The organism is Pseudomonas sp. IPO3747 (assembly GCF_013385245.1).
Classification (GTDB): domain Bacteria; phylum Pseudomonadota; class Gammaproteobacteria; order Pseudomonadales; family Pseudomonadaceae; genus Aquipseudomonas; species Aquipseudomonas edaphica.
This window is the reverse complement of sequence record NZ_JACAQL010000009.1, coordinates 417,362-475,032: the sequence shown is the minus strand read 5'-3', so window position 1 is coordinate 475,032 and position 57,671 is coordinate 417,362. Positions and strand designations below refer to the sequence as shown.

Annotated in this window: 48 protein-coding genes and 1 riboswitch (1 of these 49 cut by a window edge); of the genes, 15 read left to right on the top strand and 33 right to left on the bottom strand. The window is 61.2% G+C overall.

Annotation, left to right across the window (positions count from 1 at the left end; all coding sequences use genetic code 11):
• Positions 1-975 carry the 3' portion of an extracellular solute-binding protein gene (locus tag HX790_RS15280; RefSeq protein ID WP_017138455.1) on the top strand. The gene continues 51 nt to the left of window position 1, outside the view, so the window shows 975 of its 1,026 coding nt (coding positions 52-1,026); its start codon lies beyond the left edge, outside the window; it ends in the stop codon at positions 973-975.
• Complete coding sequence (locus HX790_RS15275) at positions 975-2,528, top strand: iron ABC transporter permease (RefSeq protein ID WP_099548096.1); 1,554 nt, start codon at positions 975-977, stop codon at positions 2,526-2,528. The genes HX790_RS15280 and HX790_RS15275 overlap by 1 nt, the downstream gene beginning before the upstream one ends.
• Positions 2,529-2,636: 108 nt before the next feature.
• Here the strand turns inward: HX790_RS15275 and HX790_RS15270 are convergent, their stop codons facing one another.
• From HX790_RS15270 to HX790_RS15215, 12 genes are all read right to left on the bottom strand, one after another.
• Positions 2,637-4,571, bottom strand: coding sequence for a methyl-accepting chemotaxis protein (locus HX790_RS15270; RefSeq protein WP_017138457.1), 1,935 nt, complete (start codon positions 4,569-4,571; stop codon positions 2,637-2,639).
• Between the two features lie 139 nt (positions 4,572-4,710).
• Positions 4,711-6,000, bottom strand: a complete 1,290-nt coding sequence (locus HX790_RS15265) for an adenylosuccinate synthase (protein ID WP_017138458.1) — start codon at positions 5,998-6,000, stop codon at positions 4,711-4,713.
• Positions 6,001-6,054: 54 nt separating this feature from the next.
• On the bottom strand, positions 6,055-7,242 hold the full coding sequence (locus tag HX790_RS15260; protein ID WP_017138459.1) for an ATP phosphoribosyltransferase regulatory subunit: 1,188 nt from the start codon (positions 7,240-7,242) through the stop codon (positions 6,055-6,057).
• Positions 7,243-7,534: 292 nt separating this feature from the next.
• On the bottom strand, positions 7,535-8,401 hold the full coding sequence (gene hflC, locus HX790_RS15255; RefSeq protein WP_017138460.1) for a protease modulator HflC: 867 nt from the start codon (positions 8,399-8,401) through the stop codon (positions 7,535-7,537).
• On the bottom strand, positions 8,401-9,579 hold the full coding sequence (hflK, locus tag HX790_RS15250) for an FtsH protease activity modulator HflK (protein ID WP_017138461.1): 1,179 nt from the start codon (positions 9,577-9,579) through the stop codon (positions 8,401-8,403). The genes hflC and hflK overlap by 1 nt, the downstream gene beginning before the upstream one ends.
• Before the next feature lie 96 nt (positions 9,580-9,675).
• Positions 9,676-10,977: a ribosome rescue GTPase HflX gene (gene hflX, locus HX790_RS15245; RefSeq protein WP_176991757.1), complete on the bottom strand. Its 1,302-nt coding sequence runs from the start codon at positions 10,975-10,977 to the stop codon at positions 9,676-9,678.
• A 12-nt stretch (positions 10,978-10,989) separates the two neighbouring features.
• Complete coding sequence (gene hfq / locus HX790_RS15240; protein WP_003188059.1) at positions 10,990-11,250, bottom strand: RNA chaperone Hfq; 261 nt, start codon at positions 11,248-11,250, stop codon at positions 10,990-10,992.
• Between the two features lie 93 nt (positions 11,251-11,343).
• On the bottom strand, positions 11,344-12,315 hold the full coding sequence (gene miaA / locus HX790_RS15235; protein ID WP_099548094.1) for a tRNA (adenosine(37)-N6)-dimethylallyltransferase MiaA: 972 nt from the start codon (positions 12,313-12,315) through the stop codon (positions 11,344-11,346).
• Entirely contained in the window at positions 12,315-14,228 is a 1,914-nt protein-coding gene (gene mutL, locus HX790_RS15230; RefSeq protein WP_370589495.1) for a DNA mismatch repair endonuclease MutL, read from the bottom strand. The genes miaA and mutL overlap by 1 nt, the downstream gene beginning before the upstream one ends.
• Positions 14,228-15,649, bottom strand: coding sequence for an N-acetylmuramoyl-L-alanine amidase (locus HX790_RS15225; RefSeq protein ID WP_017138465.1), 1,422 nt, complete (start codon positions 15,647-15,649; stop codon positions 14,228-14,230). The genes mutL and HX790_RS15225 overlap by 1 nt, the downstream gene beginning before the upstream one ends.
• 17 nt (positions 15,650-15,666) lie before the next feature.
• The gene (gene tsaE / locus HX790_RS15220; protein ID WP_017138466.1) at positions 15,667-16,137 is read right to left on the bottom strand and encodes a tRNA (adenosine(37)-N6)-threonylcarbamoyltransferase complex ATPase subunit type 1 TsaE; all 471 of its coding nucleotides are present in this window, start codon (positions 16,135-16,137) and stop codon (positions 15,667-15,669) included.
• Positions 16,125-16,985: an NAD(P)H-hydrate dehydratase gene (locus HX790_RS15215; protein WP_017138467.1), complete on the bottom strand. Its 861-nt coding sequence runs from the start codon at positions 16,983-16,985 to the stop codon at positions 16,125-16,127. The genes tsaE and HX790_RS15215 overlap by 13 nt, the downstream gene beginning before the upstream one ends.
• Positions 16,986-17,048: 63 nt before the next feature.
• On the opposite strand from HX790_RS15215, the gene queG reads away from it, so the two are divergent.
• Positions 17,049-18,113, top strand: coding sequence for a tRNA epoxyqueuosine(34) reductase QueG (queG, locus tag HX790_RS15210; RefSeq protein WP_017138468.1), 1,065 nt, complete (start codon positions 17,049-17,051; stop codon positions 18,111-18,113).
• Here queG and HX790_RS15205 read toward each other — a convergent pair.
• Positions 18,110-18,727: a trimeric intracellular cation channel family protein gene (locus HX790_RS15205; RefSeq protein ID WP_169986743.1), complete on the bottom strand. Its 618-nt coding sequence runs from the start codon at positions 18,725-18,727 to the stop codon at positions 18,110-18,112. The genes queG and HX790_RS15205 overlap by 4 nt on opposite strands.
• A 415-nt stretch (positions 18,728-19,142) precedes the next feature.
• Positions 19,143-19,685, bottom strand: a complete 543-nt coding sequence (orn, locus tag HX790_RS15200) for an oligoribonuclease (RefSeq protein WP_017138470.1) — start codon at positions 19,683-19,685, stop codon at positions 19,143-19,145.
• A gap of 107 nt (positions 19,686-19,792) precedes the next feature.
• Here orn and rsgA point away from each other — a divergent pair, with 107 nt between their 5' ends.
• Positions 19,793-20,824: a small ribosomal subunit biogenesis GTPase RsgA gene (gene rsgA, locus HX790_RS15195; protein ID WP_003171340.1), complete on the top strand. Its 1,032-nt coding sequence runs from the start codon at positions 19,793-19,795 to the stop codon at positions 20,822-20,824.
• 455 nt (positions 20,825-21,279) lie between these two features.
• On the opposite strand, the gene motB is transcribed toward rsgA, so the two are convergent.
• Positions 21,280-22,305, bottom strand: coding sequence for a flagellar motor protein MotB (motB, locus tag HX790_RS15190; RefSeq protein WP_017138471.1), 1,026 nt, complete (start codon positions 22,303-22,305; stop codon positions 21,280-21,282).
• 3 nt (positions 22,306-22,308) lie between these two features.
• A complete protein-coding gene (gene motA / locus HX790_RS15185) occupies positions 22,309-23,160 on the bottom strand; it encodes a flagellar motor stator protein MotA (protein ID WP_017138472.1) in 852 nt (283 codons plus the stop codon).
• Between the two features lie 166 nt (positions 23,161-23,326).
• Here motA and HX790_RS15180 point away from each other — a divergent pair, with 166 nt between their 5' ends.
• Genes HX790_RS15180 through asd form a run of 3 tightly spaced genes read left to right on the top strand, consistent with a single transcriptional unit; the run spans position 23,327 to position 26,611 of the window.
• Positions 23,327-24,862 (top strand): HDOD domain-containing protein, encoded by a 1,536-nt coding sequence (locus tag HX790_RS15180; protein WP_017138473.1) that lies wholly within the window; start codon positions 23,327-23,329, stop codon positions 24,860-24,862.
• 57 nt (positions 24,863-24,919) lie between these two features.
• Entirely contained in the window at positions 24,920-25,735 is an 816-nt protein-coding gene (gene rhdA, locus HX790_RS15175) for a thiosulfate sulfurtransferase (protein WP_099548090.1), read from the top strand.
• A gap of 15 nt (positions 25,736-25,750) precedes the next feature.
• Positions 25,751-26,611 carry an archaetidylserine decarboxylase gene (gene asd / locus HX790_RS15170; protein ID WP_017138475.1) on the top strand — a complete coding sequence of 287 codons (861 nt, stop codon included), beginning with the start codon at positions 25,751-25,753 and terminating at the stop codon, positions 26,609-26,611.
• Positions 26,612-26,752: 141 nt separating this feature from the next.
• On the opposite strand, the gene serB is transcribed toward asd, so the two are convergent.
• A complete protein-coding gene (gene serB, locus HX790_RS15165) occupies positions 26,753-27,967 on the bottom strand; it encodes a phosphoserine phosphatase SerB (protein WP_176991756.1) in 1,215 nt (404 codons plus the stop codon).
• Between the two features lie 133 nt (positions 27,968-28,100).
• Between serB and HX790_RS15160 the strand changes: the two genes are divergently transcribed.
• On the top strand, positions 28,101-29,633 hold the full coding sequence (locus HX790_RS15160) for an AhpA/YtjB family protein (protein WP_099548089.1): 1,533 nt from the start codon (positions 28,101-28,103) through the stop codon (positions 29,631-29,633).
• Positions 29,634-29,822: 189 nt separating this feature from the next.
• Here HX790_RS15160 and HX790_RS15155 read toward each other — a convergent pair whose 3' ends face one another.
• The 9 genes from HX790_RS15155 to HX790_RS15115 form a co-directional block, all read right to left on the bottom strand.
• The gene (locus HX790_RS15155) at positions 29,823-30,530 is read right to left on the bottom strand and encodes a membrane integrity-associated transporter subunit PqiC (RefSeq protein WP_026013799.1); all 708 of its coding nucleotides are present in this window, start codon (positions 30,528-30,530) and stop codon (positions 29,823-29,825) included.
• 176 nt (positions 30,531-30,706) lie between these two features.
• The gene (gene parC, locus HX790_RS15150; RefSeq protein ID WP_017138479.1) at positions 30,707-32,971 is read right to left on the bottom strand and encodes a DNA topoisomerase IV subunit A; all 2,265 of its coding nucleotides are present in this window, start codon (positions 32,969-32,971) and stop codon (positions 30,707-30,709) included.
• 10 nt (positions 32,972-32,981) lie between these two features.
• Positions 32,982-33,503 (bottom strand): TIGR02281 family clan AA aspartic protease, encoded by a 522-nt coding sequence (locus HX790_RS15145; protein WP_017138480.1) that lies wholly within the window; start codon positions 33,501-33,503, stop codon positions 32,982-32,984.
• On the bottom strand, positions 33,500-34,495 hold the full coding sequence (locus HX790_RS15140; RefSeq protein WP_176991755.1) for an esterase-like activity of phytase family protein: 996 nt from the start codon (positions 34,493-34,495) through the stop codon (positions 33,500-33,502). Before HX790_RS15140 ends, HX790_RS15145 begins: the two co-directional genes overlap by 4 nt.
• Positions 34,495-36,399 (bottom strand): DNA topoisomerase IV subunit B, encoded by a 1,905-nt coding sequence (gene parE / locus HX790_RS15135; protein WP_099548087.1) that lies wholly within the window; start codon positions 36,397-36,399, stop codon positions 34,495-34,497. Before parE ends, HX790_RS15140 begins: the two co-directional genes overlap by 1 nt.
• A 44-nt stretch (positions 36,400-36,443) precedes the next feature.
• Positions 36,444-37,052, bottom strand: coding sequence for a YqiA/YcfP family alpha/beta fold hydrolase (locus HX790_RS15130; protein WP_099548086.1), 609 nt, complete (start codon positions 37,050-37,052; stop codon positions 36,444-36,446).
• 179 nt (positions 37,053-37,231) lie between these two features.
• A complete protein-coding gene (gene cpdA, locus HX790_RS15125; protein ID WP_099548085.1) occupies positions 37,232-38,047 on the bottom strand; it encodes a 3',5'-cyclic-AMP phosphodiesterase in 816 nt (271 codons plus the stop codon).
• Between the two features lie 86 nt (positions 38,048-38,133).
• On the bottom strand, positions 38,134-38,583 hold the full coding sequence (locus tag HX790_RS15120) for a DUF1249 domain-containing protein (RefSeq protein ID WP_017138485.1): 450 nt from the start codon (positions 38,581-38,583) through the stop codon (positions 38,134-38,136).
• The gene (locus HX790_RS15115) at positions 38,574-39,191 is read right to left on the bottom strand and encodes an NUDIX domain-containing protein (protein WP_017138486.1); all 618 of its coding nucleotides are present in this window, start codon (positions 39,189-39,191) and stop codon (positions 38,574-38,576) included. Before HX790_RS15115 ends, HX790_RS15120 begins: the two co-directional genes overlap by 10 nt.
• A 194-nt stretch (positions 39,192-39,385) precedes the next feature.
• Here HX790_RS15115 and HX790_RS15110 point away from each other — a divergent pair, with 194 nt between their 5' ends.
• On the top strand, positions 39,386-40,132 hold the full coding sequence (locus HX790_RS15110) for an RsiV family protein (protein ID WP_017138487.1): 747 nt from the start codon (positions 39,386-39,388) through the stop codon (positions 40,130-40,132).
• On the opposite strand, the gene cytX is transcribed toward HX790_RS15110, so the two are convergent.
• The gene (gene cytX / locus HX790_RS15105; protein ID WP_176991754.1) at positions 40,101-41,390 is read right to left on the bottom strand and encodes a putative hydroxymethylpyrimidine transporter CytX; all 1,290 of its coding nucleotides are present in this window, start codon (positions 41,388-41,390) and stop codon (positions 40,101-40,103) included. The genes HX790_RS15110 and cytX overlap by 32 nt on opposite strands.
• A 136-nt stretch (positions 41,391-41,526) precedes the next feature.
• A complete protein-coding gene (gene thiC, locus HX790_RS15100; protein ID WP_176991753.1) occupies positions 41,527-43,431 on the bottom strand; it encodes a phosphomethylpyrimidine synthase ThiC in 1,905 nt (634 codons plus the stop codon).
• A gap of 147 nt (positions 43,432-43,578) precedes the next feature.
• A riboswitch (TPP riboswitch) is annotated at positions 43,579-43,684 on the bottom strand.
• Between the two features lie 196 nt (positions 43,685-43,880).
• Here thiC and HX790_RS15095 point away from each other — a divergent pair.
• The gene (locus tag HX790_RS15095) at positions 43,881-45,320 is read left to right on the top strand and encodes a TolC family outer membrane protein (RefSeq protein ID WP_026013800.1); all 1,440 of its coding nucleotides are present in this window, start codon (positions 43,881-43,883) and stop codon (positions 45,318-45,320) included.
• 137 nt (positions 45,321-45,457) lie between these two features.
• Here HX790_RS15095 and waaA read toward each other — a convergent pair whose 3' ends face one another.
• Both waaA and HX790_RS15085 read right to left on the bottom strand, forming a co-directional pair.
• The gene (waaA, locus tag HX790_RS15090) at positions 45,458-46,735 is read right to left on the bottom strand and encodes a lipid IV(A) 3-deoxy-D-manno-octulosonic acid transferase (RefSeq protein WP_017138491.1); all 1,278 of its coding nucleotides are present in this window, start codon (positions 46,733-46,735) and stop codon (positions 45,458-45,460) included.
• Between the two features lie 23 nt (positions 46,736-46,758).
• On the bottom strand, positions 46,759-47,649 hold the full coding sequence (locus tag HX790_RS15085) for a LysR family transcriptional regulator (RefSeq protein ID WP_017138492.1): 891 nt from the start codon (positions 47,647-47,649) through the stop codon (positions 46,759-46,761).
• Positions 47,650-47,752: 103 nt separating this feature from the next.
• Here HX790_RS15085 and HX790_RS15080 point away from each other — a divergent pair, with 103 nt between their 5' ends.
• Genes HX790_RS15080 through HX790_RS15065 form a run of 4 tightly spaced genes read left to right on the top strand, consistent with a single transcriptional unit; the run spans position 47,753 to position 51,129 of the window.
• Positions 47,753-48,088: a multidrug efflux SMR transporter gene (locus HX790_RS15080; RefSeq protein ID WP_017138493.1), complete on the top strand. Its 336-nt coding sequence runs from the start codon at positions 47,753-47,755 to the stop codon at positions 48,086-48,088.
• Positions 48,089-48,143: 55 nt separating this feature from the next.
• Positions 48,144-49,319, top strand: a complete 1,176-nt coding sequence (locus tag HX790_RS15075; protein WP_138450524.1) for an FAD-binding oxidoreductase — start codon at positions 48,144-48,146, stop codon at positions 49,317-49,319.
• The gene (locus tag HX790_RS15070) at positions 49,316-50,128 is read left to right on the top strand and encodes an aldo/keto reductase (RefSeq protein ID WP_138450526.1); all 813 of its coding nucleotides are present in this window, start codon (positions 49,316-49,318) and stop codon (positions 50,126-50,128) included. Before HX790_RS15075 ends, HX790_RS15070 begins: the two co-directional genes overlap by 4 nt.
• Before the next feature lie 41 nt (positions 50,129-50,169).
• Positions 50,170-51,129, top strand: a complete 960-nt coding sequence (locus HX790_RS15065) for a hypothetical protein (protein WP_017138496.1) — start codon at positions 50,170-50,172, stop codon at positions 51,127-51,129.
• Positions 51,130-51,203: 74 nt separating this feature from the next.
• Here HX790_RS15065 and HX790_RS15060 read toward each other — a convergent pair whose 3' ends face one another.
• The 3 genes from HX790_RS15060 to msbA form a co-directional block, all read right to left on the bottom strand.
• Positions 51,204-52,139 carry an NAD-dependent epimerase/dehydratase family protein gene (locus HX790_RS15060; protein WP_176991752.1) on the bottom strand — a complete coding sequence of 312 codons (936 nt, stop codon included), beginning with the start codon at positions 52,137-52,139 and terminating at the stop codon, positions 51,204-51,206.
• A complete protein-coding gene (gene hldE, locus HX790_RS15055; protein ID WP_017138498.1) occupies positions 52,132-53,556 on the bottom strand; it encodes a bifunctional D-glycero-beta-D-manno-heptose-7-phosphate kinase/D-glycero-beta-D-manno-heptose 1-phosphate adenylyltransferase HldE in 1,425 nt (474 codons plus the stop codon). The genes HX790_RS15060 and hldE overlap by 8 nt, the downstream gene beginning before the upstream one ends.
• Positions 53,557-53,801: 245 nt before the next feature.
• Entirely contained in the window at positions 53,802-55,607 is a 1,806-nt protein-coding gene (gene msbA, locus HX790_RS15050; protein WP_017138499.1) for a lipid A export permease/ATP-binding protein MsbA, read from the bottom strand.
• A 159-nt stretch (positions 55,608-55,766) separates the two neighbouring features.
• Between msbA and HX790_RS15045 the strand changes: the two genes are divergently transcribed.
• Positions 55,767-57,629: a bifunctional O-antigen ligase/aminoglycoside phosphotransferase family protein gene (locus tag HX790_RS15045; protein ID WP_176991751.1), complete on the top strand. Its 1,863-nt coding sequence runs from the start codon at positions 55,767-55,769 to the stop codon at positions 57,627-57,629.
• Positions 57,630-57,671: the final 42 nt, after the last annotated feature.

The following is a 57,671-nucleotide window of genomic DNA, read 5'->3' as shown; positions in this document are numbered from 1 at the left end:
CTCACCCTGCTTGGCTTGACGCTGCTCTCGCCCACCGCCTACTCCGCCGACAAGGTGTCCCTGACCCTGTACAACGGCCAGCACAAAGAAGTCGGCGATGAACTCGCCAAGGCCTTCGAAGCCAAGACCGGCATTCACGTCAACGTGCGCAAAGGCAGCAGCAACCAGCTCGCCAGCCAGGTCGTGGAAGAAGGCGCGCGCTCCCCTGCCGATGTGATCTACACAGAAGAATCGCCGCCGCTGAACAAACTCGGCGAGCAAGGCCTGCTGGCCAAGATTGATGCGAGCACGCTGGACGTATTGCCCAAGGATTACGTCGGCAGCAACGGTGACTGGATGGGCGTGACCGCTCGTACCCGCGTCGTGGCCTTTAACCCCAAACTGATCGCCGAAAAAGACCTGCCCAAATCGGTACTCGATTTCGCTGGCCCCGAGTGGCAAGGCAAAGTCGGCTTCGTGCCCACCAGTGGCGCATTTCAGGAGCAGGCCGTGGCGATTATCAAGCTGCACGGTCGCGAAGCTGCTGAAGAATGGCTGACCGGCCTGCGCGCCTTCGGCAAGGTGTACAGCAACAATATGGTCGCGCTCAAGGCCGTGGAAAACGGCGAAGTGGCCACCGTGCTGGTGAACAACTACTACTGGTTCGCCCTGAAGAAAGAAAAAACCAACCTGGATTCTCAGCTGCATTACTTCACCGATGGCGATGTGGGCGGCCTGATCACCGTGTCCTCGGCGGCGGCGCTCAAATCCAGCAAGCACCCCAAAGAAGCCCAGCAACTCCTGGCATTCATGGCCAGTGAAGAAGGCCAGCGCGTCATCACCAATACCTCGGCCGAATACCCGCTGCGCAAGGGCATGCAATCCAATCGCGGCCTCAAGCCGTTCAGCGAGCTGCAACCGCCGAAAGTCACCCCGGCAGACCTCGGCAACGCCGAAGAAGCCCTGGACCTGGAACGTGACGTTGGCTTGAACTGATGAACCCATCGCTACCCGCCGGGGTGTTCACCCCCCGGCGCAAACGCCCGTCGATCTGGTTGTTGTTACCCGTGCTGTTTCTGGTTGGCCTGAGCCTGCTGCCGCTGGTATATGTCGGGACCAAGGCCTGGCAGGCCGGCTGGGCGGAGGCGGTGCACCTGCTGTGGCGGCCGTATGTGTTCGGGCTGTTGCGCAACACCTTGGCTTTGATGGTTGGGGTGACGGTGGCTTGCGGCGTGATCGGCCTGTCACTGGCGTGGCTACTGGAGCGCAGCAACCTGCCGGGGCGACGCATCTGGGGAGTAATCCTGTGCCTGCCGTTTGCGGTACCGGCCTTTGTCAGCAGCTTTACCTGGGTCTCGCTGAGCGCCAACTTCGAAGGGCTTGGCGGGGCAATACTGGTGATGACCCTGTCCAAGTACCCACTGGTGTTTCTGCCGGTGGCGGCGACATTGCGCAATCTTGATCCATCCCTTGAAGAGTCGGCCCGCACGCTGGGACTGAATCGCTGGGGCGTTTTTTTCCGAATTACACTGCCGTTGCTCTGGCCCTCGCTGCTGGCCGGAGCCCTGCTGATCGCGCTGCATATGCTGGTGGAATTCGGCGCGCTGTCGATCATCGGCCTGCAAACCTTTACCACCGCGATCTACCAACAGTTCGAACTGGAATTCAGCAACGCCAATGCCGCGATGCTCTCGGCGGTGCTGCTGGTGATGTGCCTGACGCTGCTGTGGCTGGAGCTGCGGGTGCGCGGCAAAGGCCGGCATGTGCGCATCGGCCAGGGCGCGGCGCGGCATGCTGAACAGGTCAAGCTGGGCAAATGGTCGACCGTGGGCCAGCTGTACTGCCTGGCGCTGGCGATCATTGGCAGCGGCATTCCGCTGGGGATGCTCGCTTACTGGCTGGCAGTGGGCTCATCGGCGGCATTCCCGGTGGCCGAAATTGGTGAGGCGCTGCTGTCCTCTCTGGCACTGTCGTTGGGCGGCGCTGCACTTTGCCTGGTATTAGCTGTACCGGTGGGGCTGCTGGTGGTGCGCTACAAAGGCCAGTTGGCGATTTGGGCTGAGCGCCTGCCTTATCTGCTGCATGCCCTGCCAGGGTTGGTGATTGCGCTGACACTGGTGTATTTCGCCCTGCACTATGTGCCGGCGCTGTATCAGACCTCGGCGCTGCTGCTGATTGCTTATGCGCTGTTGTTTTTGCCGCTCGCTCAGGCGCCGATTCGAACCGCACTGAACAAAGCTGCGCCGCAATTGGAAGAGGCGGCACGCACGCTGGGCTCCTCGTCGTTCAGCGCGTTTTGCCGGGTGACCTTGCCGATTATTTTCCCGGCCTTGGGGGCGGCGTTCGCGTTGGTGTTTCTGGATGCGATGAAGGAGCTGACGGCGACTTTGCTGCTCAGCCCAACGGGGCTGAATACCCTGGCGACTGCCGTGTGGGCGCATACCTCGAATGTTGAGTTTGCGGCGGCGGCGCCGTATGCGGCGCTGTTGATTCTGGTGTCGGGGTTGCCGGTGTATCTGCTGACGACGCGGATGTATTTGAGCCGCTGAGACCGCTATCGCAGGCAAGCCAGCTCCCACATTCGATTGCATTCCAACGCTGGAACTCGGTCAAATGTGGGAGCTGGCTTGCCTGCGATGAGGCCGGCGCAGACGACGCTAAGCCCGAAACTGCCCCAAGCTCGCCTTCAACTGCGCCGCCAACCCATCCAGCACCTTGCCACTGGCCGTGGTTTCCACCACCGCCTGCGCGGCCCGCTCGGCCTGGGCGTGGATCACCTCGACCCGGCCACGCACCGCATGCGCGCCCTGGGCCTGGTGCTCGGCCGCACGCGTCGCCAGGCCAATCGCCGCATGCACTTGCTCCACCGAAGCCTGCACCGACTGTTGCAAGCGCACACTGTCGCGCAGCACCAACAACCCTTCATTCGCCTGGCGCCCGGCCTTGCCGATGGTTTCCACCGCTTCCCGTGCGCCCTGCTGCAACGCCACGATATGCGCCTGGATATCCCCAGTGGAGCTTTGGGTTTTACTCGCCAGCGCCCGCACTTCGTCCGCCACCACCGCAAAACCTCGCCCGGTCTCACCGGCACGCGCCGCTTCAATCGCCGCATTCAGGGCCAGCAGGTTGGTCTGCTCGGCAATCCCGTGAATCACCGTCAACACCACTTCGATCTGCTCGCTTTGCTGCGCCAACCGCTCGATCACCTGGGAACCGGCCTGCACTTGCCCCGCCAGCGCTTCGATCAGGCTGCCGACCTCAGCCGAGGTCCGTGAGTTTTCGTCCGTGGCCTGGCGAATACCCACCACCTGCTGCAACGCTGCCTGCATTGCATGGCTTTCGGCCTGGGCCTCATCGGCCATTTGCGACAGAGCGCGCAAGCTTTCGGCAACTTCGTCGCGCTGCAAACCGGCCGCCTTGTCAGCCCCGGCATTGCGCAAGGTCATGGCGCCGATTTCGACGCCGGTGCGCTGTGCCACATCGCCGGCCTCACGCACGATTGGCTGCAACTTATCCACAAAGCGATTGACCGCCGAGGCCATGTCGCCGATTTCGTCCTTGCTATTGATCTGCACACGCTTGGTGAGGTCGCCCTCGCCCGCCGCCAGGTCGTCCATGGCGGCAATCAACAACTTCAGCCGATTGACCACACGGCGCCCCAGCACGATGGCGATCAGCAGCAATACGCCAAACCCGACAAGGGCGAGCCCCAGGCCGATGCGCCAGCGCAACGCTCCCGCAGCGTCCTGTACGGCGCTGCTGGTGTTGGCGGTCATCTGGGTGGCAGTGGCTTGCGCCGATTGCAGGCGCGCGCCCATGGCCGCTGCGCTGTCGGCGGCGGCGCCTTTGAGGCTGTCACCGACCAACTGATCACTGCTCGCGATCAGTGCGGCAAAACGCTTGTCCAGCGCCGCCAGGTCGGCCTCTACGGCTTTGGTCGAGACGCCCATGCGGACTTTGCCGATCTCCGTGCCGTTGGGGCTGATGGACGCCTCGACGTAGAACACCGAAGGGTCGTTTTTAGCCGCATCCAGGACCTTATCCAAGGCTCGGTCGCCCTTGCCCTTGTCGAGCAGTGCCTGGTTGATCGGGTTTTCGCGATTGAGGTAACGGGTCAGGTGCTCGCCAGCGGCGTCGTCATACACCACGAACAACACGTTGGGATTACGCTGGGCGCGCCGGGCGAACTCCGACAATGTCGGCACGTCGCTGTCCCACATGGCGCGGGGCGCCACCGACGCCAGCAGTTGGGCCATGTCATTGGCCGAGTCCTGCAGGTCTTTTTCCAGGGTCGCACGCAGTTGCTTCTGCTCCTCTTGCAGGCGCGTGGAAAGCCCTGCGGTCAGGCGCTGGCGCGTGCTCGAAGACAAGCTGTCCAGGCTCGAGGTGACTTCCTTGCCGGCTTGCGCCAGCTCGCCAGACAGTTTCTGGCTGTCGGCACCCAGGCGGCTGCTTAAATCCGCTTCCAACGCCGTCACGGTGCTTCGCGTCAGGGCAACGGCCACCAGCACTTGCACCAAAAGAGCGATACCTAGGGTAACGAACACCGGCCGCAACAGCCGGCTTTGTAACAATGAGAGAACGGCAGACACGGTAAATCCCTCCACCACGGGTGCCATTAATTTGATAGCACCGCGAAAGAAAGAACCGTAGCAAGGGTCGTGCCGATTGCCAGCCGGCCACAAAAAAGGGCTCCCGAAGGAGCCCTTTGCTTTTTACATCAACAGCTTATTAAGCGAACGGGTGACGCAGAACGATGGTCTCGTTGCGGTCCGGGCCTGTCGAAATAATGTCGATCGGCGCGCCGATCAGCTCTTCAACACGCTTGATGTAGGCACGAGCATTGGCCGGCAGTTCTTCCAGGGTTTTGGCGCCCACGGTCGATTCGGTCCAGCCCGGCACTTCTTCGTACACAGGCTGCAGGCCTACGTAGCTGTCAGCGTCGGTCGGTGCAACATCCTTGCCTTCGGCATCTTTGTAGCCGATGCAGATGTTGATGGTTTCCAGGCCGTCGAGAACGTCCAGCTTGGTCAGGCAGATGCCCGAGATGCTGTTCACATCGATAGCGCGGCGCAGGATAACGGCGTCGAACCAGCCGCAACGACGGGCGCGGCCAGTGGTAGCACCGAACTCGTGACCTTGCTTGGCCAGGTGCGCGCCGACTGCGTCGAACAGCTCAGTCGGGAACGGGCCCGAACCCACGCGCGTGGTGTAAGCCTTGGTGATGCCCAGGATGTAGTCCAGAAACATCGGGCCAACGCCCGAACCGGTCGCAACGCCACCCGCGGTGGTGTTGGAGCTGGTCACGTACGGATAGGTGCCGTGATCGATGTCCAGCAACGAACCCTGGGCGCCTTCGAACATGATGTCTTTGCCGGCGCGACGCAGGTCGTGCAGCTCGGCGGTCACGTCCAGCATCAGCGGCTTGAGCAGCTCAGCGTATTCCTTGCACTCAGCCAGAGTCTTTTCGAACTCGATGGCCGGCTCTTTGTAGTAACCCACCAGCATGAAGTTGTGGTAATCCACCAGCTCACGCAGCTTGTCTTCAAAGCGCGGCATGTTGAGCAGGTCGCCCACACGCAGGCCACGACGTGCAACCTTGTCTTCGTACGCCGGGCCAATGCCGCGACCGGTGGTGCCGATCTTCAGCTCGCCACGCGCCTTTTCACGGGCCTGGTCCAGCGCAACGTGGAAGGACAGGATCAGCGGGCAGGACGGGCTGATACGCAGGCGCTCGCGCACCGGTACGCCTTTCTCTTCCAGCTTGGTGATCTCACGCAGCAGGGCGTCAGGTGCAACCACAACACCGTTGCCGATCAGGCACTGCACGCCTTCGCGCAGCACGCCCGACGGGATCAGGTGCAAAACGGTTTTTTCGCCATCGATGACCAGGGTGTGGCCAGCGTTGTGGCCACCTTGGTAGCGCACTACGGCGGCAGCATGTTCGGTCAGCAGATCAACGATCTTGCCTTTGCCCTCATCACCCCATTGGGTGCCCAGGACTACGACATTCTTACCCATAACACTTGTCCTCATTCGCGCAAACTTGGTGCCGGCGATGGCCGGCAGGAAAACTCAAGAAGCCAGTGGCGATACTTGCCAAAGCCCGTTCTGCAGAATCAATTGCCGGTCGCAGTCCGCTTCACGGGCGGCGGCCAATGGCTGCCCAGGCAAAGCCTGGACAACACGCTGACCCTCACTGCGCAACTGGCAAACCTGCTGCCAGAGTGCTGCGTCCGTACTGTCGGGCATCCAGATGCCACCAGACGGCAGCTCGACCTCAGCACGCCCCAGGGTCACCAGGGTTTTCAAATCGGTAGAAAAGCCAGTCGCCGGACGTGCGCGACCGAAGTCAGCGCCGATATCGTCATAACGACCGCCCTGGGCGATGGCCTGGCCAACACCCGGCACAAAAACGGCAAACACCACACCGGTGTGGTAGTGATAGCCGCGCAACTCACCCAGGTCGAAATACAGCGGCAACTCGGGGAAGCGCGCCGACAACTGCTCGGCAATCGCAAACACATCATCCAGTGCAGCCAATACCGGCGCCGGCGCATTGGCCAGGCGCTCACGGGCAGCCACCAGCACTTCACGGCCACCGCACAGGTTCACCAGTGCGCGCAACATGTCGGCCAGGTCCGCAGGCACGCCTGCAGTCAGGGCGATGACTTCATCGATAGCCTTGCGCTGCAAGGCATCGAACAACTGTTGCTCCACTTCACCGGACAAACCAGCCGCACGGGCCAGACCACGGTAGATACCAACGTGGCCCAGGTCCATGTGTACATCCGGCACATCAGCCAGTTGCAGCATGGCCAGCATCAGGCTGATCACTTCAACGTCGCTGCTCGGGCTGGCATCACCGTACAACTCGGCGCCCAACTGGATCGGGCTGCGCGAAGACGACAAAGCACGCGGCTGAGCATGCAGCACGCTGCCGGCGTAGCACAGGCGGCTCGGGCCTTCGCGGCGCAGGGTGTGCGCATCAATGCGCGCCACCTGCGGCGTGATGTCGGCACGGAAACCCATTTGCCGGCCCGATTGCGGGTCGATGACCTTGAAGGTGCGCAGATCCAGGTCCTGGCCCGCGCCGGTCAGCAGGGATTCCAGGTACTCGATATGGGGGGTCACGACAAACTCGTAACCCCAGCTCTGGAACAGATCCAACACCTGGCGACGCGCTACTTCAATGCGCGCAGCTTCTGGTGGCAGTACTTCTTCGATGCCATCTGGCAGCAGCCAGCGGTCTACCGTTGCCATTACGCCATTCCCCTATGATCCGGGCGGCCAGCCCTCGGCCGAGCCTTGAGTGAAGCAGAAAATACCCACGCTTTGCATAATCCACGCGCAAGAGCGACGTGACGAACGGCCTGCCAGCGGCCTCGTCGGGCACTTTCCTCGAAAAACCTGTGGCGCCTGCCGAATCAAACATGCAGACGCAAAAAAGCCGGGAATTTCCCGGCTGCCGCATCATACACCCGTTTTCTGAAAGGATCACCCCGCCAGGCATTTTAGCCGCCCGACGGAGTGCGCCCTAAGGTCACAGGCTTGGTTACTTGGACTTTTCCAGGTAGCGGAAGAAGTCGCTGCTTGGGTCCAGCACCATGACGTCGGTTTTGTTCGCGAAGCTTTCACGGTAGGCACGCAGGCTACGGTAGAACGCGTAGAACTCCTGGTCCTGGCCGTAAGCCTTGGCGTAGATCGCCGCAGCTTGAGCGTCGCCGTCACCACGAGCCTCTTCAGACTCGCGATAAGCCTCTGCCAGCAGTACACGGCGCTGACGGTCGGCATCCGCACGGATACCTTCAGCCAACTCGTTACCTTTGGCGCGGTGCTCACGGGCTTCACGCTCACGCTCGGTGCTCATACGCTCGAACACGCTGCGGTTCACTTCCTTCGGCAGGTCGATAGCCTTGACCCGGACATCAACCACTTCAATGCCCAACTCTTTTTCTGCCATCGTGTTCAGCGAACGGGTGATGTCAGCCATCAGCGCATCACGTTCACCGGATACCACCTCGTGCAGGGTGCGTTTACCAAACTGGTCACGCAGGCCCGATTCCAGACGGCGCGACAAACGCTCGTCGGCAATCTGCTTGAGGCCGGAGGTCGCGGTGTAGAAGCGCTCGGCATCCTTGACGCGCCACTTGGCGTAGGCGTCAACCATCACGGCTTTCTTTTCCAGGGTGAGGAAGCGTTGTGTCGGTGCATCCAGGGTCATCAGGCGGCCGTCGAACTTGCGCACCTGGTTCACGTAGGGGACTTTCACATGCAGGCCCGGCTGGACATCCGCCTGCACCACACGACCGAATTGCAGCAACACCGCGCGCTCGGTCTGAGACACGATGTAGAAGCAGTTCCAGGCAGCGATGACCACGACGACGCCCACAATCAGGGCGGTCAGCGATTTATTGCTCATCAACGACTCTCCCTGGTACGTGTTTGCTGTTGCAGCAAGTCAGCGGCCGCACGGGCGCTCGCTTCGTTGGCAGCGGCATTCGAGCTGCTGGACGGTGCGCTGGTGCCGCTACGACCACCTTCGATCATCTTGTCCAGCGGCAGGTACAGCAGGTTGTTCTGCCCACCTTTGCTGCCGGTCACGAGAACCTTGCTGGTGTTGCTGAAAACTTCCTGCATGGTGTCCAGGTACAGACGCTCACGCGTGACTTCCGGAGCCTTGCGGTACTCGGCAACCAGTTTGGTAAAGCGATCCGCCTCACCCTTGGCGCGGGAGACCACTTCGTCGCGGTAACCGTTGGCATCTTCAAGGATACGCTGGGCCTGACCACGGGCTTCCGGTACGACACCGTTGGCGTAGGTTTCAGCCTGGTTGCGCGAACGCTGCTCGTCTTCACGGGCGCGGATCACGTCATCAAAGGCTTCCTGCACTTCGCGCGGTGCAGCTGCGCTCTGTACGTTCACCTGAGTGACGGTGATGCCGGTGCGGTAGGTATCGAGGAACCGCTGCAGGCGCTCCTTGATCTCGCTGGCCATCAATTCACGACCTTCGGTCAGCACCTGGTCCATGGCGGTGGAACCCACCACATGGCGCAGGGCACTTTCGGTTGCGTGTTGCAGGCTGATTTCCGGCTGATCAACGTTCAGCACGAAGTCCTGCAGGTTGCTGATCTTGTACTGCACGGTCAGCGGCACTTCGACGATGTTCTCGTCTTCGGTCAGCATCTGGCCCTGCTTGGTGTAGGCACGCTCACGCGTGACGTTCTCCATGTACTTCTTGTCGATCGGCGGGAAATAGATGTTCAGGCCTGGCCCGACAGTCTCGTAGTACTTGCCGAAGCGCAGCACAACAGCCTGCTCCTGCTCGTCCACCACGTACACGGCGCTGTACAGCCACACGGCTGCGAGCACGACAAGCCCGAGGCCCAGCAGGCCATAGCCGCCGCCCTTGCTTGTGCGACCGCCGTCGTCACCACCACCACGTTTTTTTCCACCACCGAACAACCCATTCAGGCTTTCCTGCAGCTTTCGGAAGGCCTCGTCGAGATCTGGTGGCCCCTTGCGGTCGCCATTATTACGGCGTTTACCACCCCAAGGATCCTGATTATTCGAGTTGCCACCCGGCTCATTCCAAGCCATAGCGCTCTCCATCTGATAAAGCAAAGACGCACCCACGGCGCGCCGACCAATGCTACAGAATGCCTGCTACTGCGGCACAACCGCTTTCGGAGGCTTTTATTGCAAAGTGTGTTGTTCGATGAACTCTGTCGGTACCACACCTTCACGGCTGACCAGCCGATTCAGCTCCGAGCGCGGCAATCGAACGGCCAGCAAGCTGACACCTTCTTCGTCGTATTCTTCTTTCTGTACGGCGCCCAGTTCGAAAAACTGTGCACGCAGTCGAGCAAAACGTTGCGGCAAGCGCAAGGTGCCGACAAACAAATCGCTGCCCAGCAGTTCGGCAATCGCTTGTTCAAGCAACTCCAGACCACTGCCATCGCGCGCCGACAGCCATACCCGCTGGGGCTTGCCGTCTTCATTGCGCTGGATTTGCGGCTCAACGCCCTCAAGCAAATCGAGTTTGTTATAGACCTCGAGGATCGGCAAGTCTTGTGCACCAATCTCGCCCAGCACCACCATCACTTGCTCGATCTGCAACATGCGATCCGGTTCGGCCGCATCGATCACGTGCAACAGCAGGTCGGAATTGCTCGACTCTTCGAGCGTAGACCGAAATGCCTCGACCAGCTTGTGGGGCAAATGACGAATGAAACCTACTGTGTCGGCCAGGACAATCGGCCCCAGGTCGTCGATATCCAAACGGCGCAAGGTCGGGTCAAGGGTGGCGAACAGTTGGTCGGCCGCGTACACGTCCGATTTCGTCACGTTGTTGAACAGCGTGGATTTGCCAGCGTTGGTATAGCCCACCAGGGACACGGTAGGGATATCCGCACGCGAGCGACCACGGCGTGATTGTTCGCGCTGGCTGCGTACTTTTTCCAGGCGGCCCTTGATCTGGCGCAGGCGCACCCGCAGCAGGCGGCGGTCGGTTTCCAGCTGGGTTTCACCCGGGCCGCGCATGCCGATGCCACCACCCTGGCGTTCAAGGTGAGTCCAGCCGCGTACCAACCGGGTGCTCATGTGGTCAAGCTGGGCCAGTTCTACCTGGAGCTTGCCTTCATGGGTACGGGCACGCTGGGCGAAAATATCGAGAATCAGACCGGTGCGGTCGATCACGCGACACTCGAAAACACGTTCGAGGTTACGTTCCTGACTGGGCGTGAGGGTGTGATTGAAGATCACCAGATCGGCTTCTTCGGCGTGAACCAGGTCGCGCAGTTCCTCGACCTTGCCGCTGCCTATCAGGTATTTGGCGGTTGGCCGATGACGCGGTACGTTAAAAAACGCAACGGTCTCGGCGCCGGCCGAATTTGCCAACTCCTGAAACTCCTGCGGATCTTCGCGCGCCTCAGGGTCCTGTCCATCCAAGTGAACGAGGATTACTCGCTCACCACCACCGTGGCGCTCAAAGAACAAAGGAGACTCCTATCAGGCGTTACCTGGCTCAGCGTCACCCTGTTCATCACCTGCTGCGCTAGGCAGACGGATTGGACGAACTGGAACGACTGTCGAGATAGCGTGCTTGTAAACCATCTGGCTGACGGTGTTTTTCAGCAGGATCACGAACTGGTCGAACGACTCGATCGTGCCTTGCAGCTTGATACCGTTAACCAGGTAGATGGAAACCCCAACTTTCTCTTTACGTAAAGTATTCAAGTAAGGGTCTTGTAGCGAATGCCCTTTTGACATGTGCCGCACTCCTTTAAGGATCAATAATAAAATTCGGAAAATAGATAGCTTATGGCCGTCACACCCCCAAGGATAGACGGCAATTGCAAGGACTCAGCTCAATATGGAGACCGATCCCAAGTATTTCAAGGCGCGCGACAGATTGTCGCTGTCCAGGCTGTCCAACCAGTGCAACTCGCTCCAGCTGCGCAGCCAGGTGAACTGGCGCTTCGCCAATTGGCGCGTGGCAATGATGCCGCGCTCCTGCATTTCGGCTGACGTCAGCTTGCCATCCAGGTGTTCCCAGACTTGGCGGTAGCCTACAGCACGTATCGAAGGCAACCCGGCATGCAGGTCACCTCTGGAACGCAGTGCTACGACCTCGTCCACAAACCCCTGTTCCAACATAATTGTGAATCTTTGTGCAATTCGTTCATGCAACACCTGGCGATTTGCCGGAGCAATGGCCAGATTCGCCACAGTATAGGGCAATTGTGACTGTCCAGATGCGCCTGCATCAGCACTTTGCGCAGTTTGTTTCAGCCTGTGTTCAGTCATGGTCTGGCCGCTCACCCGCCAGACTTCCAGGGCGCGACTGAGGCGCTGGGGGTCATTGGGGTGAATGCGCGCAGCGGAGACCGGGTCGACTGCCGCCAACTGGTCGTGCAGGGCTTGCCAGCCAAGGCGTGCAGCCTCTTCTTCAATTTCGCCACGCACCTGGGCGTCGGCCGCAGGCATATCCGCCAAGCCTTCCTGCAAAGCCTTGTAATAGAGCATCGTACCGCCCACCAGCAGCGGAATATTGCCCCGCGCGGTGATTTCGGCCATGGCGGCCAGGGCATCGGCACGGAAATCGGCGGCGGAATAGCTCTCGGCCGGGTCGATGATGTCAATCAACCGGTGCGGATACTGTGCCAACAGTTCTTTTGAAGGCTTGGCCGTGCCGATGTCCATGTCCCGGTAAACCAGGGCAGAGTCGACGCTGATCAGCTCGCAGGGCAGCACTTTGGTCAGCTCGATGGCCAGGTCGGTCTTGCCGGCGGCCGTAGGGCCCATCAGGAAGATGGCGGGGGGCAAGGCACTCATCAACGGCCGCGCAAGAACAGTTTGTCCAAGTCGTCCAGGCCCATTTGGGTCCAGGTCGGTCGGCCATGGTTGCATTGCCCGCTGCGCTCGGTGTTCTCCATGTCGCGCAGCAAACCGTTCATTTCCGGCAACGCCAGGCGGCGGTTGGCGCGGATTGCACCGTGGCAGGCCATGGTACCGAGCAGTTCGTTGATATGTGCCTGGATGCGGTCGCTGGTGCCGTATTCCATCAGGTCGGCCAGCACGTCGGCGACCAGGCGGTTGGCTTCGGCTTGCTTGAGCAAGGCGGGAATCTGGCGAATAGCCAGGGTTTCCGGGCCCAGGCGTTGCAGTTCGAAGCCCAGCTTCTGGAACACGCTGTGGTGTTCCTCGGCGCAATCGGCCTCACGCTGGCTTACAGCCAGGGATTCCGGCACCAACAACGGCTGGCCGCTCAGACCTTCACTGGCCATGGCGATCTTCAAGCGCTCGTACATGATCCGTTCGTGGGCGGCATGCATGTCCACCAGTACCAGGCCGTGGGCGTTTTCGGACAGGATATAAATGCCCTTGAGCTGCGCCAGCGCATAACCCAAAGGCGGAATATCACCGCCGCCCTCAGGCAACGCCACAGCGCCCGGCTCAGCCCCCGGCAGCGGTGCAAAAAATTCGCGATAGGCCGCCTGGGCCTCGGCTACCGGCACAGTCGACTGCGGGCGTGGCGTGTATTGGTACTGATAACCCGCGCCCGCACCGGACCCCGGCGCGGTGTAGGAAGGCTGCGGCTGCGGCGATTGCAGCAGGTTGGCCGCCAGGCTCATTTCACCCTGAGGCCCGAACTCGCCGGCCTCCGGACCGCTGGGCCTGACCACCGCCGTCACAATCGGCGCTGACAACTGATCATCCGGGCGCACATCGCCCAAGGCGCGGTGCAACGTGCCGTAGAGGAAGTCATGCACCATGCGCCCGTCACGGAAGCGCACTTCGTGCTTGGTCGGGTGCACGTTGACGTCGACCACCGACGGGTCGACTTCAAAGAACAGCACAAACGTCGGGTGCCGCCCGTTGAACAGCACATCGCGATACGCCTGGCGCACCGCGTGGGCCACCAGTTTGTCGCGTACCGCACGGCCATTCACAAAGAAATACTGCAAATCCGCCTGGCTGCGGGAGAAGGTCGGCAAACCGACCCAGCCCCACAGGCGCAAGCCATTGCGCTCGATTTCAATCGGCAGCGCCTGCTCAAGGAAGCCTGCGCCGCAGATCGCCGAGACCCGCCGAGCGCGCGCGGCGTCGTCATGGGCTTCGTGCAGGCTGAGGATGGTTTTGCCGTTGTGGCGTAAATGGAACGCCACATCAAAACGCGCCAACGCCAGGCGCTTGATGACTTCTTGCAGGTGATCGAATTCGGTTTTTTCAGCCTTGAGGAACTTGCGTCGCGCGGGCGTGTTGAAAAACAGGTCGCGAACTTCAACCGACGTCCCCACCGGGTGCGCGGCCGGCTGCACACGAGGCGCCATGTCACGGCCTTCGGTTTCCACCTGCCAGGCTTGCTCGGCGCTGCGGGTGCGCGAAGTCAGGGTCAGGCGTGCTACGGAGCTGATGGACGCCAATGCCTCACCGCGAAAACCCAGGCTCATTACCCGCTCAAGGTCTTCAAGGTCGCGAATCTTGCTGGTGGCGTGACGAGCCAGGGCCAGCGGCAGGTCATCCGAGGAAATCCCGCTGCCGTCGTCGCGGACCCGCAGCAGCTTGACGCCGCCCTGCTCCACATCGACATCAATGCGCTTGGCACCGGAGTCGATACTGTTTTCCAGCAATTCCTTGATCACCGACGCCGGGCGCTCAACCACCTCACCCGCAGCAATCTGGTTGGCGAGGCGCGGGCTGAGCAGTTCGATGCGCGAGCCACTGTTCAATAAGGAGTCGCTCATTACTGCGCCGCCAATTCAGTGCCAGGGATGGTCAACACCTGACCGACTTTCAATTCATCGGTCTTCAGGTTGTTGGCGCTGCGCAAGGTCGCGGCAGATACCTGGAAACGCACGGCCAGCATGGCCAGCGTGTCGCCGGGTTGCACGCGATGGTCACGCGGGCCTTGGGCGATTTTGCCGGAATCACGCAGCCAGGCAATGTAGGTACCCGGCGGCGGGTTCTGCTGGAAGAACTGGCGAATACCGGCGCTGATCGAACGCGCCAGCGCCTGCTGGTGGTTGGCGCTGGCCAGCTTCGAGGCTTCGTTGGAGTTGGAGATAAACCCGGTTTCCACCAGGATCGACGGGATATCCGGCGACTTCAACACCATGAACCCAGCCTGCTCCACGCGCTGTTTGTGCAGGGACGTCACGCGGCCAATGTTGCTGAGGACTTTTTGGCCGACGTTCAAGCTGGAGGTCAGCGAAGCGGTCATCGACAGGTCGAGCAGTACACCAGCGAGCATTTTGTCCTTGTCGTCGAGGGACACGTTGCCGGCCCCGCCGATCAGGTCGGAACGGTTTTCACTGTCGGCCAGCCAGCGTGCGGTCTCGGACGTGGCGCCACGATCCGACAAGGCAAACACCGAGGCACCGAAGGCAGCGGTTGATGGCGCGGCGTCGGCATGGATCGACACAAACAGGTCTGCACCCTTCTTGCGGGCGATTTCGGTACGGCCACGCAGCGGGATGAAGTAATCGCCGGTACGGGTCAGCTCGGCGCGATAGCCTTTCATGCCATTGACCTGGCGCTGCAGTTCACGGGCGATGGCCAGTACCACATCTTTTTCATGCTGGCCGCGCGAGCCGGAGGCGCCCGGGTCTTCGCCGCCGTGGCCGGCGTCGATCACAACAATAATGTCGCGCTTGCCCGCAGGCGCAGGTGGTGGCGGCGGCAACTTGACCTGCGGCTGCGACGGGTTGACCGGCACGGCCGGAACAGTCGCAACGCTTGGGGTTGGCGCAGGCGGCGGTGCAGCGTCGGCGGCGTTGTCGAACAGGTCGACCACCAACCGATTGCCGTATTGGGCATTAGGCGCCAGCACAAAGCTTTTCGGGGTCACGGCCTTCTTCAGGTCGATGACCACACGCAGGTCCGTCGGCGTGCGCTGGGCCGAGCGCATCGCGGTGATCGGGGTATTGGCGGTTGAGACTTTCAGCGGCGCGCCGAGGGTGGCGCCGTTGATGTCGATCACCAGGCGATCGGGCGCCGTCAGGGTAAAGACGCTGTGCTGGACCGGGCCAGACAGGTCGAACACCAGTCGCGTGTTATCCGGTGCTCGCCACAGGCGAACACTTTTCACCTGTGAAGCAGCCAGAGCATTGAAAGTCATTGCCGCAAGCAACACCCCTACGACAGCAACCATCGCGCGAAAGCGCATACCTAACCCCACCAATTTTATTTGAATTCCAATGCCAGGGCCGCGCACCAAGACTGGCCGCGCGCACTCTGGGGCAACAACTTCAGCTGACGTCCATGCTCATGCGGCGTAATGGTAATGGTCAGGTCCGGCTTTGGCAAAAAGCCTGTGCCTTTATCTGGCCACTCGATCAAGCACAGTGCGTCTTCATCGAAGTAATCACGGATACCCATGTACTCCAGTTCTTCAGGGTCGACCAGCCGATACAGGTCGAAATGGAAGGCGCGAACTGCACCGATCTCGTAGGGTTCGACCAAGGTGAACGTCGGGCTTTTTACCGCGCCTGTGTGGCCCAACCCACGAATTATCCCTCGCGACAGCGTGGTTTTGCCCGCGCCCAGGTCCCCTTCAAGGAATATCAGTCCTGCGCCAGCCGTAACCTGTGCAATACGCTGACCCAACGCAACCATGGCGTCTTCATCAGCCAGAAAAAGGCTTACTTCAGGCACGGCGACTGCTCCTCCAGCAATTGACGAATGGCAGGTATCAGGTCGCTGGCGGCCAGGCCGCGACCATAAGTGCCTTGGCGATCCCCCGCCGTGGCGTGCAACCACACGGCCAGGCAACTTGCCTCATAGGCGGGCATGCCCTGGGCCAGCAATGCACCCACCAAGCCGCTCAGCACATCACCCAAACCGGCCGTCGCCATCGCCGGGTGACCTTGGTCACAGCGCGAAACACGGCCGTCCGGGCTGGCAATCAAACTGCCAGCACCCTTGAGGATAGCCACTGCATTGAATTTCTGGCTTAACGCGCGCGCCACGTTAAGGCGATCGGCCTGAACCGCGGCTGTCGTGATGCCCATCAACCGCGCCGCCTCGCCGGGATGCGGCGTGATCACGCTGTTGGCCGGCAGGCTTACACCGCCTGCGGCCAACTGGTTCAAGGCGTCAGCATCCCAAACTTGCGGCTGCTGGGCGTTGGCGGCAACCGACAACAGGCTTTTGCCCCAGGACGCTGCGCCCAGGCCAGGACCGATAACGATCACCGAGATTTTTTCCAGCAGCCCCATCAACTGATTGGCCGAACTGACGCCGACGGTCATCACCTCCGGCAAGCGTGCGAGTGCAGCCGGCACGTGTTCCGGGCGAGTCGCCAACGAAACCATGCCTGCGCCACTGCGCAAGGCGCTTTCGGCGCTGAGCAGCCCGGCACCGCCAAAGCCATGGTCGCCGCCGATGACCAGCAGGTGACCGAACTGGCCTTTATGGGCGTCCGGGGAACGTGCAGCCAGTTGCGGCAAATGGCCGTGCAACAGCGGCTGTACGTCGGTAATTGTGTGTTTTGTCTGCGGCATGCGTCTTCAAGCTCCGATGTCTGGCAGAATTATACGCATCTAACCTGTGGTTTCCCGTGTCTCATGCCTGCAATTACTTCCGATCTGCCCGCCCTCGCCCAATCGATCAAAGACTGGGGCCGCGAGCTGGGCTTTCAACAAGTCGGCATCAGCGGCCTGGACCTGGCCGAGCATGAGCAGCACCTGCAACGCTGGCTCGACGCGGGCTACCACGGCGAGATGGAATACATGGGCGCCCATGGCAGCAAACGTTCGCACCCCGATGAACTGGTGCCGGGCACGCTGCGTGTGGTGTCGCTGCGCATGGATTATCTGCCAGGCGACACGCAAATGGCGCAGTTGCTGGCCAAGCCAGAAAAAGCCTACATCTCCCGTTACGCCTTGGGCCGCGATTACCACAAGCTGATCCGCAAGCGCGTGCAACAACTGGCCGACCGTATCCAGGCACAGATCGGCCCGTTCGGCTTTCGCGCCTTTGTCGACAGCGCGCCCGTTTTGGAAAAAGCCATTGCCGAACAAGCTGGCCTCGGCTGGATCGGCAAAAACACCCTGGTACTCAATCGCAAGGCCGGCAGCTATTTCTTTTTAAGCGAACTGTTTGTCGATTTGCCGTTGCCCGTGGACGCGCCTCACGTCACCGAGCATTGCGGCCGCTGCACCGCATGCCTGGATATCTGCCCCACCAATGCCTTCGTCGGCCCTTATGTGCTCGACGCGCGGCGCTGCATTTCCTACCTGACCATCGAGCTCAAGAGTGCGATCCCCGAGGACCTGCGCCCACTGATCGGCAATCGGGTATTCGGCTGCGATGACTGTCAGATCGTTTGCCCCTGGAATCGTTTCGCCCGATCCACGGCCGAAAGCGATTTCAAGCCACGGCACAATCTGGATAACGCAGAACTGGCCGAATTGTTTATGTGGGACGAGGATAAATTCCTCAGCAACACAGAAGGCTCGCCCCTGCGTCGTGCCGGGTATGAGCGCTGGCTGCGCAACCTGGCAGTGGGCCTGGGCAACGCGCCGTCAAGCATTCCGGTACTCGAAGCCTTGAAAGCACGTCGCGATTATCCGTCCGAACTGGTGCGCGAACATGTGGAATGGGCGCTGAACCAGCACGCTACGCGCTAGTGCACGTCGTCGTTGTAGACGAACTTGGGCATTTCCCAGTGAAAACGTATCGCCAGCAGCCGCAATAAAAAGCCGCTGAACAAAGTCAGCAGAATCGCCTGCTCGCTGGGCAGTTGCAGATACAGGCACAGCATGTAGAACCAGGCCGCGAGGAACGACACACTGGCGTACAGCTCGCGGCGAAAGATCAGCGGGATGTCGTTACAGAAGATATCGCGCAGGATGCCGCCGAATACGCCCGTGATCACGCCGCTGACTGAAGCCACCAGCATGCCGTGACCCATTTCCAAAGCAGTCATGCAGCCGATCAGGGTAAACGCCACCAGGCCCAAGGCGTCCAGCGCCAGGAACAGCGAGCGCAGACGGCGCATCAGCGGTGCAATAAAGATCGTCACCAGCGCGGCGATCGAGGTCAGCACCAGGTATTCCGGGTGTTTGACCCACGTCAGCGGGTAATGCCCCAACAGTACATCGCGCACCGAACCGCCGCCCAGCGCCGTGACGCAGGCGATCAGCACCACGCCAAACCAGTCCATCCCACGGCGCCCGGCGGACAGCGCGCCGGTCATGGCTTCGGCGGTGATGGCGATGAGGTAGAGCATCAACAGCATGATGGCGATCCTTGCGAATAGGCGCGCATTCTAATCATTGGGTGATGGCACCAAAAGGGGGCGCATGGCGAAAGACCGTATCGACAGCATCGCAGGCAAGCCAGCTCCCACATTTGAATGTGTTCACAAGTCAAAGTGTGGGAGCTGGCTTGCCTGCGATAGGGCCTGGTATCTACACAACTTGAAGGCATCCAGATTTCCCTGTGGCGAGCAGGCTTGCCCTGCGTTGGGCTGCGAAGCGGCCCCAGTAAAGACACTGCAATTTTCCTGAAAGAACTCAGCGTCTGGATTTGGGGCTGCTTCGCAGCCCAACGCAGGGCAAGCCTGCTCGCCACAACAGCCCACTTACCACAGACTTTGTTTCAACCGGCTGCGTAGACACCAATGCTGCAATGGGGCCAGAGCAGGCGCCACAGATTCAAGCCTTGATGAAATGCTTGCGGTAATGCTGCAACTCGGCGATCGACTCGCGAATGTCATCCAGCGCCAAATGCGTGCTGCCTTTGTGGAAGCTGTCCTTGACCTCCGGCGCCCAGCGCGCCGCCAGCTCTTTGAGTGTGGACACGTCCAGGTTGCGATAGTGGAAGTAGCTTTCCAGCCCCTTCATGTGCCTATAAAGGAAGCGACGATCCTGGCAGATGCTGTTGCCGCAGATCGGCGACTTGCCCTTGGGCACCCACTTTACCAGGAAGGCGATGGTTTCAGCTTCGGCCTCAGCCATGCTGATGCGGCTGTCGCGCACGCGCTGGGTCAGGCCGGAATTGCCGTGGGTGCGGGTGTTCCACTCGTCCATGGTGGCCAGTACAGCGTCGCTGTGATGGATGGCGATCACCGGACCTTCGGCCAAGGTGTTGAGGTTGCTGTCGGTGACAATGGTCGCCATCTCGATGATGACGTCGGTGTCGGGGTTCAGACCGGTCATTTCCAGATCGATCCAAATCAGGTTCTGTGGGTTTTGCATGGCTTGATTCTCTTGGCCCTTGGCTTAGCTGCGCAGTTTAGCAGGCGGGGGCGTGCTAGACTCGCGACCGTTTTACCCAACCTTTGCATTATCGACACGGAACACCAATGGCCAAACGCCAGCTCAATCGCCGCCAAAACTGGCGCATCGAAAAGATTCAAGGCGAACGCGCCGCTCGCGCCGCCAAACGTGAATCCTCCGCCGTGGAAGCGCTCGAGGGCGGCGACCTGGGGCCTGAACAAACGGGCCTGGTGATCGCGCACTTTGGTGTGCAGGTCGAAGTCGAGGCGCTCGAGGGCGAACTCGCAGGCTCGGTGTCGCGCTGCCACCTGCGCGCCAACCTGCCTGCGCTGGTCACCGGCGACAAGGTCGTGTGGCGTGCCGGCAACCAGGGCATCGGCGTGATCGTCGCCCAATTGCCGCGCACCACCGAACTACGCCGCCCCGACAGTCGTGGCCAGCTCAAGCCAGTGGCGGCCAACGTTGACATGATCGTGATCGTGTTCGCACCGCTGCCCGAGCCGCATGCCAACCTGATCGACCGCTACCTGGTCGCAGCCGAGCATGCCGGCATTCGCCCGCTGCTGCTGCTGAACAAATTCGACCTGATCGACGAGCAGAACGCCCCGGCGCTCAACGCGTTGCTGGCGGTCTACCGCACCCTGGGTTACCCGGTGCTGGAAGTGTCGGCGCATCACGGCAATGGCATGGAACAACTGCAACAGCAGTTGGACGGGCGCATCAGTGTGTTCGTCGGCCAGTCTGGCGTGGGCAAGTCATCGCTGGTCAACAGCCTGCTGCCGGAAGTCGACACCCGTGTCGGCCCGCTGTCGGAACTGTCCGGCCAGGGTACCCACACCACCACCACCGCGCGGTTGTTCCACTTCCCCGGCGGCGGTGAGTTGATCGACTCCCCAGGCATCCGTGAATTCGGCCTCGGCCACGTCAGCCGCAGCGATGTGGAAGCGGGCTTCATCGAGTTCAACGACCTGATCGGCACCTGCCGCTTCCGCGACTGCAAACACGACCGCGAGCCGGGTTGTGCGTTGCTCAAGGCCCTCGAAGATGGGCGCGTGCAGCAGCAGCGGATGAACAGCTACCGGTCGATTATTGCGAGCTTGCCGGAGAGCAGCTACTAACGATCCACTTCTTGATACACATAAACCAGTGTACTGAAGCCCCTAGTCCATTGATTTAATAGGAGCAGGCATCAAGGACCCGGACCAACTGGGTGGCTCATACGCACAAGCCAGCTTGTATTCGGATTTCTCGATGCGCATAATTGCTCCGTCACCAGCGAAAGCTGGCAGGAGTCTGGATCCTTTTCGGGGTTGATCCAGCGGCGCAGAAGGGGCGAAGCAAGCTCCACTGCGCGTCGAATGAAGCCGCCTTCGGGCGGCTTTGCTTTTTGTGGGCCATTAACAACTGCACAGAAAGACTCGCTCCAAGGGCCGGGAGTACTTCGTGCCGCGCCTGTGCGTGGAGGACATGCGAGGTGTCATCAGCGGCGTCAAAGCCTACCTTCCTCTCTGAACACAAATGAAAACGCCCCGACATAGTCGGGGCGTTTTCATTTACAACCAACAAAGACCGCTTACGAACCCGGCGTTGGCGCAGGCGCCGTAGGGTCTTTCACCCCGCCGTCATCAAACAGGTTCAGCTTCTGCCGCAGCTCATGGGCCGGCAGCGGCTCCTGCCCTGGCGGAATAGCATTCGGATCTGCCGGCACTTCACCCGGAGCGCCTTCGCCCTGGGTCGGCGCCGCAGGTGGCGGCTGATCACCTTCAATCGCACGCTGGGCTTTTTTAGTCAGCACCACGATATCGATACGGCGGTTGATCGGGTTGAACGGGTCTTTAGGGTCAAACAACTGCGAGGACGCAAACCCCACCACGCGCGCCACTTGCGGGTCGGGATAGCTGCCCGCCACCAGCGCACGACGGGCGGCATTGGCGCGGTTGGCCGAAAGCTCCCAGTTGCCGAAGTCGCCTTGGCCCGCATAGGGCTTGGCGTCGGTATGACCGCTGATGCTGATCTTGTTCGGCACCGCCTTGATGGTGTCGGCCATGGCCAGCAGGATATCTTCGAAGTACGGCTTCAAGCGCGCACTGCCGGAGTCGAACATCGGCCGATTGGCCGCATCGGTGATCTGGATGCGCAAGCCTTCGGGGGTGATCTCGAAGGAAATCTGATCCTTGAACTTCAGCAGCTGCGGGTTTTCTTCGACCTTGGTCTGCAGTTCCTGCAGCAACAACTCCAGGCGCTCTTTCTCGACCTGCTCGGCCATGCTCTCGACGGTGTCGCGCTCGATCGGGATATTTTCCTGCGGCGACTCGGTCTTGACCTCGGGGTTGATGGTGCGCTCAGGCGCCAGTTGCGGTGAGCCGCCCAGGTCGATCACGAAGGGCGTGCCGCTTTCCGAAAAACCAATCGGGTCTTTGAAGTAACCGGCAATGGCGATCTTCTGCTCGGGCGTGGCGGTCGACATCAGCCACAGCACCAGGAAGAACGCCATCATCGCCGTGGCAAAGTCGGCGAAGGCGATTTTCCAGGCGCCGCCATGGTGCCCCGCAGCGAAGCGCTTGACGCGCTTGATGATTATCGGCTGGTTGTTTTCCATGACTTAGCGACCGCGAACCGCTTGTTCCAGCTCGGCAAAACTTGGGCGATGTTTCGGGTACAGCACCTTGCGCCCGAACTCCACCGCCAGCGATGGCGGCATGCCGGACGCCGAAGCCACCAGGCAGGCCTTGATCGCTTCGTACAAATTCACTTCTTCCTTGGCATCGTGGGCCAGGGACGTGGCCAGTGGGCCGAAGAAACCGTAGGCCGCGAGGATACCGAAGAAGGTACCGACGAGGGCCGCGCCCACGTGCATGCCGATAGCCTTCTGGTCGCCCTCACCCAGGGATGCCATGGTCACCACAATGCCCAGTACCGCCGCAACGATACCAAAACCGGGCATGCCGTCAGCGACGCCGGTCACGGCGTGGGAAGGATGTTCCAGCTCTTCCTTCAGGCTGAACAGCTCCATGTCGAACAGCCCTTCGAGCTCGTGCGGGGCCATGTTGCCGGAGGACATGATGCGCAGGTAGTCACAGATGTAGGCGGTCATGCGCTCATCTTTGAGCACGGCCGGGTACTTGGCGAAAATCGGGCTGGCGGCAGCGTCTTCGATGTCGCCTTCGATGGCCATCATGCCTTCGCGGCGGCTCTTGTTGAGGATCTCGTAGATCAGCCCCAGCACTTCAAGATAGAACGTGTGAGAGAAGCGTGAGCTGAACATGCCCAGCGACTTTTTGATCACGTGCATGGTCATGTAGCCGGGGTTGGCCTGCAGGAAAGCACCAAACGCGGCGCCGCCGATGATCAGCACTTCGAAGGGCTGGATCAGCGCGGCAATTTTACCGTGGGACAGGACGTACCCACCGAGCACACTTGCGATGACGACGATGATGCCGATAATTTTAGCCATAGGAGATTGGTACTTGCGCCGTCGGGTTCATGGACATAGTGGGTGCTGCAGAAAACTCTTGTTCTACTTATCGGCAAAACTGCGCCAGACTATAGCCCGTTAAGGCGAAAAGCCAATTCGGCCCGTTCCGGGCGTGTAGAACGCAAGTGATGATCGCGCCCCAATCATGGCAAACGAAACGACAGTTCCAAATACAAAACCCACCACCCTCGCCGCTTGGATCAAGCGCCTGGACGATGTGCTGCTGCCTGTTCCTCAGGCTAGTCACGAACGCGTGTGCAAGGCCATCCGCGACAGCCGCAGTTCATTGCGAGATATTGCCGAGCTGATGCAAAACAGCCCGGCACTGGTGCTCAGTGTGATGCGCGAGGCCAACAGCCAGGCGCACGGCAGCCTGTCGGGGCCGGCGGAAAACCTCGAAGTGGCGCTGAACCGCCTGGGTCTCAAACGCGCCGAAGAATTGCTCGCGCGCCTGCCCTCGGTGCCGGAAAAAGACATCCCGGTGGCTTTGCGCCAACTGCTGCTGATAAGCCAGCACGCCTCACAGCAAGCCAACGGTTTGTTCGCCAGCCGCCTGGCGCGGCTGTGGCAAGACATCCATTGGGGCAGCCTGCTGTTTCTGTCGCCGCTGTGGCCGCTGGCCGTGGCCTACCCCAAACTCCTGGAAGAATGGGAACTGCGGGTCATCCACAAAGGCCAGTCGGCGCACAAGGTCGAGCAGGAACTGTTCGGTGTACGCCTGCTCGACTTGTGCCTTGGCCTGACCGAAGCCTGGCACCTGCCGATCTGGGTGTCCCAGGGCTACAACCTGCTGCTGACCGAGCAGCGCTTGCTGGTCAAGGCGCTGCACATCGCCCGCGAAGATGACGCGCTGCGCCAGCAGCAACTGCTCGATGCCGAACCCAACCTGCGGCGCTGGTTGAACCAACCCGCCAACACCGTGCTGCTGGCCAACGGCCTGGCGATGTCGGCCCAGGAATCCTGGACCTGCCCGCACACCGAGCGCTGGCAATACCTTACCGCGCTGTACCTGCAAGCGCCGCTGTGTGACGTGCAGCAGCAGGTTCACCAACAAGCGGTCACCAGCGCGCGCACCACCTTGATGCCGGACCTCTGGCACCCGGCGCTGTCGCTGATCTGGCCGTGGCATGTGCAGAAGGTCCATCGCGGCCTGCTGCCCGCACCGCCGCCCACTGCCGAAGCACTGGCCGTGTGGCGCAAGCGCTGCACCGAGTTGCTGGTCGAACCAAGCCGCTTTGCCAACGCCATGCACTTGACCACCTGCGCCAAGGAAGCCTTGGTCGCCAGTGGCATGCAGCGGGTGCTGCTCTTTATGGCCGACCGCGCCCTGAGTACCTTGCGTGTGCATCAGGCCGATGGCTTGCCCAAGGACGCTGCCAACCTGAGCCTCGACGTCGTCAACAGCACACTGCTGCAACGCTTGCTGGAAAAGTCCGCCCAGGTGCGCCTCACGCCAGACAATCACGCGCAATTTTCTGCGCTGCTGCCGCCGATCCTGCGCCGCTGGTTTACCGGTGAACACCTGTTGCTACGCTCTCTGAGCTGCAATGGCCGCGTGGTGATGCTGATGGTCGCCGACCAGGGCGGCGGGCCGTTCTCGGAAACCACCGTGCAGGCTTTTGGCAAAACCGCTCAATGCATCGAGAAAGCGCTGCACAGCTTTACCAACCGCAGCGCCTGATGCTTGCGCTACAATCGCCCTCTTTTATCACCAACATTTGTGCCCAGGAGACCTCACATGCCTGACTTCTCTGGCTTGCCGCTGGTGATCGAGTCCAGCGACCTGCTTGGTCGCCTGGATGCCGAACACTTGATTCTGGTGGACCTCACCAGTGCCGCCCGCTACGCCGAAGGGCATATCCCCGGCGCGCATTTCGTTGACCCCAAGCGCACCCAACTGGGCCAGCCGCCAGCACCCGGCTTGCTGCCGCACAAGGCCGACCTGGAAAAGCTGTTCGGCGAACTGGGCCACACCCCGGACGCCACTTACGTCGTCTATGACGACGAAGGCGGCGGCTGGGCCGGGCGGTTCATCTGGTTGCTCGACGTGATCGGCCACCAGAAGTACCACTACCTGGATGGCGGCCTGCTGGCCTGGCTGGACGAAAAACACCCGGTATCCACCGAAGTGCCCGCCCCGGTTGGCGGCCCGGTCAGCCTCACGCTGCACGACGGCCCCACCGCCACCCGCGAATACCTGCAAAGCCGTCTCGGCGCCGCCGACCTGGGGATCTGGGACGCACGCGGCCCGCTGGAATATTCCGGCGAGAAAGTGCTCGCCGCCAAGGGTGGTCACATCCCCGGCGCCGTCAACTTCGAATGGACTGCCGGTATGGACAAGGCGCGCAACCTGCGTATCCGCCGCGACATGCCGCAGATCCTCGAAGACCTCGGGCTGACCCGCGACAAAGAAATCATCACCCACTGCCAGACTCACCACCGCTCTGGCTTCACCTACCTGGTGGCCAAGGCGCTCGGTTATCCGCGAGTCAAAGGTTATGCCGGTTCCTGGGGCGAATGGGGCAACCACCCCGACACCCCCGTCGAGATTTAAGGTTTAAGGACAGTTATGAAAAAGCAGTTGTTTATCCTCAGCCAGTACTTGCTGCCGCACCACTTGCTGTCGCGCCTGGCCGGCTGCATTGCCGAGTGCCGCGTGCGCTGGTTCAAGAATGCCTTCACGGCGTGGTTCGCCAAGCGCTATCAAGTGGACATGTCCCAGGCGCTGGTCGAAGACCTCACCGCCTACGAGCACTTCAATGCCTTCTTTACCCGCGCCCTGAAAGACGGCGCCCGCCCGCTGGATGAAACTCCAGGCGCGGTGCTGAGCCCAGCCGACGGCGCGGTCAGCCAGCTTGGCCCGATTGAACACGGTCGTGTGTTCCAGGCCAAAGGCCATAGCTTTAGCGTGCTGGAATTGCTCGGTGGTGATGCGGCGTTGGCTGCACCGTTCATGGGCGGTGATTTCGCCACTATTTACCTGTCACCGAAGGATTACCACCGCGTACACATGCCTTTGGCCGGTACGCTGCGTGAGATGGTCTACGTGCCGGGCCGGATTTTCTCGGTCAACCAGACCACCGCCGAAAACGTGCCGGAACTGTTTGCGCGCAACGAGCGTGTTGTCTGCCTGTTCGACACCGAACGCGGCCCGATGGCTGTGGTGTTGGTGGGCGCGATGATTGTGGCGTCGATTGAAACCGTATGGGCCGGGCTGGTCACGCCGCCGAAACGCGAGCTGAAAACCTTCCGCTACGACGAAGCCGCACGCGCGCCGATTCACTTGGAGAAAGGTGCTGAACTGGGCCGCTTCAAGCTGGGTTCGACCGCCATCGTGCTGTTCGGGCCGGATCAGGTGAAGTGGGCAGAGGAGTTGGTGGCGGGTACGCCGGTGCAGATGGGCCAGGGTATCGCACTGCCGAAAGCCTGATTTAAAGCTGATGCAAATCAAATGTGGGAGCCGGGCTTGCCCGCGATAGCGGCGTATCAGTCAATACTTCAATGACTGAACTATCGCTATCGCGGGCAAGCCCGGCTCCCACAGTTACTGCAATCTTGCAGTTAGATCGGCTTACAACTGCCCGTCGCGATCGCGAAAGCCCAGCAGATACAACACACCATCCAGCCCCAGCGTCGAAATCGCCTGCTTGGCCGATTGCTTGACCAGCGGCTTGGCACGGAACGCCACACCCAACCCGGCAATCGCCAGCATCGGCAAGTCATTGGCGCCGTCGCCGACCGCAATGGTCTGCTCCAGACGCAAACCTTCCTTGTGGGCCAATTCCTTCAGCAAGTCCGCCTTGCGCTGTGCGTCGACAATCGGCTCGACCGCCACGCCGGTCACTTTGCCATCCACCACTTCCAGCTTGTTGGCAAATACATAGTCAATGCCCAGCTTGGCCTGCAATTGCTTGGCGAAGTAGGTGAAACCGCCCGAGAGAATTGCAGTCTTGTAGCCCAGGCGCTTGAGTTCGGCAAACAAGGTTTCGGCGCCTTCGGTCAGGCGCAGCGAAGCACCGATCGAATCCAACACACTTACGTCCAAGCCCTTGAGCAGTGCCAGGCGCTCCTTGAAGCTGGCGCGAAAATCCAGCTCACCGGCCATGGCGCGCTCGGTGATTTCGGACACCTGCTCGCCCACACCGGCGGCCTTGGCCAACTCGTCGATGACTTCGGCTTCGATCAGCGTGGAATCCATATCGAACACCGCCAGGCGGCGGTTACGGCGGAACAGCGAATCTTCCTGGAAGGCGATGTCGACATTCAGTTCCTGGGCCACGCTGAGGAATTCGGCGCGCAAGGCTTGCGGGTCGGCCGGCTCGCCGCGCACGGAGAACTCGATGCAGCCCTTGCCTTTGTCGGCCGGCGTGTCCAACGGCATACGACCCGACAGACGGTCGATGTGATCGATATTCAAACCATATTGAGCGGTGATCGAGCTGACACGCTGCAATTGTTCGGCGGTTACTTTGCGGGTCAGCAGGGTCACGATGTGGCGCTTTTTACCCTGGCCTTCGACCCAATGCTGGTAATCGGCTTCGGAAACCGGGGTGAAACGCACCTGTTGATCAAGCTTATACGCCGTAAACAGGATGTCTTTGAGCACCGACGAGGCCTGCTCGGTGCTGGGGATTTCCACCAGGATGCCGAACGACAGCGTGTCGTGGATCACCGCTTGGCCGATGTCGAGAATGTTCACACCACCCTGGGCCAGAACACCGGTAATGGCTGCGGTGAGACCCGGGCGGTCTTCGCCGGTGATGTTTATCAGGACAATTTCGCGCAAAGCGCACCCCCAGGCTGGAAAAAAACCGCATTCTACCCACTTTCAGTGACCATCGGGCACAGCGAGCGCTTTGCCGGTTCTAGGCCTGTCGCTATACTGCGCGTCAACTTCACGGACCAAGAGCCGAGCGCAAGTGAACCGGCCCACGCCAGTAAAAACCGATAACTTCTTCCTGCTGATCTTCCGGGCACTGCGCCACCGCCGTGTACCGATCGCATTACGCATCGCCAGCCATAACGTGATCCTGGTCGCTCTGGCCCTGGTGATCTACGCCTGCGTGATGGGTTTGCAGTTCAAGCAGGCCATGCACGAGCAAGCCGACGCCCTGGGCGAGAGCCTGACGACCCAGACCGCCACTTCGGCGACTGAGTTGCTGGTGTCCAACGACATCCTCAGCCTCAACGTGCTGCTCAATAACCTGACCAAGAACCCGCTGGTGGCCCACGCCGCCATCTACAGCGTGGACAACCGGATCATGGCCGAAGCCGGGCAGCGCCCGAAAAACGGCCTGCTGGGTGAAGCCGAAGGTCTGTATTCGAGCAATATTACGTTTCAGGATGTGAAGGCCGGGCAACTGCGCATCAGCCTCGACATGCAGCAATTCCAGCAGCCGATGACCATCAGCCTGCAAAGCATGGGCATCCTCAGCGCGATCCTGCTGGCACTGGCCCTGGCCCTGAGCTTGCGCCTGGGTCGGCATATCTCCACGCCGCTGATGCAACTGCGCATCTGGCTGCGCGATATCGACGAACACACCCCGGCCACCGACCGCCAGGACGAAATCGGCGACCTCGCCCGCCAGCTTCACGCCAGCTTCGCTCCCGAGCCGGTGGTGCCTGAGGTTGAACCCGAGCCTGAGTACGACGACACCGACTACGACGACGAGCCCGAGTTTGAAGTGCGCAACCTGCGTGACCCAGGCTTTGACGAAAGCGCGCCGGTGGCCGCCCTCAAGCCTGCACCACGCCAGGTGATCAAGGCCGAAGAAGACGAACTGGACGATGAAGACCCGTTCGCCGACCTGCGCGACACCTCGGCCGCCGCACCCGTTGTGGCCTCGCAACCTGCGCCGGTAAAAAATACCGAGCCGCAGCACAGCGCCGTACTGGCTGTGCAACTGGGTGCCCAGGACCAACTGCGTCGCCTGCCCCGTGCGCGCCTCACCGAATTGCTGGAGCGCTACCGCGACTGCCTCGACCAGGCTGCGTCGCTCTATCAGAGCGAGCTGCACACCCTGAACGACGGCAGCACGTTGATGCTGTTCCACAGCGAAGACAGCGGCGAAGACTACCTGACCAATGCCATCTGCTGCGGCGAGCTGCTGCGCGCCCTCGGCCATGCCTTGCAGATTGAAGTGGCCGACAGCGGCATTACCTTGCAGCTGCAACTTGGCCTGACCGTCGGAGACGATCTGTTCGGCATGAGCCAGATCGACCTGCTGCTTACCGAGATCGCCCAGGATGCGCTGGCCTTGTCCCAACACAGCCGCAACCTGCTGCTGGTGGAGCGCAAGATCAGTGAAGATGCGCTGATCCGCCAGCGCGCACGAATCCGCCCGATCGCCAGCCCTGAAGGCGCGAGCTGTGTGGAGCGGCTGATGGAGCCGTACCCGTCGATGCTCGAGCGGCAGTTGGCGCGCATGCATGAGACCCGTAACAAGCCCTGACAGCTGATCGTCCCCACGCTCCGCGTGGGAATGCATTCCGTGACGCTCTGCGTCACTGCTGCGCAGTGCTGACGGCGGGACGCGGAGCGTCCCAAGAGGCATTCCCACGCGTAGCGTGGGAACGATCAAATCGTAGACAACAAAAAGGCCCGCTGAGTAAGCGGGCCTTTTGTTTGGGCGCGATTCAGATCAGAACCTGAACACTTCCATATCCGTGCGAATCGGCGTGGCCATCGGCATCTTAGGCTTCTGCGGAGCTGACGGTTTGGCCTGGGACGGCGCTTGCTTGCGCGGCGCCTCGGCCACTGGCGGCTGGTTGGCCAATGGCTTGAGCGCCACCGACAACTGTTGCGCCAGATGCTGCAACAACACGCCCTGGGCCTGGACCTGGGACGCGGTGGTGCCGGTATGTTCTTCCTGCAGGTGCACGATGCGGTTATCGCGCACCTGGCCACGGCGGTCGATCAAGCGCCATTGGGCGTCAAGAATCGCCGGCTGCGAAGTACCCGAGTCAAGCCGCGTGATGGTTAGCAATACCTGCACGTCCGGGGTAAAACCCGCCGGCCCAGGTGCAAGCACCACACGCTGGCTGTCGAGATGGCCAGCCACCTGACGCAACATCAGCTGGTTGATATCGGACGACAAACTGCCCGCCCAACGACCATCGGTGGAACCTTGCAGGCTGCCGTCGTTCTGACGTTGAAGCAGGGTTTCGCGTTGCAGGTAATCAGCAACAACGACCGGGCCAAGCAAAACGGCCATGCCTGCGGTTTGCGCAGGCTGAGCCGGACTTCCGCTGTCCAGCTGGTACAGCGACACCGGTTGGTGTGTGCTGCAACCCGCCAGCCCCAAAAGGCCAGCGAGCATCAAAAATAAAGGAAGGCGTGGAGCAGTCATCATCCCATCCAGGTGGCTGCCACAAGGCGAACCACAATGTAATACTAAAAATAACCTAAACACGCTCGGCCACGCCGGCGCTGGAAAGGCCATATCATCCGTGAATATGCGCCCTGACTCCAGCGCGAAAGCGCCGATCTACGCGTTAAATCGTAGATCGAGCCCTCTAATCCGCCTTAAACAGGCGTTTCCACCAGCAAAGCATCCACGCGCTGGAAGCCACGCGGCAGTTTATTACCCCGTCGGCCACGCTCACCCTTGTAGTGTTCAAGGTCGTCGGGGCGCAGTGACAGCGTGCGCTTGCCAGCCTGGAGCACCAGGGTAGAGCCTTCCGGGATCACGGCGATGTCGGTCACGTACTCTTCGCGACTGGCCACGCGCTCCCCGGGAATCCCGATAATCTTGTTGCCCTTGCCTTTACCCAACTGCGGCAAATCGCTGATCTTGAACACCAGCAAACGCCCTTCGGTAGTCACCGACGCCAGCCAGTTGCTCTCGCGGTCCTCCACGGTGCGCGGCAGGATCACCTTGGCGTTGTTCGGCAAGCTCAACAACGCTTTGCCCGCCTTGTTCTTGGCCTGCAGGTCTTCACCCTTGACCACAAAACCGTAACCCGCGTCGGAGGCGATCACGTACAGCGAATCGTCATCCGGCAGCAGCACGCACTCGAAATTCGCCCCCGGTGGCGGTGTGAGACGCCCGGTCAGCGGTTCGCCTTGGCCACGTGCCGATGGCAAGGTGTGCGCCGGCACCGAATAGCTGCGCCCGGTGGAGTCGATAAACACCGCAAACTGGTTGGAACGCCCGGCCGCAGCGGTCTTGAAACCATCGCCAGCCTTGTACGAGAGGCCGGTGGCGTCAATATCATGCCCTTTGGCGGAACGAACCCAACCCTTTTCCGACAGAACGACGGTAATTTTCTCGTTAGGCAACAGTTCGGTTTCTGTCAGGGCTTTCGCTTCTGCGCGCTCGACGATTGGCGAGCGGCGATCATCGCCATAGGTTTCGGCGTCTTTGATCAGTTCGCTGCGCACCAGCTTCTTGAGCTTGGTTTCGCTACCCAACAGGGCTTGCAGCTTGGCTTGCTCCTTGAGCAGCGCGTCTTGCTCGTCGCGCAACTTCATCTCTTCGAGCCGCGCCAACTGACGCAAGCGGGTGTCGAGGATGTAGTCGGCCTGGATCTCGCTCAGTTCGAAACGCGCGATCAGCTCGGCTTTCGGGTGCTCGGCGGTGCGGATGATGTGGATCACTTCATCCAGGTTGAGGTAAGCGATCAGCAAACCATCCAACAGGTGCAGGCGGCGCTCAACCTTGTCGAGACGAAATTGCAGGCGGCGGCGCACGGTCTGTACGCGGAACTCCAGCCATTCCACCAGCAGGTTGCGCAGGTTTTTCAGCTGTGGCTTGCCGTCCAGGCCGATGATGTTGACGTTGACCCGGTAGCTGGACTCAAGGTCGGTGCTGGCGAACAGATGCTGCATCAGCACTTCGTGGTCGACCCGGCTGTTGGTCGGGATGATCACGATGCGGCAGGGGTTTTCGTGGTCGGACTCGTCACGCAAGTCAGCCACTTGCGGCAATTTCGACGGTTTGGCCTGCATCAGCGCGGCAATCTGCTCCAGCACCTTGGCACCGGACACCTGATGCGGCAGTGCGGTGACAATAATGTCGCCGTCTTCAATGTGGTAAACCGCGCGCATGCGCACCGAGCCCTTGCCGGTCTCGTACATCTTCAGCAGGTCGGCACGCGGCGTGATGATTTCCGCTTCGGTCGGGTAATCCGGGCCTTGAATATGTTCGCAGAGCTGCTCGACCGTAGCTTTTGGCTCATCGAGCAAACGCACGCAGGCAGTCGCGACTTCGCGCAGGTTGTGCGGCGGCACGTCAGTGGCCATGCCGACCGCGATGCCGGTGGTGCCATTGAGCAGGATATTCGGCAAACGCGCCGGCAACACCAGCGGTTCGTCCAAGGTGCCGTCAAAATTCGGCCCCCAGTTCGCAGTGCCCTGGCCCAACTCGCTCAGCAGCACTTCCGAGTAACGCGACAGGCGCGCCTCGGTGTAACGCATGGCGGCGAAGGACTTGGGATCATCCGGCGCACCCCAGTTACCCTGGCCATCCACCAAGGTGTAGCGGTAGCTGAACGGCTGGGCCATCAGCACCATGGCTTCGTAGCAGGCCGAGTCGCCGTGCGGGTGGAACTTACCAAGCACGTCACCGACCGTACGCGCCGATTTCTTGTGCTTGGAATCTGCGTCCAGGCCCAACTCACTCATGGCGTAGATAATGCGCCGTTGTACGGGCTTAAGGCCGTCGCCGATATGCGGCAAGGCACGGTCCATGATCACGTACATGGAGTAGTTGAGGTAGGCATTTTCGGTGAAGTCAGCCAGCGATCGGCGTTCTACGCCATCTAAGCTGTCTGCGAGGATGTCACTCATGCGGGCCTCATCATTGTTTGGTCTGGCGCAGCAGCATGGTGCCGCTGCGCTGGGTAAATTCAAGTTGTTTCAATGCACTCATGCCCAGCAGTACCTGCTCACCGCCCAAGCCCGGCGCTACCAGCGCGCGGACGTCCTGCAGGACAATATCGCCCAGCTTCAGGCGATCAAGGCTGGTGCGGTAGCCCTGGCTACGCCCATTGGCGGTGCTCAAGGTCACGGGCAGGCCGCGCTTGAGCCCGAGGCGGTCGGCCAATTCGGCCGGCACCGCCACATCGGTCGCGCCGGTGTCGAGCATAAACTCCACCGGCGATCCGTTGATTTGGCCGCTGGCGACAAAATGCCCTTGGCCGTTGCCCAGCAATTTTACTTCGATGTAACCCTCATGCTGCTCTGAGGTCACCACCGCATTGGGGTTTTCCTGACGCGCTTCCCACTGCCCAAAAAAACGCGTGGCCAAAAACAGCCCGGCGCCCCATGCCACGAACATCAGTACACGTCCGGCACGTTTGCCGGGCGGCGCTGCCGTCATGGTTGGGCGCCCCAGCCACCGGCCGGCGCGGCAAAACGATAGACCACCGGGCGTTTTTCACCGTCGGCACGCGGGCCAAAATTATTGTCGATACCCAACCACACACCTTCGGCATCCACCACCAGGGCTTCGGCCAAGCCATAAGGCTGGGCATAACGCCGGTTCGGTGTCAGGGTTTCGTCGGCAAACGACCAGCACAGCTCGACTTTGGCCGTGACCGCATCGCGCCGGCAAATCTGGAACGCATTGCGCTCCAGGGTAAACAGCTTGCCGTTGAACAGCGCCAGGTCGGCAAAGTCCTTGGACACCGCCTTGGCGTTGGTGAACTGTGCCGGTTGCACTTCCTGGCCGGCCTCGCTCAGCAACACACAGGGCCCATCGCAATCCCACACGCTCTGGCCACGCTTGATCGAGATCAACCCTCGTCGCTCTCGCTCGGCGGCCAGCCAGATCTGATTGCCTTCGGGGTTGATCGCCAAACCTTCGAACAAGGCATTGAAGTGCAACAACATCCCACTGGCCCGCGCTTCGCGGACCATACCCGGAGCAATCTTCAACCATTGCGGCCCACCGCTCACCGGCACTTGCAGCACCGCCGCATGGGCTTCACTGACAATGTAGCGGTTGCCGGCGGCGTCACAGGTGATGCCTTCAAAATCCAGGTCGCCGCCACGAATGAACGACGCAGCCTTGGTGCGCGAACGCAAACCCCAAGGCAGGCCGGACTCGGGCACCGGTGGCACCTCGATCTTCACGGTTTCGGCCTTCCAGGTCGGCGCGCTGATATCGAGGCGGTAAATCTGGTCGTCATCGCGGTCGGAAACCGTCCACAGGTCCTGGCCACACAGCGCCAGGCCCGACAGGTTGCCACCGCGCATGCCGTCCACCGGGTGTTCGGAGACCAGTTTAAGCTCAGCCACGGGCGCGGCCACCCCTTGGGTGGCCACCAACCCGCTCAACATCAGGATCGCCAGGGCGAAACCTGTGCGCATCAGCCCAGCACCTCGGCCAGGTTACCCTTGGACTCCAGCCAGGCTTTGCGGTCCGGCGCACGCTTCTTCGCCAGCAGCATGTCCATCATTTCCGACGTGCCGGCGAAGTCTTCCAGGGTCAACTGCACCAGGCGGCGAGTGTTCGGGTCCATGGTGGTTTCGCGCAACTGCGGCGGGTTCATCTCACCCAGGCCTTTGAATCGCGTGACCTGTGGCTTGCCGCGTTTCTTCTCGGCCACCAGGCGGTCGAGGATGCCATCGCGTTCGGCTTCGTCCAGGGCGTAGAAAATCTCTTTGCCCAGGTCGATACGGTACAACGGCGGCATGGCGACGTAGACGTGGCCGGCATCCACCAACGGGCGGAAGTGCTGCACAAACAGCGCACACAGCAAGGTGGCGATGTGCAAACCGTCGGAGTCGGCGTCGGCGAGGATGCAGATCTTGCCGTAGCGCAGCTGGCTCATGTCCGCCGCGCCCGGGTCTACACCAATCGCCACGGCGATGTTGTGCACTTCCTGGCTGGCCAGGACTTCGCTGCCGTCGACTTCCCAGGTGTTGAGGATCTTGCCGCGCAACGGCAGGATCGCCTGGAACTCTTTGTCCCGCGCTTGCTTGGCGGAACCGCCGGCGGAGTCACCTTCGACCAGGAACAGCTCGGAGCGCATCGGGTCTTGCCCGGCGCAATCGGCCAATTTGCCTGGGAGTGCCGGGCCTTGGGTGATGCGCTTGCGCTCGACTTTCTTGCTGGCCTTCAGGCGACGACCGGCGTTGTTGATCGCCAGCTCCGCCAGGGCCAGGCCCAGTTCCGGGTGCTCGTTGAGCCATAGGCTGAACGCGTCCTTGACCACACCGGAGACAAACGCCGCCGCCTCGCGGGACGACAAACGCTCTTTGGTCTGGCCGGAGAACTGCGGCTCCTGCATCTTCATCGACAGCACGAACGCGATGCGCTCCCACACGTCTTCCGGCGCCAGCTTCACACCGCGCGGCAACAGGCTGCGGTATTCGCAGAACTCGCGCATGGCGTCCAGCAAACCCTGGCGCAAACCGTTGACGTGGGTGCCGCCCTGGGCGGTGGGGATCAGGTTGACGTAGCTTTCCTGCACGCTGTCGCCACCTTCGGGCAACCACAGCAGCGCCCAGTCGACGGCTTCCTTATTCCCCGCCAGGCTGCCGCAGAACGGCTCGTTAGGCAGGCGTTCAAAGTCGCTGACCGAGTCTTCCAGGTAGGAGCGCAGGCCATCTTCGTAGTGCCATTCGACCTTTTCGCCGGTGCCTTTGTCTTCAAAGCTGACCAGCAGGCCCGGGCACAATACCGCCTTGGCCTTGAGTACATGCTTGAGGCGGCTGATGGAGAATTTTGGCGAATCGAAGTATTTCGGGTCCGGCGCGAAGTACACGCTGGTGCCGGTGTTGCGCTTGCCAACGGTACCGACGACCTCCAGGTCGGTGGCTTTGTAGCCATCGGCAAAGGTCATCTGGTACTCGTTGCCGTCGCGCTTGACCTTGACCCGCACCAGGGTCGACAGGGCGTTGACCACGGAAATACCCACACCGTGCAAGCCACCGGAGAACTGGTAGTTCTTGTTGGAAAACTTGCCGCCCGCATGGAGCTTGGTAAGGATCAGCTCGACGCCCGACACACCCTCTTCCGGGTGAATGTCCACCGGCATGCCGCGACCATCGTCGGACACTTCCAGGGAATGGTCGGCGTGGAGGATGACTTGTACCGACTTGGCATGCCCGGCCAAGGCTTCGTCGACGCTGTTGTCGATGACTTCCTGGGCAAGGTGGTTCGGCCGACTGGTGTCGGTGTACATGCCGGGGCGTTTGCGCACCGGGTCGAGGCCCGAGAGGACTTCGATGGCGTCGGCGTTATAAGAGCTAGCGCTGGGAGTGGCCATGGGGTCTCGTCGTGAGTCGTTCGATTAAAAAGTGCCCCTGGACTTTACAGTGCTGCAAAGTCGAAGGATTGATACTGATCTGCGCCAATGCCGGCAAAACTCAACATGGCCGGCAATTGCTGGGCGAACCCCTGGTAACCATGGTCGCCACCGGCCTGGATGCGCAAGGCACAGGCCCGGTAATACTGCTGGGCGAGGCGATAATCCAGGGTTTCATCCCCGGTCTGCAACCACACTTGATAACGCGCGGCATCCTGGGGCGCCGGCACTTCCAGTTCGGCCAGGGCCGTGACGTGGTCGTGGGTCAGCTCCCAGGTTTCATCGGTGTAGAGGTTCTTCTGGGTGCCCAGGTAACCGTCAAACATCCGATGCGGGCTGACCGCCGGGTTCACCAGCAGCGCCTTGAGGCCATGGCGTTCGGCAAGATGGGTTGCATAGTAGCCGCCGAGTGAGCTTCCCACCAGCAGCGGCCGCCCCAGTTCCGCAATGGCCTCTTCCAATTGAGGAATCGCCTGACGCGGGTGGTGATGCAGGGCCGGCACACGCAATTGGTCGCTCAAACCGAGGCTGTCCATCACGGTGCTCAACTGGGTGGCCTTGTTGGACGCAGGCGCGCTGTTGAAACCGTGGATATATAGAATCGACGCGGACATGCCGGGCTCTCCGTGCATCAGCCAAAGAGGCGCAGTTTACAGGGAATACAGGCAGAAGCGGATCGAATGTGGGAGCTGGCTTGCCTGCGATGGCGGCGGATCAGTTAGCTATTGATTAACTGGCACACCGCTATCGCAGGCAAGCCAGCTCCCACATGTTGATAAGTGTTTGCAACGTATTAGTAGCCGTTGCTGCCGTAATCGACGGTAAATTCGAATCCTTTTACCCGCTCCACGCCCGTCTCCAACCGTCCGTCGGCATGCAATCGCAGCCAGCGATACCCCGGCGCCTGCTCGCTGACCTTGAAGTCCTCGCTGCCCGGCGCGAACTGGATACAGGTGGACGGCGACGCCAGCAGGCGCACGTCGTTGCGCTCGCGGTCGATTTCCTGGTGCACATGGCCCCACAGCACCGCTTTTACCTGTGGGAAACGGTCGAGTACGGCAAACAGGGCTTCAGGGTTGCGCAGGCCGATGGGCTCCATCCACGCACAACCGATGGACACCGGATGATGGTGAAAACACACCAGATGATGACGGTTTGGCGCCTCACTCAGGGCTTGGGCGAGCAATTGCAATTGCGAATCCTGCAAATAACCGGGGACCGAGCCCGGAACCGCCGAATCCAGCAGGGTGACGCGCCAATTGCCGATATCGACCACCGGCTCGAGCAAATCGCTGTGCACCGCCGCGTGGGCCATGATCTGCGGCTCGTCGTGGTTGCCAGGAATCCAGCGCGCCGGCGCGTCGATCTGCCGAGTCAGGTCGCGAAATAGCTGGTAAGACTCAAGCGTGCCGTCCTGGGACAAGTCTCCCGTGGCCAGCACCAAATCGATCTGCGGCTGTTGCTCGCGCACCAAACCAATCACCCGCTGCAGGCTGTCGCGGGTGTTCATGCCCAGCAGCGAACCGTCGGCCTCGGCAAACAGGTGGCTGTCGGACAACTGCACCAGCAGCACCGACGCATCAGGGTTCACAGCGGATACGCTCGGCAAGGCGCTCTCCCAAGGCAATCACAGGAATGGATAGATAGCGCGATTATGCTGGGGCAGGACACAAAGAGGAAAGACGCAGTTCACATCTAGCGCACGACTTCGAATTCATGGCCCAGGGCCAGGCAGTGACTCAACCATTCGCCGAGGAACACATTGAGTTGTGCTTTCTCATCGGGCTGGTGCATGAACACATTCGGATAAGGATAGATGCTGCGAAAGCGTCGCGCGTGTTCTGCGCTGATGACTTCGGCCATGCGCGCATCGTGATACACCTGAACCTCCAGCTGCGGCACCGGCAGCCAGGGCAGGCTGTGCTCCTGGCGCACCCGCAGGGTGGTGGTGTACGGGCAGTTGACGATGACCTCAAGGGTCAGCACGCCCAGCATCTGGTCGCCATGGGTCACGGCAATACGCCGCGCCTCGGGGGCGTGACGCATGTCGGGGAGCAGGCGCATCAGCCGCGCATAATTGGCCTCGCAGGCGGCTTGCAGCCCGATCAGGTCAACCCGGTATCGTTCCCGTGCCTTTACTGCCATAACCCCCTCACTTCCGCGCGATTAAGCGCAAGCCATTGCAGGGCGATAATGCTGGCTGCGTTGGAAATTTTGCCGTCACGCACCGCTTGCAGGGCATCTTCAAAGGCCCAGGGGGTGACGCGGATATCTTCTGCTTCTTCTTCCAGTCCATGGACGCCACCTGCACCTGAGCTGTCGCAACGACCGAGGTACAAGTGCACGAATTCGGTACTGCCACCGGGTGACGGGAAATATTTGGTGATCGGCCACAGCGCAGAGAACGTAAGGCCAGCTTCCTCCTCGGCTTCGCGGTGTGCAACCTCCTCCGGTTGTTCATCCTTATCAATCAGCCCCGCGACCATTTCCACCAGCCACGGGTTGCCGGTACGGCCCATGGCGCCGATACGGAACTGCTCGATCAACACCACTTCATCGCGCTGCGGGTCGTAGGGCAGCACGCACACCGCATCATGACGCACAAAGACTTCACGATTGATCACCCGGCTCATGCCGCCATCGAACTTCTCGTGGCGCAGTTGCACGCGATCAAGCTGGTAAAAGCCCTTATAGGCATTGTCGCGCTGAACGATCTCGATGGTGTTCGGCGTCGATTTGGCAATGTCCGTCATATCCTTCCTCGTTACGCAGGTGCAATTCGCGCCATCCTAACGCGCCCATGGCCCTTGATGCAGCCCCTTTCCGGTTGCCGGGATAGACGGCGAGCGTCAAACTCACTCTAATCAGCTTAGTGGCGAACTGACGGCTTTGTTCGCAGTCGAAGCGCTACTCTTTTTCGCTTTCCATCGATTTCCGAAGGACGCACATGTCGCTTTTAAAAATCGCCTCCGTGGCCTGTATTGCCTTGACTCTGGGCGCTTGCCAGAGCCTGTTCCAGCCCAGCTACCTCAAGCCCCTGGACACCAAGCCGGACACTTCCGAACAAATCAAACCCGGCTGCAACAGCCCGGAATGCCCACTGGTGAACATCGACACCGTGCACTTCCCCAGCGAGCCGCAGTTGGACAGCATTGTTGAGCAACGCCTGCTGCAAATGACCCGCACCACGCCCGGCGCCAGCGTGCCGCCGACCCTGAATGCCTACCGCGACAAGTTCCTGCGCGAGTCGCCGAACCGCAACAGCATGTACTTGCAAGCCAAGGTACGTGAGCAGCATGACGGACTGGTGATCGTTGAAGTGTCCAGTTATCTGGATACCGGCACCGCCCACGGCGCGCCCGGCCGTGGTTTCATTAACTATTCACGCCTGCTGCACAAAGAGCTGAGCCTGGCCGACATGTTGCTGCCGGGCCAGGAACAGGCGTTCTGGAACACCGCGAAAGTCGCCCACAACAGCTGGCTGATCAATTCGCAGATGGACCGCGACCCGGAGTTCGTGAAGAGCTGGCCGTTCCAGAAAACCCCGAACGTGGCCCTGACCAGCGCCGGTGTGGTGCTCAAGTACAACGTGAGCACCATCGCCCCTTACGCATTGGGGCTGATCGAAATGACCATCCCCTACGCGCGCCTCACCGGCGTGCTCAAGCCTGAGCTGATGCCTGCGCGCCACTGACCGCACGCCCTAACACCAGCTGTAACAACCCTGCCAGTACCAGTGCCGGCAGGGTTGCGCCGATATCCGGATACAGGTTGGCCAGCACGTGATAGGTGGCGATGCCACCCAGCCAGGCCACCAGCGCCGGCCAATGCAGGTTGGCAACCGTGCCCTGGCCACGCCGGCGCAGGATAAAGTGATCCACCAGCACCACGCCGAACAGCGGCGCAAACACCGAGCCGATCAGCAGCAGGAAGTTCTGATACTGCGCCAGCGGCGCCAGGCAGGCGATCAAGGTGCAGATCACACCGATGGCCAAGGCCAGGTGCTCGACCTTCAAGCGCAACAGAATCCCGCTGGACACTGCCGCCGAGTGAATATCGGCAAAGGCGTTTTCCGACTCGTCCAACAGGATCAGCAGCAACGGAATGCCCAAGCCAGCACCGGCCAGCGCCAGCAACAGCGCATTCACTTCACCACTGGGCGCAAACGCCAGGGTGTAGGCCACGCCCAGGCTCATCAGCCAGAAGTTACCGATAAAGAAGCCCAACGCCGTACCGCCGAACACGCTTTTGGCGCGCTGGCCGAAGCGTGAGTAGTCGGCGATAAGCGGCAACCACGACAGCGGCATGGCGATGGCAATATCAAAGCCCACCGCAAACGGCATCGAGCCGTCACCGGACTTGGCCCACAACGCCGTGAGGTCAGCCTTGGCGAACAGGTTCCAGGTCAGCCACAGGCAGGCGGCGAGCAGCAGCCAGATGCCCCATTTACGCAGGATCTGGCGCACGAATGTCAGCGGCCCGCTGACCGCCAGCAACGTCGCCAAGCCACCGAAAAACAGGGTCCACAGCAATGGGCTGGCGAGCAGGCTGCCCTCGCTGAACGCGCGGGTGCCCAGCAAGCTGGCGGCGTCGCGCATCACGATGATCTCGAACGAGCCCCAGCCGACCAGTTGTAAAAGGTTCAGCAGTGCCGGCAGGCTCGCGCCCTTGGCGCCGAGGCTGAGTTTGAGCGCGGCCATGGCGGACAGGCCGGTGTCGCTGCCGATCACACCGACGGCGGCCAGCAGCAACACACCGACCAGCGTGCCGAGAAAAATCGCCAGCAACGAGCCGGACAAGCCCAGGCCCGGCGCGAGCAAGGCGCCGGTTTGCAGGACCATCAGGCCGATGCCAAGGGAGAACCACAGGGAGAACAGGTCGCGGGCGCCGAACACGCGTTTGTCAGCCGGCACCGCGATTTCAGGGGAGTAAGTACTCGGTTGAATGCTCAAGGGTGTTATCTCTGAGGGACATGATCGTTCCCACGCTCTGCGTGGGAATGCCGCTAAGGACGCTCTGCGTCCGCCTTTGTGACGCAGAGCGTCACGGGATGCATTCCCACGCTGAGCGTGGGAACGATCGTGGATGTCAGACCTTCTTGTACAGCTGACTGCCTTCCTGCTTGAACCGCTCCGCCTGCTCGGCCAAGCCCTTGGCCACGTCCACATCCACCGCTTCAATGCGCTGGTTGGCGGCGTACTCGCGTACTTCCTGGGTAATTTTCATCGAGCAGAATTTCGGCCCGCACATCGAACAGAAGTGCGCGACCTTGGCCGAGTCCTTCGGCAAGGTTTCATCGTGATACGAACGCGCGGTGTCAGGGTCCAGGCCGAGGTTGAACTGGTCTTCCCAGCGGAACTCGAAGCGCGCCTTGCTCAAGGCGTTGTCACGAATCTGCGCGCCCGGATGCCCCTTGGCCAAGTCCGCAGCGTGCGCGGCGATCTTGTAGGTGATGATCCCGGTCTTCACGTCATCCTTGTTCGGCAAACCCAAGTGTTCCTTGGGCGTGACATAGCAGAGCATGGCGCAACCGAACCAGCCGATCATCGCCGCACCGATACCCGAGGTGATGTGGTCGTAGCCCGGTGCGATGTCGGTGGTCAGCGGGCCGAGGGTGTAGAACGGCGCCTCGTCGCAGCATTCGAGCTGCTTGTCCATGTTCTCCTTGATCAACTGCATCGGCACGTGGCCCGGGCCTTCGATCATGGTTTGCACGTCGTGCTTCCAGGCGATTTTGGTCAGCTCGCCGAGAGTTTCCAGTTCGCCGAATTGCGCAGCATCGTTGGCGTCGGCAATCGAGCCTGGACGCAAGCCGTCGCCAAGGGAGAAGCTGACGTCATAGGCCTTCATGATTTCGCAGATTTCGTCGAAATGCGTGTAGGTAAAGTTCTCTTTGTGGTGCGCCAGGCACCACTTGGCCATGATCGAACCGCCACGGGACACGATGCCGGTCACGCGTTTGGCAGTCAGCGGCACATAGCGCAGCAGCACGCCTGCGTGGATGGTGAAGTAGTCGACGCCCTGCTCGGCCTGTTCGATCAGGGTGTCGCGGAACAGCTCCCACGTCAGGTCTTCGGCGGCGCCGCCGACTTTTTCCAAGGCTTGATAGATCGGAACGGTGCCAATCGGCACCGGCGAGTTGCGGATGATCCACTCGCGGGTTTCGTGGATGTGCTTGCCAGTGGACAGGTCCATCACCGTGTCCGAACCCCAGCGAATTCCCCAGGTCAGTTTCGCCACTTCTTCTTCAATGGACGAACCCAACGCACTGTTGCCGATATTGCCGTTGATCTTCACCAGGAAGTTACGGCCGATGATCATTGGCTCCAGTTCGGTGTGGTTGATGTTGGCCGGGATAATCGCGCGGCCACGGGCGATTTCTTCGCGCACAAACTCAGGCGTGATGATTTTCGGCACGCTGGCGCCGAAGCTGTGACCGGCGTGCTGCTGGTCGAGCAGGCCACTGGCACGGGCTTCTTCAAGCTTCATGTTTTCGCGGATGGCGACGTATTCCATCTCGGCGGTAATGATGCCTTTGCGCGCGTAGTGCATCTGCGTGACGTTGACACCTGCCTTGGCGCGGCGCGGGTTCTTCACGTGGGCAAAGCGCAGTGCGGTGAGCTCAGCATCGCTGAGGCGCTGTTGGCCAAAGTGCGAACTCAGGCCGCTCAGGCGCTCGGTGTCGCCACGCACTTCGATCCACGGCGAACGCACATCACCCAGGCCTTTGCGCACGTCAATGATGACGTTGGGGTCGGTGTACGGGCCGGAGGTGTCGTACACCACCACCGGTGCGTTGATTTCACCGCCGAAATCGGTGGGCGTCACGTCCAGGCTGATTTCACGCATCGGCACACGAATGTCCGGGCGAGTGCCTTGCACGTAGATTTTTTGCGAGCGGGTAAACGGCTGCACGGAGCCGGAGTCGACTTTGGCCGATTCACTCAGGTGCACGGTATTTTTTAATTTTTGGCTTTTTAATTCAGTGCTCATCACGGGCTCTCCAACTTATCCAGGCGGTGGATTTTTGTCGGAGCGAACCTGTGACGGATGGACGCACTGAAACCAGTGCTGTGCAAGGCACGAGCGCTGTTCGATTGTCGAACAACATCCCGGACGAAGCACAAGAGGACTCGCCGGGTGACGAGAAATCTTGTTCCCTACGCAGGCGTTAACCTGATCAGGTTCAACGGGATCCGGTATTTACCGATCTCAGCCTTCCAACAAGGCACCCCGACAAGAACGCGGCCAGTCTAGACCATGGTGTGGGCAAATTGCCAATAGCGGTGTATTCAGCGTGATGAATGGCGTGATTGCGGGATTGTTGCGCGGGGTCAGCGCCACTAAACTCGGGCGTCGTCACAATGCTTGACGCCAGGAATGGCCAGCCTTAGCCTTGGGCGCTTAATTACAGTCGTAATATTCACACTAGGGATCGCCTCATGCTGCGCAAACTCTCACTGGCTCTTGCCGTGTCTTGTGCGACCAATGGAATGGTCTGGGCAGCTGAAGCGCCCTTGTCCGCCAAAACCGACTTGGTCAGCGTCTACCAGGAAGCGGTGAACAACAACGCCGACCTGGCCGCCGCCCGCGCTCAATATGGCGCGCAAAAAGAAGTGGTGCCCCAGGCTCGCGCCGGTTTGCTGCCGAACCTGTCGGCCGGCGCCGACAGCAATAACGTGCGCACCCAGATCGACCAACCGGCAGCCACCGTCAACCGTGACGCGCACTCCTGGCGTGCAACCTTGAGCCAGCCGCTGTTCCGCGCTGATCGCTGGTTCCAGCTGCAAGCCGCCGAAGCCGTCAACGAACAAGCTTCGCTGCAACTCTCGGCGACTGAACAGAACCTGATCCTGCAAAGCGCCGAAAGCTACTTCGCCGTGCTGCGCGCCCAGGACAACCTGGCGTCGACCAAGGCCGAAGAAAACGCCTTCAAGCGCCAGCTCGACCAGTCCAACGAACGCTTTGATGTAGGCCTATCGGACAAGACCGACGTGCTGCAATCCCAGGCCAGCTACGACACCGCCCGCGCCAACCGCATCGTCGCCCAACGCCAGGTGGACGACGCCTTTGAGGCGCTGATCACGCTGACCAACCGCCAATACAACGCGATCCAGGGCATTGTGCACACGCTGCCGGTGCTGCCACCGGCGCCGAATGACGCCAAATCCTGGGTCGAAACCGCCGGCCGCCAAAACCTGAACTTGCTGGCCAGCAACTACGCCGTGACCGCTGCCGAAGAAACCCTGCGCCAGCGCAAGGCCGGCCACCTGCCAACCCTCGACGCCGTGGCGCAATACGAAAAAGGCGACAACGACGCGCTGGGTTTCAGCAACCCGAACCAATTGCCCGTGCCGTACGGTGGTGATGTGTCTCAGCGCACCATCGGCCTGCGCCTGAATATCCCGATCTACAGCGGCGGTTTGACCAGCTCGCAAGTGCGCGAATCCTATTCACGCCTCGACCAGACGGAACAGCAACGCGAAGGCCTGCGCCGCCAGGTGGTGGAAAACACCCGTAATCTGCACCGCGCGGTGAACACCGATGTGGAACAGGTGCAGGCGCGCCGTCAGTCGATCATCTCCAACCAGAGCGCGGTGGAAGCCACGGAAATCGGCTATCAAGTGGGTACGCGCAATATCGTCGATGTGCTGGATTCACAACGCCAGCTGTACTCGTCGGTGCGCAACTACAACAACAGCCGCTACGACTACATCCTCGACAACCTGCGTTTGAAACAGGCTGCGGGCACGCTCAGCCCTGGGGATTTACAGGACCTGACGCGTTACCTCAAGGCTGATTACAACCCGGACAAGGATTTCCTGCCGCCGGATCTGGCCAAGGCCGCCGCCGAGCAGCTCAAAGCCCGCCCCGGGTATTAACAACACAGCAAAACCAATGTGGGAGCTGGCTTGTGTGGGAGCTGGCTTGCCTGCGATGCAGGCAACTCGGTACATCAGTCATACCCAGTTGATGCTATCGCAGGCAAGCCAGCTCCCACATTTTGGTCCGCGTTGGTTCAGTGATTGAGCAGTTTGTCCAAACCGTCCAGTAAGCGTTTGAGCGCACCCTGGTTGGCCTGCATCACCTTCAATCCCGCCTCTGCCATCTTGCGCGCATCCTGCGGCAGTTCGAACAACTGCCGCACGGCTTCTGCCAAGCCTTGCGCATCATCCACCTCACGCAACGCCCCGGCCTCACGCATCATCGCGCTGATTTCGAGGAAGTTGAACAGGTGCGGCCCCATGATCACAGGCTTGGCCAACGCCGCCGGTTCCAGCGGGTTGTGGCCGCCGGTAGGCACCAGGCTGCCGCCGACGAAGGCGCTGTCGGCCAAGGCGTAAAGGAATAGCAGCTCGCCCATGGTGTCACCGAGCAGCACGGAGGTCTGCGCCGTCACCGGTTCAGTGCTGGAGCGGCGCACCGTGGCAAAGCCTTGTTGCTCGCACAACTCGAACATCGGCCCGAAGCGCTCCTGATGACGCGGCACCAGAATCAGCAGCGCGTTGGGGTAACTTTCGAGCAGTTGGCGATGGGCGGCCAGCACCACTTCATCCTCGCCTTCGTGGGTGCTGGCGGCGATCCACACCGGGCGCTCGGTGGCGCCCCATTGCTCGCGCAAGGCGGCGGCACGCACCGGCAGTTGCGGATCGATGGTCAGGTCGAACTTGATCGAGCCGGTGACTTCAACGGTTTGTGGTCGTGCGCCCAGGCTCAAAAAACGCTGGGCTTCGGTTTTTGTCTGCACCGCAAACAGGCTCATCTCGGCCAGCATCGGCGCGGTCAGCTTGGCGAAGCGCGCATAACCTTTGGCCGAACGCGCCGACAGCCGCGCATTGGCCAGCGCTACCGGAATACCACGCTGGGCGCAGGCGTGGATGTGGTTGGGCCACAGCTCGGTTTCCATGATCACGGCGAGCCTGGGCTGCACACGATCAAGAAAGCGCTTGGCGGCGCAAGGCAAGTCATAGGGCAAGTAGCAGTGCTGAATGCGCGGTTCATTGGCGAACAGCGCCTGGATACGCTCCGAGCCGGTGGGCGTCATGCAGGTAACGGTAATCGGCAGCGTCGGGTGGCGCTCCATCAACCCGCGAATCATCGGCGCGGCCGCGATGCTTTCGCCCACCGACACCGCATGCACCCAGATCCCGCCCGGCTGCATCACCGGCAGGCCATAGGAAAACCGCTCGCCGATACGTTTTGCATACGCCGGCGCCTTGCGCGCGCGCAGCCACAGACGTAAAGCCACCAACGGCAGCGCCAGGTAAAACAGACAGCTGTAGAGAGTTCTATTCATGGCGGCGGAGTTTATCGGCTTTTTCAGTCGATCGCCTGCAAGCACTCGGCAAATCGCTCGGTCAGGAAGCGTGCGGCCGGGCCCAAGTGCTCGTCGCGGCGCCAGACCAGCTCCACCACCAGCGCCGGCGGCGTCCATTCGCTGTCCAGCTCGACCATCTGCTGTTGATAGGCCGGGTACTGCACGATGTGCCGAGGCAGCCAGGCCCAGCCCAGGCCACTCATCAGCCATTCGGCCAATACGTAGAAGCTGTCGGCACGCCACACCAAGGGGCTCGCGGCTTCACTGCCGGGGTACACGCTGGTCTGGGTCGACATCAGCAGTTGCCGAAACTGCGCCAGGCGCTGGCAAGTCACGTATTTGTCCTGGGCCAGCGGATGATTCACGCCGCACACCGTGACCATTTCCACGCTGCCCACCACCCGCCGCTCAAGCGCTTCGGGGATCTGGTCGTGATAGAACAGCAAACCCAGGTCGGCCTTGCGCTCCACCAGCTTGCGCGCCACATCGCCTTGCGCGGCGCTGGACAGTTGTACTTCCAGCAGCGGGTATTGCCGGGCCAACGCTTCAAGGCTGTCGAGCACCGGCTGAAATAACATGGCTTCGTCCTGGGCCAGGCGCAGGCAGGCTTCTTCACCACGGGTCAGCGACAACGCCCGACCATTGAGCCGTTCACATTGGCGCAGCACCTCACGCGCTTCTTCCAGCAACACACTGCCGGCTTCAGTCAGACGGGGCTGACGGCCGCTGCTGCGCTCGAACAGGCTAAGCCCAAGGTCCGCTTCCAGCAGGGCAATTGCGTTACTCACCGCCGATTGCGCCTTGCGCTGCCCACGCGCCACCGCCGAAAACGAGCGCTGCTCGGCGACGCTGACAAACAGGCGCATCTGTTCCAGGTTCCATTGCACGCTCATGACTCAACCCATCTTTAAATCGGATATGTAATGACTTTATCTCATCTCGCGAAGGGTTAAAATGCGGACCTAATCAAGCACGTATCACACCGAGGATTCCCCCATGAATGTTGCCTACGTTTACCTGGCCATTGCCATTTGCTCGGAAGTGATCGCGACCGTTTCCATGAAAGCCGTCAAGGGCTTGAGCACGCCGATTCCGCTGTTGCTGATGATTGTGGGGTATGGCGTGGCCTTCTGGATGCTCACGCTGGTGGTGCGCACGGTGCCGGTGGGCATTGCCTATGCGGTCTGGGCCGGACTGGGCATTGTAATGGTCAGTATCGCCGCGCTGTTTATCTACGGGCAGAAGCTGGATGTACCGGCAATGCTGGGCATGGGCCTGATTGTGCTGGGTGTGGTGGTGATTCAGCTGTTCTCGAAAACCGCCGGGCACTGACCGCCACGCTACAGCCTGTATACTGCGCCTCTTGTCTTGAACACTGAGGTCGCCGATGCCATCCGTTATTTCCACCGACGTTCTGATTGTCGGCGCCGGGGTTGCCGGCCTCTGGCTTAACGCACGCCTGCGCCGCCAGGGGTTTTCCACGGTGGTGGTGGAAAGCGCTACCTTGGGCGGCGGGCAAAGCGTGAAGTCCCAAGGTATCATTCACGGCGGCGCGAAATACGCCCTGCACGGCGCCCTCACCGGCGCGTCCGAAGCCATTGCCGACATGCCGCGCCGCTGGCGCGAAGCCCTGGCGGGTAACGGCGAGTTGGACCTGACCGGCGTGCGCTTGCTCTCCGAAGCCCATTACCTGTGGTCGCCCGGCACGATCGCCGGCAACCTCACCAGCTTCTTCGCCAGTAAAGCCGTGCGTGGCCGCGTCGATCAGGTCAAGGGCGACGAATTGCCGCCAGCCCTGCAGGACCGTCGCTTCAAGGGCAAAGTCTATCGCCTGGCCGAACTGGTCATCGATGTGCCCAGCCTGATCGAACGCCTGGCGCAATTGGCCGGCGACGGCTTGCTCGCCGGGCAACACATCGAACCGCTGCTTGAAGGCGATACCTTGGTGGGCCTGAAGGTCGATGGCCGCGAGATCCGCGCCCAGCGCATCGTGTTGAGTGCCGGTGGCGGCACCGCTGAGTTACTGACGGCCCTGGGCCTCAGCCAGCCCGCCATGCAAACCCGCCCATTGCATATGATCATCGCCAAAGGCCCGGGCCTGAAGCCGCTGTATGCGCACTGCCTGGGCGGCGGCACCAAGCCGCGCCTTACCATCACCACTCACCCGGCTGCCGACGGCAACTGGGTGTGGTACATGGGCGGCGATATCGCCGAGGCGGATGGCGTGGCCCGCACACCACAAGAACAGATCGCCACTGCGCAAAAAGAGCTGGCGCAGTTACTGCCGTGGATCGACATGAGCCAGACCCAATGGGCCACCCTGCGTGTCGAGCGTGCCGAGCCGCTGCAATCGGGCCTGAGCCGCCCCGACAATGCCTTCCTCGCCGAACAGGGCCGCTTGCTGGTGGGCTGGCCGACCAAACTGGCGCTGGCGCCGGACTTCGCCGATCGTGTACTCAACGCCCTGGAACGCGACGGCATTCGTCCAAGCGCCAGCGACGCGCTGCCCGAGCTGCCAAAACCGACCCTCGGCCAACCTGCCTGGGAGCAACTGTTGCCATGAGCCTGCCAACCCTGCACGACCTGCATCGACCACTGGGCAGCACCGGCCTGCTGGTCTCGCCGCTGGGCCTGGGCACCGTCAAGCTGGGCCGTGATCAAGGGGTGAAATACCCCAACGGCTTCCAGATTCCCAATGACGACGAAGCACGGATGTTATTGCGCCAGGCCCAGCAGTTGGGCATCAACCTGATCGACACCGCGCCAGCTTACGGGCGCAGTGAGGAACGCCTGGGGCCACTGCTACGCGGCCAGCGCAACGACTGGGTGATTGTCAGCAAGGTCGGCGAAGAGTTTGCCGACGGCGTGTCCCATCACGATTTCAGTGCCGCGCATACGCGCATGTCCATTGAGCGCAGCTTGAAACGACTTGAAACGGATTTCATCGATCTGGTGCTGGTGCATTCTGACGGCAATGACCTGCATATCCTCAATGATTGCGAGGTGTACGAGACCCTGGCGCAGCTGAAAAAAGAGGGCAAGATCCGTGGTTTCGGCTTCTCCGGCAAAACCGTCGAAGGTGGCGTGAAGGCTCTGGAACAAGGTGATTGCGCGATGGTCACCTACAATCTGAATGAACAGGCCGAGAAAGCCGTGATCGATTACGCCGCCGCCCACGGCAAAGGCATCCTGGTGAAAAAAGCTCTGGCCAGCGGCCACGTGTGCCTTGAGCCAGGAATGGATCCAATTCATGCCAGTTTCATGCTGTTGTTTGCGCAAACGGGCGTCGCCAGTGCTATTGTCGGGACCATTAATCCGCTGCACCTGGCCCACAACGTGGCGACCGCTGCCCAGGTCATTCGTCAACTCTGATGCCGCCCACGCGGCCGACCCCGTCGCAAGAAGGAGCCGACATGCCGCGAACGCTGATTAGAAAAAACCCCAGTAACTTCAAGACACTGCCGCTGCACGTCGAAGCCACCCCCGAAGGCCTGAGTTACCAGAGCGTGGGCATGCCGCTCAACTTCGCCCAGACCCTGCAACGGCGCAAGCCGGTGGAGGTGGCAAACCCTGAACGTTTCGCCCTGGAACTGGCCAACCTCGGCGTGTCGGTGCGCCTGACCCTGCATTGGCAGAACAAGGATTACTGGGTACTGGTGCGCCAGCGCCGCCAGGACCGTGGCGACGTGGTGCTCAAGCTGATCTCCGGCTACGTACCCGCCCACGAACTGAACCTGCCGCTGCACACCGCCATCCAGGAAATTGCCGAAGAATGCCTGCTGGAGACGCCCGAAGGCTGGCTGGGCGGGCGCTTCAATGACACCTGGCTGCCCGCGCCCTACTCCGCCGCGCTGCATTACCGTGAAGCCCTGCCGTTTCGCTTGAGCCCGCTGTCCGGCGCCGCTCGCCCGGTGCGCTGCGCCACCATGCAACTGATCGAGCGCCCACGGGCTTACGTGCATTTGCCCACGGCGTCGCTGCAGCTGATTTATGACCTGCGCCTGGAAGTGCCCAAGGAAGCCAAATCCCTCAGCCTGTTCCATGTCGATGAACGACTGGAAGGCGACCAACTGGTGGCGCGCCTCGACCGCCAGCGCCCGGATTTGTACCTGATGCCATTGAAGGACGGCCAGCCGCTGGCCGAGCTGTACACCGTCAAGAAAGACCAGCTATACCCGGCCAGCACACGCGGCTTGTACCTGGCGGAAAGCTTCGCCCAGCAGGAAGGCTGGCTGGTGCGCGATGAGCGCATTCGCTGGAAGGATTGGCTGCGCCAACAAGGCCTGGCGGAGCCTGAGAAGGAGTCGAAGTTGAAGCGATTGGCGCAACGGGTGCTGCGCAAGATCGTGCCGAAGAAAAAGGCCAAAGGCTGACGCAAATCCAATGTGGGAGCTGGCTTGTGTGGGAGCCAGCTCCCACACAAGCCAGCTCCCACAGATGACCGAGGTCAGCCGTTAAGCAAGCGCTCCAGGCCGACCTTCAGCGGCGTCGGCTCCGGCAGCGTAAAGCTCGCCAACAGGCGCTGGTTATTCGCCCGCGAATGGCGGATATCACCCGAGCGCGCCGGCCCGTAAGTGATCACCGGCAACTGCCCCACCACCTCTTCCAGCGCCTGAAGCACCTGCTTGAGCGTGGTCGTGCGGTTCCATCCCACGTTGATCGCACCCAGTGGCGCTTCGGGCGCTTCGATGGCCTGGACCAGCACATCCACCAGGTCTTCCACGTACATGAAATCCCGGGTTTGCTCGCCGTCGCCAAACACGCTGATCGGCACACCCTGCTGCACACGCTCGCTGAAGATACTGATCACGCCGGAATACGGCGATGACGGATCCTGGCGTGGCCCGAAAATGTTGAAGAAACGGAAAATCACCGGTTCCAGGCCATGCTGGCGGCGATAGAAATCAAAGTAGTGCTCACCCGCCAACTTGTCCGACGCGTAAGGCGTCAGCGGCGCCTTGGTGGTGTCTTCGTCAATCGAAGCACCCTCGCCGTTGTTGCCATACACCGCCGCGCTGGAGGCAAACACCACGCGCTTCACGCCAGCCTTGCGCATGGCTTCGCAGACATTCAGGGTGCCGACGAAATTGCTCTGGTGCGTGCTCACCGGATCATCCACCGAGGCCTGCACTGAAGCCACAGCAGCCAGGTGCACGACGGCGGCGGCGCCGACGGCGGCTTGCGCCACCAGCTCGGCATTGGCGACATTACCTTCAATCAGTTGTACGCGCGGGTTATCCAGCGGCAAATTGCTGCGTTTGCCGGTGGACAAGTCATCCAGCACCCGCACGGCATAGCCTTTGGCAAGTAGCGCATCGACCAGGTGCGAGCCGATAAAGCCGGCACCTCCGGTGATCAACACCCACTTTTCAGCATTACTCATTGTTGCGGATCTTCTCGACAATGGCTGTGGTCGAGCTGTTCTCAACCAACCCCAGCACTTTGACCGTACCACCGTAAGCGCTGACGATATCGGCGCCTACGACTTGATCGACGGAGTAGTCGCCACCCTTGACCAACACGTCCGGCTTGACTTGGGCCAACAGGTTTTCCGGGGTGCCTTCAGAGAAGCTGATCACCCAGTCGACTGCGCCGAGACCTGCCAATACGGCCATACGCCGGTCAACACTGTTGATCGGACGGCCAGGCCCCTTCAAGCGGCTGACGGAGGCATCGTCGTTGACCGCGACGATCAGGCGGTCGCCTTGGGCGCGCGCCTGTTCCAGATAAGTCACGTGGCCAGCATGCAGGATGTCGAAGCAGCCGTTGGTGAACACGATGCTTTCTTTGTGGGCACGGGCGTCGTCGATGGCCAGCAGCAATTGCTCGATGCCCAGCACGCCGCGCTCCGAGCCTTCGGAACGCTGGATCGCCCGGCGCAGCTCGGGTGCGCTGATAGCCGCGGTACCCAGTTTGCCCACCACAATACCCGCCGCCAGGTTGGCCAGGGCCACGGCGTGGGGCAGTTCTTCACCCGCCGCAATCGAGGCGGCCAGGGTGGAGATGACGGTGTCACCGGCACCGGTGACGTCGAACACTTCACGGGCACGGGCCGGCAGGTGCATCGCCGGGTGGTCCGGGCGCAGCAGGGTCATGCCGTGCTCGCCACGGGTCACCAGCAAGGCGCCCAAGTCGAGATCGGCCATCAACGCCGCGCCTTTGGTCACCAGCTCATGCTCATCGGCGCAACCGCCGACAATGGCTTCGAACTCACTGAGGTTTGGTGTGATCAGGCTGGCGCCCCGATAAATCGAAAAGTCCTTGCCCTTGGGATCGGCCAATACCGGAATGCCGCGGGCCTTGGCGGCCTGGATCAGCATCTGGTGGTTTTTCAAGGCGCCTTTGCCGTAGTCGGACAACACCAGCACCTTGATACCTTCGAGCAGCGCGTCGACCTGGCCGCTGAGGGCCAGGGCGTCGGTGGCGAAGGGTTCTTCGAAATCGATACGCAGCAATTGCTGGTGACGGCTCATGACCCGCAGCTTGACGATGGTCGGCTGATGGGCAATGCGCTGGAACAGCGCGCGCACACCGGCACCGCGCAGGCTGTTGGCCAGGCTGTCGGCGGCTTCGTCGTCGCCGGTCACACCCACCAGGGAGGCCGGGGCGCCGAGGGCGGCAATATTGAGGGCAACGTTGGCAGCGCCACCTGGACGGTCTTCGATTTGCTCGACCTTGACTACCGGTACCGGTGCCTCAGGGGAAATCCGTGAGGTACCGCCATGCCAGTAACGGTCGAGCATGACATCGCCGACCACCAAGACAGGGGCTTGATCGAATCGCGGCATGGACAACTTCATGGAGCAACCCACATACAAAATGAACAGGGGCGCGATATTAGCACAGGGTTATGGGAGGCTTGTGGAGGGTGTGCACAGAAGATCCCGGGGAACCTTTGTGGCGAGGGAGCTTGCTCCCGCTGGAGTGCGAAGCACTCCTGAATGCGGCACCGCGTTTTAACAGAGAAACACAGTGTTGTTCTGGGGCGACTACGTCGCCCAGCGGGAGCAAGCTCCCTCGCCACAAGAGCCCGCTCCCACAAGGTTTAGGTGATGTCGGCCGGCACCGGGGCATCCAGGCCCATGGCATGCAGGCGGGCGTAGTAGCCGTTCTGGGCCAGCAGCTCGGCGTGGCTGCCGCGCTCGACGATCCGACCGTCGTCCATCACCAGGATCAGGTCGGCCTTCTCGATGGTGGACAGGCGGTGGGCAATTACCAGGGTCGTGCGACCCTGCATGACCTTGTCCAGGGCCGCCTGAATGTGGCGCTCGGATTCGGTGTCGAGCGCCGAGGTGGCCTCGTCGAGAATCAGCAGTGGCGCGTTCTTCAGCAGGGCCCGGGCAATGGCCAGGCGCTGGCGTTGGCCGCCGGACAGCAGCACGCCGTTCTCGCCCACCTGGGTATCGAAGCCTTTCGGCAACTGGTCGATGAAATCCTTGGCGTAAGCATCCGCCGCCGCCGCTTCAACGTCGGCCCGTGGCGCGCCGGCCAGGTCGCCGTAGGCGATGTTGTTGGTCACGGTGTCGCTGAACAGCGTGACATGCTGGGTTACCTGGGCAATATGCTTGCGCAGGTTAAGCAGCTTGTAGTCTTCGACCTCTACGCCGTCGAGCAGGATTTCGCCGCTTTCGTGGTGGTAGAAACGCGGGATCAGGCTGGCCAGTGTGGACTTGCCGCTGCCGGAACGGCCGACCAGGGCGATCATCTGCCCGGGCTCTGCGGTGAAGGTGATGTCCTTGAGCACATGGCGCTCGGTGCCTGGGTAGGTGAAGTTCAGGTTGCGCACTTCCAGGCGGCCACTGACCTTGTCGCGCTCGACGCTGCCGCGGTCGACTTCCTGCTCTTCGTCCAACTGTTCGAAAATGCTTTCAGCACCGGCCACGCCTTTCTGGATGGTCGAGCTGACTTCCGACAGTTGGCGGATCGGCTTGGGCAACAGCCCGGCCAACGTGATGTAAGCCACCATGTCACCGGCCGACGCGTCACCGCGAAGGTAGAGCACCAGGAACATCAGCACCGCCATGGCGGTATAGATCACCAACTGCAGCAACGGGGTGTAGATGGCCCCGGTGCGGGTCATGCGCAGTTGCTTGTCGGTGTTGCCCTGGCTGGCCTTGAAGAAGCGTTTCTCCTCGTAGACTTCACCGCCGAAGCTGCGCACCACGCGATAGCCCTGGATGGTTTCCGAAGCCACGTGGGTCACATCGCCCATGGCCACCTGGATCTTCTTGCTCTGCTTGCGGAATTTCTTGCTGGCCGTGCTGACCATCACTGCAATCAACGGCAGGATGGCGATCATCACCAGCGTCAGGCGCCAGTTCATGAACAGCAGCGAGGCAAACAGGAAGATCACCGTCATGCCTTCGCGAATCACCACCTTGATGGCATCGGTGGCCGCCCCCGTAACCATGGTCACGTTGAAGGTGATGCGCGAAATCAGGTGCCCGGAGTTGTGGTTGTCGAAATAACGGTTGGGCAGCGTCAGCAGGTTGTTGAACAGCTGCACACGCAAGTCGTGAACCAGGCCCAGGGAAACCTTGGCCAGCAAGTAGTTGCCCAGGAACGAACCCAGGCCCTGCCAGGCGGCGATCAAAATGATCAGCAACGGCACGGCTTGCAACAATTTCATGTCACGCAGGAATGGGACGCTGGGGAACAGCACGGCGTCAGGATTGGATAGGCCGTCGACAAAGTACTTGAGGATGTACCCCAGCATAGGCTGGGTCGACGCGAAAATCAGAAATCCGACAATACTCAACGCGAACAAGCCGGCGTAAGGCTTAACGTACATGAGCAGGCGGAAGTATATTTTCAAGCTCGAAGGGCTTGCGCTCGGACTGGAGTCGGTCATATCACGCGGCGTTTTGAAAAAGGAGGCTGACTTTAGCACAGCTTCTCTGTTGTACTTGCACCCGGCTTGACCCGCGGCCCGGCTGGATCCAACGGGCGACATTATATAGCCACTGCCTTAACATGGTCGGCTTTCTCTATTCTGGAACGGCTTTACTGTATGCACTCCAAGCGCCTTACCTATGGCACAAATCGCGTTTTCGACTTCCTGGTCCTCTGGATTTTGCCCATTGGCTTATTGTTGCTTCTGAGTTCGCTGTTTTTCGTCAACAATCGCAATGTCATGCACCGCGGCTTCTATATTTTCTTTGCCCTGCCGGCCTTGCTCCTGCTGTGCCTGCGCCCACGTGAGCTCAAAGAGCTACTGCGCGAGCCGCTGGTGCTTGCCTTCACAGCATTTTGCGCATGGGCAATGATCACGGTGCTCTGGAGCCCGGAACCCACCGGCGACTCCAACCTGTTCAAGATCCCGTTGCAGACGTTCATGTTGTTTGCCGGCTGCGGGCTGCTGCTGCATTACCGCAATGACCTGTTCAAGCCGATCTTCTTCAGCGCCGCCGTGATTGCGCTGGTGGTGACGCTGTTAAACCTGGTGGCATTCGTCAAAGGCTTCGAGCCGAGCATGCGCATGATTGGCGGCCTCGGCGCCTTGGACAACCCGCTGCTCAGTTCCCACCTGTTCGGCTTTTTCTGCGTGTATTGGCTGTACCTCTGCGTCACCACCAAACGGCTACGGGTACTGTGGCTCAGCGCACCCGCCCTGGCGGTCATGACCCTGGCAATTCTGGCCACCGGCTCCAGGACGCCATTGGTTGCACTGGTGATAGCAGTCCTCTGGATGGGCCTGCTCAGCCGCAATCGGCGCTCGGCGCTGATGGTTGCCGCCCTGGTGCTGGCGGCCGCCGGCTTGCTGCTGTTTTACCCGCAACAGATCACCGAGCGCGGCAGCTCATTCCGCTTCGAAATCTGGCAAATCATCCTCGACCGCATCGCCGATCATCCATGGCTTGGCCACAGCTACGACTCCGAACTGTATGTGAAACCTGCCAACTACGATTTTGAACCACTGCGCGAGCCCCACAGCTTTGCCTTGGGCGTGCTTTATTACGTCGGCATCATCGGCTTTATCCCGTGGATCTTCATGCTGAGCCGCGGGCTGTACGCAGGGCTCAAGGAACGCGCGCAGCCGCTGTTTATCCTGACTTCCTCGCTGCTGGCCTACGGCATCGGCGCGGGGCTTACCGAAGGCGGTGGCATCCTGTCGCGGCCCAAGGAGCACTGGTTCCTGCTGTGGATCCCCCTCGCACTGATCGCCGGCCTGAGCATCGCCAAGCGGCGCCATAGCCTGCTGCGCATTGCGGTGAGCACGCCCAAGCCACAGGTGTTCAAAGCCCTGTGCGAAGGCGCGCATATCGTCGAGGAAGATGGCCTGGGGCCTAAAGTCCTGCGCCTGGGCAATGGCAGCTTCCTCAAGCTGTTCAGGGCTCGACGCTGGTACACCTCGGGCACATTCAACCCGTACTCGGAACGGTTTGCCTGCAACAGCGAACAGCTCCAGGCACTGGGCATTACAGCACCGCCGATCCTCGACCTGTACAGCCTGCACGACGGCAGCACCGCCGTGCGTTACCAGCCACTGCCGGGCCTGACGTTGCGCCAGGCCTTGCAAAGCCTGGACAGCAGCCTGCGCGAATCGCTGATCGAACGGTTTGGGCGGTTTATGGCCCAACTGCACGAACGCGGTGTCTACTTCCGCTCCCTGCACCTGGGCAATGTGCTTCTGTTGGAAGACGGCGAGTTCGGCCTGATCGACGTGGCGGATATGCGCGTCTATCCGTCAGCGCTGCGCAACACGCTGCGCCAGCGCAACCTCAAGCATATGCAACGCTATTCGCAGGATCGCAATTGGTTGTTCGAAGCTCACTTCGAGCAATTGGCCAAGGGCTATGCCTCGGTGGCTTCGCCGCACGCCACGCAGAAAATCCGCGAGCAGGTACTGACACTCGCCCGCCCCGCGGCCTGAGGTCGTATTCGGCGCAAATAGATGTGGGAGGGGGCTCCCACA

Coding starts and splice junctions, on each gene's coding strand:
- HX790_RS15275 (WP_099548096.1), top strand. CDS start 975: ATGAACCCATCGCTACCCGCCGGGGTGTTCACCCCCCGGCGCAAACGC.
- HX790_RS15265 (WP_017138458.1), bottom strand. CDS start 6,000: ATGGGTAAGAATGTCGTAGTCCTGGGCACCCAATGGGGTGATGAGGGC.
- HX790_RS15260 (WP_017138459.1), bottom strand. CDS start 7,242: ATGGCAACGGTAGACCGCTGGCTGCTGCCAGATGGCATCGAAGAAGTA.
- hflC (WP_017138460.1), bottom strand. CDS start 8,401: ATGAGCAATAAATCGCTGACCGCCCTGATTGTGGGCGTCGTCGTGGTC.
- hflK (WP_017138461.1), bottom strand. CDS start 9,579: ATGGCTTGGAATGAGCCGGGTGGCAACTCGAATAATCAGGATCCTTGG.
- hfq (WP_003188059.1), bottom strand. CDS start 11,250: ATGTCAAAAGGGCATTCGCTACAAGACCCTTACTTGAATACTTTACGT.
- miaA (WP_099548094.1), bottom strand. CDS start 12,315: ATGAGTGCCTTGCCCCCCGCCATCTTCCTGATGGGCCCTACGGCCGCC.
- mutL (WP_370589495.1), bottom strand. CDS start 14,228: ATGAGCGACTCCTTATTGAACAGTGGCTCGCGCATCGAACTGCTCAGC.
- HX790_RS15225 (WP_017138465.1), bottom strand. CDS start 15,649: ATGCGCTTTCGCGCGATGGTTGCTGTCGTAGGGGTGTTGCTTGCGGCA.
- HX790_RS15215 (WP_017138467.1), bottom strand. CDS start 16,985: ATGCCGCAGACAAAACACACAATTACCGACGTACAGCCGCTGTTGCAC.
- queG (WP_017138468.1), top strand. CDS start 17,049: ATGCCTGCAATTACTTCCGATCTGCCCGCCCTCGCCCAATCGATCAAA.
- orn (WP_017138470.1), bottom strand. CDS start 19,685: ATGCAAAACCCACAGAACCTGATTTGGATCGATCTGGAAATGACCGGT.
- rsgA (WP_003171340.1), top strand. CDS start 19,793: ATGGCCAAACGCCAGCTCAATCGCCGCCAAAACTGGCGCATCGAAAAG.
- motB (WP_017138471.1), bottom strand. CDS start 22,305: ATGGAAAACAACCAGCCGATAATCATCAAGCGCGTCAAGCGCTTCGCT.
- motA (WP_017138472.1), bottom strand. CDS start 23,160: ATGGCTAAAATTATCGGCATCATCGTCGTCATCGCAAGTGTGCTCGGT.
- HX790_RS15180 (WP_017138473.1), top strand. CDS start 23,327: ATGGCAAACGAAACGACAGTTCCAAATACAAAACCCACCACCCTCGCC.
- rhdA (WP_099548090.1), top strand. CDS start 24,920: ATGCCTGACTTCTCTGGCTTGCCGCTGGTGATCGAGTCCAGCGACCTG.
- asd (WP_017138475.1), top strand. CDS start 25,751: ATGAAAAAGCAGTTGTTTATCCTCAGCCAGTACTTGCTGCCGCACCAC.
- HX790_RS15155 (WP_026013799.1), bottom strand. CDS start 30,530: ATGACTGCTCCACGCCTTCCTTTATTTTTGATGCTCGCTGGCCTTTTG.
- parC (WP_017138479.1), bottom strand. CDS start 32,971: ATGAGTGACATCCTCGCAGACAGCTTAGATGGCGTAGAACGCCGATCG.
- HX790_RS15145 (WP_017138480.1), bottom strand. CDS start 33,503: ATGACGGCAGCGCCGCCCGGCAAACGTGCCGGACGTGTACTGATGTTC.
- HX790_RS15140 (WP_176991755.1), bottom strand. CDS start 34,495: ATGCGCACAGGTTTCGCCCTGGCGATCCTGATGTTGAGCGGGTTGGTG.
- parE (WP_099548087.1), bottom strand. CDS start 36,399: ATGGCCACTCCCAGCGCTAGCTCTTATAACGCCGACGCCATCGAAGTC.
- HX790_RS15130 (WP_099548086.1), bottom strand. CDS start 37,052: ATGTCCGCGTCGATTCTATATATCCACGGTTTCAACAGCGCGCCTGCG.
- HX790_RS15120 (WP_017138485.1), bottom strand. CDS start 38,583: ATGGCAGTAAAGGCACGGGAACGATACCGGGTTGACCTGATCGGGCTG.
- HX790_RS15115 (WP_017138486.1), bottom strand. CDS start 39,191: ATGACGGACATTGCCAAATCGACGCCGAACACCATCGAGATCGTTCAG.
- HX790_RS15110 (WP_017138487.1), top strand. CDS start 39,386: ATGTCGCTTTTAAAAATCGCCTCCGTGGCCTGTATTGCCTTGACTCTG.
- thiC (WP_176991753.1), bottom strand. CDS start 43,431: ATGAGCACTGAATTAAAAAGCCAAAAATTAAAAAATACCGTGCACCTG.
- HX790_RS15095 (WP_026013800.1), top strand. CDS start 43,881: ATGCTGCGCAAACTCTCACTGGCTCTTGCCGTGTCTTGTGCGACCAAT.
- waaA (WP_017138491.1), bottom strand. CDS start 46,735: ATGAATAGAACTCTCTACAGCTGTCTGTTTTACCTGGCGCTGCCGTTG.
- HX790_RS15085 (WP_017138492.1), bottom strand. CDS start 47,649: ATGAGCGTGCAATGGAACCTGGAACAGATGCGCCTGTTTGTCAGCGTC.
- HX790_RS15080 (WP_017138493.1), top strand. CDS start 47,753: ATGAATGTTGCCTACGTTTACCTGGCCATTGCCATTTGCTCGGAAGTG.
- HX790_RS15075 (WP_138450524.1), top strand. CDS start 48,144: ATGCCATCCGTTATTTCCACCGACGTTCTGATTGTCGGCGCCGGGGTT.
- HX790_RS15070 (WP_138450526.1), top strand. CDS start 49,316: ATGAGCCTGCCAACCCTGCACGACCTGCATCGACCACTGGGCAGCACC.
- HX790_RS15065 (WP_017138496.1), top strand. CDS start 50,170: ATGCCGCGAACGCTGATTAGAAAAAACCCCAGTAACTTCAAGACACTG.
- HX790_RS15060 (WP_176991752.1), bottom strand. CDS start 52,139: ATGAGTAATGCTGAAAAGTGGGTGTTGATCACCGGAGGTGCCGGCTTT.
- hldE (WP_017138498.1), bottom strand. CDS start 53,556: ATGAAGTTGTCCATGCCGCGATTCGATCAAGCCCCTGTCTTGGTGGTC.
- msbA (WP_017138499.1), bottom strand. CDS start 55,607: ATGACCGACTCCAGTCCGAGCGCAAGCCCTTCGAGCTTGAAAATATAC.
- HX790_RS15045 (WP_176991751.1), top strand. CDS start 55,767: ATGCACTCCAAGCGCCTTACCTATGGCACAAATCGCGTTTTCGACTTC.